Raw genomic sequence first — 46,331 nt, 5'->3', positions numbered from 1 at the left:
GCCCCGGGCCGTCGGCCCCGCCGGGCCGCTCCCGCACTTGCCGGCCGCGGGCGAACGCCGGGCGTTCCGCTGACGGACCCGTGGACCCGCGGTTCCACGCCACTGGATCATCCCGATGACGCACGACGAGCGCGACAGTGCTGAGCACGGCTCTGCCCCGGAGCCGCAACACGGACATCGGGACACGCGCACGGAGCAGGCCTGCGGGGTCGTGAGCCAGCTCCTGTTCTTCGGCGTGTCCCTGTACTTCTTCGCCTATCTCACCAACTACTACCTGTCCGGGGCCGGCGGGGCGACGCTGCTCGCCGTCACCATGGTGCCGACAGCGGTGGCCCTGGCCTATCTCAACGATCTGCGCAACGGCGACCTGTATCCCCGGCTGCCGCGGCTGCTCCAGGTCCTGGTCGGCGTGCTGTATGCCGGGGCGCTGCTGGGCGCCTCCTGGTACCTGGTGGCCGAGTTCGACAACATCCGCATCAACCGGGTCGGGTTCTGGAACGAGCAGGACAAGCTGGCCGGGCTGGTCGTGGTGGCGCTGGTGCTGGAGTACACGCGCCGCCGCTACTTCGCCCTGGCGCTGGTGATCCTGGCGCTGATGCTCTACACCGCCTACGGCTACGTGGTCCCCGGCATGTTCAACCATCCGGGCATCGGCTGGGAGCGCATCCTGACGGCGTCCAGCGTGGAGATCGCCACCGGGGTGTTCGAGCGCCTGTCCCAGCTCGGCCTGACCCTGATCGGCTCGTTCATGATGGTGCTGGCGACCCTGCGGGCGTTCGGCTGCATCGATTCCATCCTGGTGGCCAGCACCCGGCTGGCGGCGTGGTCGCCGCGGATGCTGCCCCAGGCGGCGGTGATCGGCAGCTTCTCGGTGGCCGCCGTCTCCGGCAGCGGGGCGGCGAATGCCGCCACCACCGGGTCGGCGACCATTCCCGCGCTGATCCGGGCGGGCTTCCCGCGGGTCAAGGCCGCCGCCATCGAGACCGCCACCTCCCTGGGTGGGCAGCTGATGCCGCCGCTCATGGGCATCGCGGCCTTCCTCATGGCGGAGTACATGCGGGTGAGCTACTTCGACGTGGTTGCGCGGGGATTCGCCCCCGCCATCCTCTATTTCCTCGGCGTGAGCCTGGCGGTGTATCTGCTGTCCGGTCACTACATGAGCCGGAGGGTCCAGGTGGGGACCGACCCCATCAGCGGCTTCGACTGGGTCAACCTGGCGGCCTATGCCCTGGCCGTGCTCGGCCTCATCTGGCTGATGGGGGTGGAACGGCGCGCGGCCATGTCCTCGGCCCAGGTGGTGTTCATGTCGATGTTCGTCGTTCTCACGGTGCTGTTCCTGGGCCGCATGCTCTGGTCGGCACGGCGCCGGCTGACTGCGCTGCTGCGGCCCGCCCGGCTGAGGGAGGCCGGGCAGCCTTTCGCGCGCATCATCGAGACGTTCTCCGTGAACACCGCCGAGCTCACGGTGCTGCTGGCCACGCTGGGCATTCTCACGGCCATGTTCACCATTACCGGCGTGCCCACGAAGGTGGGCATTCTCCTCATGGAGACCGCCGGCGCGCACATGGCGCTGATGGTCCTGGTGGCCTTCGCCTTCGGCTATCTGGTGGGCATGGGCCTGCCCGTGGCGCCCACCTACATCATCGTCGCCGTGGTCATCACGCCGTTCATGATCCGCGCCGACGTCAACCCGTGGACCGCGCACTTCTTTGCCTTCCTGGTGGCGGTGTTCGGCGAGCTGTCGCCGCCCACGTCGGTGGTCGCCGCGGTGACATCCCGCATCGCCGAGGCACCGTTCGTGCAGACCATGATCGCGGCGCTGGGCCTGTGCGTGCCGTTGCTGATCATGATGGCGGGCGTGTACACGCGGCCCGGCCTGGTGATGGAGCCCGGCCTCGCCCAGCTGCCCGCGTTCGCCCTGCTGCTGGCGGGAACGGGGGCCGCCATCCTCGCCTTGCAGGGCGAGTACGGCGCCGGGCGCTGGGTCGATCTCGGCGTGCGCGGCCTGCTCGCCCTGCTCGCCCTGGTCATCGTGCTCCATCCGGACGAGCGCATCGCCTGGGCCGCGGTGGCGCCGGCGCTGGTTCTGATGGCCTGGGGCGTGCTGCGGGCCCACCGGGCGCTGCGGACCGCTCCCCTGGATGCGGCAGAAGGGGCCGGCTGAGGCTGCGCGGCACGGTCGGACGCGTTCAGAAGCCCGCCGCCTGGCCGTCCTTGCGCGGGTCCGAGCCGGCCGCGTAGCCGTCGCCCAGCCGGTAGATGATCTGCGCGCCGCCGAATCCGAAGGCGGCGTCCTGCGCATCCGCGGTGATCTCGTGCCCCAGCCCGGCGAGCCCGGCCCGGACGGATTCCGGAACGGCCGGCTCCACGGCCACGGACCGGCCGCCGAGGACCTGCCAGCGCGGGGCATCGCAGGCGGCCTGCGGTTCCTGCGCCAGGTCCGCGAGCCGGATGACCATCTGTACGTGGCCCTGCGCCTGCATGGGCCCGCCCATGACGCCGTAGCCGGCCAGCGGCCGATGGTCCGCGGCCGTCAGGAAACCGGGGATGATGGTGTGGAAGGGCCGCTTGCCCGGGCCGACCTGGTTGGCATGGCCGGGCGTCAGGCTGAAGCCGCCGCCGCGGCCCTGGAGGCTGATCCCCGTCTCCGGGACCACGACCCCGGAGCCGAAGCCCAGGTAGTTGGACTGGATGAACGAGACCATGCGGCCGCTGTCGTCGGCCGTGGTGAGATAGACCGTGCCTCCCGGGCGCGGCTGGCCGTGCCCGGGGTCGCCGGCGCGGCGGCGATCGATGGCGGCGGCGCGGGCGTCCAGGTAGGCCGGGTCGAGGAGGTCGTCGGCCGTTACCGTCATCGTCTCCGGCTCGCCCACGTGGGCATGGGCGTCGGCAAGGCCGAGCTTCATCGCCTCGATCTGCAGGTGCAGCCCAGCAGTGGTCTCCGGTCCCACCTCCCGCAGCTCGGTGCGCTCCAGGATGCCCAGGGCGATCAGCGCGGCGATCCCCTGGCCGTTGGGCGGGAGCTCGTGGGCCCGGATGCCGTTGTAGGGCACGGCGATGGTGTCCTGCCACTGCGGGCGGTGGGCTGCCAGGTCGTCGGCGCGCAGGGCCGCGCCGTGGTCGCGCGCCGCCTGCTCCATGCGCTCGGCCAGCTCGCCGCGATAGAAGGCCTCGCCCCGGGTCTCGGCAATGCGCCGCAGCGTGCGCGCCAGCGCCGGGTTGCGGAAGCGCTCGCCGGCGCCGGGCGGGCGGCCTTCGGGCAGGAACGCCTCGGCGAAGCCCGGCTGATCGCGCAGCTCCCGCGCGCCCTTGGCCCATAACGCGGCGATGATCGGCGAGACGGCGAAGCCGCCCTCGGCATACGTGACCGCGCGCTCGAACAGCGCCGCGAACGGCAGCGCGCCGAAGCGCTCGGAGAGGCTGGTCCAGGCCGAGACCGCGCCGGGGGTGGTCACCGACTCCCATCCCCGCAGGGGCATGCGCTCGTAGCCGGCGAAGCGCTGCGGCGTCCACGCGGCCGGCGAGCGGCCGCTGGCGTTCAGGCCGGTGAGGCCGTCGCCGTCGTGGACGATGGCAAACGCGTCACTGCCGACCCCGTTGCCGGTGGGCTCCACGACGGTGAGCGTGATGGCCGCGGCCAGCGCGGCATCCACGGCGTTGCCGCCGCGTGCCAGGGCGTCCAGACCGGCCTGGGCGGCCAGGGGTTGGGAGGTGGCCACCATGTTGTCCGCGAGCACCGGGCTGCGTTGGGACGGGTATGTCGATTCGAATCGCATGACACGGGCTCAGATGGACTTGATCAGCCCGCCATCCACGCGGATGACGCTGCCGGTGATGTAGCTCGCCCGGGCGGAGACCAGGAACGCTGCCGTGTCTCCGAACTCCGCCGGCTCGCCGTAGCGGCCGGCGGGGATCAGCGCCCGGGAGTTGCGTTCCACCTCGGCGACGCTGATGCCCTGGCGTTCCGCCGCCTTGCGGTCCAGCTCCGCCGTGCGGTCGGTGGCGACGCGGCCGGGGGCGATGCAGTTCACGGTAATGCCGTCGCCGGCCACTTCCCCGGCCAGGGTCTTGCTCCAGCCCACCACGCTGCTGCGCAGGGCGTTGGACAGGCCCAGGTTGGGGATGGGCTGGATCACGCCGCTGGAGACCACGGTCAGGATCCGGCCCCAGCCGCGCTCGCGCATGCCGGGCACCACGAGGCCGCCGAGCTCGAACAGCGGCGCCGCCATGCTGTCGAACTGCTCCTGCCAGGTGGCGCGCTCGGTCTCGGCGATCGGTCCCGGGGGCGGGCCGCCGCCATTGTTGACGAGGATGTCCACCGGGCCCAGCTGTTCCTGCGCCGCGGCCTGGATGCCCGCCGGTGCGCCGGGCCGTGACAGGTCGACGGCGTGATGACCGATCCGGCCGCTGCCCAGGCCGTCGAGCTCGGCGGCGACGCCTGCCAGCGCCTCCTCCGAGCGGGCGCACAGCAGGACGTTCGCGCCTTCCGCGGCCAGGGCCGCGGCAATGGCCCGTCCCAGCCCGCGGCTGGCGCCCAGCACCACCGCGGTTCGCTGCCGGAGTCCAAGATCCATCCTCTCCCTCCCGTGACGAATGCCGGTTTCAACCTTCCCGGGAGCGGAACCGCCGCGGCCCGCTCGCAGGCCCCGGGTGATCAAGGTGCGGGGTCCACTATCCCATACCTGGTGTCCCGGGTTACAGGACACCAGCTGTCCGACCCTACCGCAGGGTCTTGCGCCGGTGCTGCGCCCGCCGTGGGGCGCAGCATGGCGTCGCGGCCGTCCGCGTCAGTGCCGACGGTCGCGTCGGCGGGGGATATGGCCGTCATTGGCGAGACGCTCGTGGAGCTTCCTCGGCGACAGCTTGGCGAGATCCTTGGGGACTTCCTGCAGGTCCACGCCCTTGGGCAGGCTGTTGTGCACGGTGGAACGCAGGAATCCGAGCATGCGCTTCTCCGCGCAGAGCACGACGCGGCGGGTGCCGTTGGCGCGGGCCATGGAGTCCAGCTCCTGGGCGATCTCGCGGGCGAAGCGGCGTTCGCACTCGTCGTCGTAGTCCTCTCGGTGATCGTCGTAACCGTGGCTGGGACCTCCGCCGGACCGGTTACGGCCCGAACGCGGGTCGGCGAGCAGGTCATCGCCGTGGGCCTTGTGCTCGGGGTTGGCCATGGTCTTCTGCTCGACCAGGTCGGGGCCGGATTCGAGTTCCGGGATCTCTGGTTTTTCGACGGTAAAGAAGCGGGCTCTGGATCCTTCAGCAACGACCACACAATAACGACTCATACGTGATCTCCCCGAAATGGCGGCCGGGCCGCGTAAAGGTGTGGGGCGAACTGAACCGTGAATCACCCTGACGACGGGCGACCCCGGTGGGACCGGGAGTGGTTCCGCCGCGGCGGAGGGCCATCCTTCTCTGTCTTGGAGGTCCCTGCCTCAAGTATAGTTCCCACACGCACTTTTAAAGGAACACCTCACATGGCTCGAATCCTCAAGTGGCTGTTGATCGTGCTGGTGGCCCTGATCGGGCTCATCGTGCTGGCCGTGGCCGCCGTCATCGCTCTCGTCGATCCCAACGACTACCGGGACGAGATCAGCAGCGTGGTGGCGGAGCACACCGGCCACGAGCTGGTCATCGAGGGCGACATCCAGCTGTCGTTCTTCCCCTGGCTGGGCCTCGATCTCGGCCGCACGCGCGTGGAGAACCCCGAGGGCTTCGGCGACGAGCCGCTGGCGCAAATGGATCGCGCCGGCGTGGCCGTGCGGGTGCTGCCGTTGTTCCGCGGCGAGCTGGTGCTGGATACCATCCGCCTCCAGGGGCTGCGCGCCAACCTGGTGGTCAACGAGGCGGGTGAGGCGAACTGGGAGCTGGACGTCCCGGACGACGCGCCGGCGGAGCCGGGCGGGCCCGCGCCGGAGGAACAGCCGCCGGCAGGCGAGCGCGGTGACGGCGGCATGCCGATCGCCATCGGCACGATCCGCGGCGTGCAGGTCTCGGACCTGCACGTCAGCTACGACAATCGCCGCACCGGCGCGAGCCATTCCGCCGGTCCCGTCAACCTGGAGCTGGGCGAGCTGCTGCTGGACGAGGACGTTCCGCTGAATGCCGACTGGGTGCTCTCCATCGGGGACGGAACCCGCCTGGAAGGCACCCTGGAGGCCATGCTCCGGGCTGGCGGGGATCTGCAACGGTTCCGTGCCCAGGTGACGGAGCTGCGTCTCAATGCCTTCGCCGACGGGCTCCCGGAGGACGGCCTGGAGATGCAGATGGGCGCTCTGCTGGAGATGGATCTGCAGCAGGACACCGCCCGGCTGTCCGATTTTGCCGCCCGGGTTGCCGGCATGCAGCTGAACGCCAGCGCCGATGTCCGCGGACTGACCACGGCCCCGCAAGTGGAGGGCTCGTTCGCTGTTCCGGAGGCGAATCTCCGGGACGTGCTGGATCGCGCGGGGCAGGAGATCCCGGAGACGGCGGATCCGGACGTGCTCAAGCGCTTCTCCCTGGACGGCCGTTTCACGGCGGATGAAGGCAGCGCCGAGATCACCGAGCTCGCCGTGGTGCTGGACGACACGGAGCTCGACGGTACCGCCAGCGTGCGCGACTTCGCCGACCCGGCCATCCGCTTCGATGTCACCGGGAATCGCTTCAATGCCGACCGCTATCTGCCCCCGGGCAGTGACGAGGCAGGGGCGGGCGCCGAGGCCGTGGGCGAGAGCGAGGCCGCGGACGAGGACGCCGAGGCCGCCGAGATTCCGCTGGAGCCCCTGCGGGCCCTGAACCTGAACGGGCGCATCCGGCTGGGGCAGCTGACCGTGGGCGGTTTCGAGCTCTCGGAGATCGATATCACGGTGGAGGCCGCGGACGGCCGCATCCGGATTCACCCGCTGGCCGCGAGCCTGTACGGCGGCGCCTATCGCGGCGACGTTCGCCTGGACGCGACCGGGGACGCGCTCAACGTCCGCGCCGACGAGCGCCTCACCGGGGTGCAGGCACAGCCGCTGGTCACCCAGTTTCTCGGGCGTGATCTGCTGCGGGGCGTGGGCGAGCTGCATCTGCAGGCGGAAACCACGGGCCGTGAACCCGCGGCCATGCTGCGGCAACTGGTCGGCGAGGCCGAGCTGGCGTTCGCCGACGGCGCGCTGGTGGGGCTGAACCTGGCGCAGATGGTGCGCAATGCCACGGCCCGTCTCCAGGGCGAGGCGACCGCGGCGGCGGAGGAGCGCACCACCGACTTTACCAGCCTGCGCGGGTCGCTCCGCTTCGATCGCGGCCGGATCCGCAGCGACGACCTGCGCATGCAGTCGCCGCTGTTCCGGGTCGAGGGCGCCGGCGAGGCCAACATCTTCGAGCAGACCGTCGACTACAATCTCACGGTCAACCTGGTCGGCAGCCTCGAGGGGCAGGGCGGCTCCGAGCTGGACCGCCTGCGCCGGGTGCCCATTCCCCTGCGGTTCCAGGGGGCCTTGCTGTCGCCGGAGATCAGCCTGAATCTGCAAGAGGCGATTACCAGCCAGCAGCGCCAGCGTCTGCGCGAGGAGGAAGAGCAGGCACGGCAGCGCCTGGAGGAAGAGGCCGACGAGCGCGAGGAAGAGGTGCGTGAGCGTGCCCGGGATCAGTTGCGCCGGCTCCTGGATTGATGCAACTCGGCACCGAAGAGATCGAGCGCTTTCGCGCCCGGGTGCTCGACTGGTACGACCGCAACGGGCGCCATAACCTGCCGTGGAAGCGGCCGGCCACGCCTTACCGCGTGTGGGTCTCCGAGATCATGCTGCAGCAGACCCGCGTCAGCGTGGTGGTGCCGTATTTCCAGCGGTTCACGGCGCAGTTCCCGGACGTCGCCGCGCTGGCGGCCGCTCCCCGGGACGCGGTGCTGGCGCAGTGGTCCGGGCTCGGCTACTACGCCCGGGCGCGCAATCTGCACGAGGCCGCCCGGCGCATCATGGACCGCCATGGTGGCGCCATGCCCGCCACGCGGGCGGAATGGGAGGCGCTGCCGGGTGTCGGCCGCTCCACCGCGGCGGCCATTCTGTCGCTGTCCATGGACCAGCCGCACGCCATTCTCGACGGCAACGTCAAGCGCGTGCTGGCCCGCTACGGCGCCATTCCGGGCTGGCCCGGCCGTACCGCCGTGGAGCGCGAGCTCTGGAGCCTGTCCGAGGTCCTGACGCCCGGGCAGCGCTGTGCCGACTACAACCAGGCCATGATGGACCTGGGCGCCACGGTCTGTACCCGCACGGCGCCGGCCTGCCTGCTGTGTCCGGTCAATGACGGCTGCCGGGCGCGTGCCGCCGGCGAGCAGGAGGCCTACCCGTCGCCGAAGCCGTCCCGGCGCCTGCCCGTGCGGCGCACGCGCATGCTGCTGCTGGAGTCGGAGCGGGGCGTGCTCCTGGAGAAGCGGCCGCCCACCGGAATCTGGGGCGGGCTGTGGAGCTTGCCGGAGATGCCGGCGGACCGCGACCCGGCGGAGCACTGCCGGCAGGAGCTGGGCCTGGCCGTGGATGCGTCCGAGTTCTGGCCGTCGTTCCGGCACACCTTCAGCCACTACCACCTGGAGATCGAGCCCGTGCGCGCCCGGGTGCGGGGTGACGCCGGCGCCGTCATGACAGGCGGCGAGAGCATCTGGTATAACGACCGCTCATCGCTGGATCGGGGCGTGGCAGCGCCCGTGAGCCGGCTATTGCAACAGTGGCAGCAAGGGAAACGCTGAACAATTCGCGCGCGCCTCTGGCCGAGCAGCGCGGGCGCAGGCAAGGCGCGTTGCGCCGCGCTGTACTGGCGGTACAGTCAAGCAACGCAACGCCGGCTGTGCCCGCGCTGTTCGGCCCCGAAGGGCGCCCCACAGCGGCGTTGTGGGGCGCAGAGGCACGCGGGAATTGTTCAGCGTTTCCCAAGGGGGCATAGGCATGGGGCGCACGGTGCATTGCGCGAAACTGGGCCAGGAGCTGGAAGGCCTGGACAAGCCGCCGTATCCGGGCGAGCTGGGTCAGCGCATCTACGACAACATCTCCAAGCAGGCCTGGCAGCAGTGGCTGAACCACCAGACCATGCTCATCAACGAGTACCGGCTCACGCCGGTGGACCCCAAGGCGCGCAAGTTTCTCGAAGGGGAAATGGAGAAATTCCTCTTCGGCGGCGGGGCCGCGCCGCCGCCGGATTACCAGCCGCCGGAGGACTGAGCCGGGCGCGTGCGCTTGACGGTTCCGGTCCGTTCGGGTTCAATGTGCGGCCTCGGGCCGGGTAGCTCAGTCGGTAGAGCAGCGGATTGAAAATCCGCGTGTCGGGAGTTCGATTCTCTCCCCGGCCACCAGAACAAGTGGACGCAGTCGCTTCCATGCCGGAATCCGCAGTGCGGGTTCCGGCATTTTTTTGGCCGCACGGCCAGGACGTTTTCCCCGTGCTCTCCCCACACCCCCCCGAATAGATGCTAGTCTCATGCGACATAAATGAAACGCTGTTTCGCAAAACGCAATTGCAGCCGCAACCCACCCCGTGTTCATGCGGGCCGGAACCGGCGTAGGAGGATGTGCCGTGACTGTGAATCTGAACGACCCCCAGCTACTGAAGAACCAGGCCTACGTCGGCGGTGAATGGGCGCCGGCGGCGGCCGGCGCCACGTTCGCGGTGCGCAACCCGGCCACCGGGGAGACCCTGGGCACCGTGCCGGACATGACCGCCGCGGATACCCGCCAGGCCATCGCCGCGGCGGAGGAGGCGTTCGCCGGGTGGCGCGCCACGCCGGCGCGCAAGCGCTCGAAGATCCTGCGCAAGTGGTTCGACCTGATCACCGAGCATGCCGACGACCTGGGTGCGCTGCTGACCGCGGAGCAGGGCAAGCCCCACGCCGAGGCCAAGGGCGAGGTCCTCAGCGGCGCCGCCTACGTGGAATGGTTCGCCGAGGAGGCCAAGCGCATCGAGGGGGACCTGCTCAGCCCCCAGGGGCCCGGGCAGCGCGAGATCGTGCTCAAGCAGCCGGTGGGCGTGGTCGGCGCCATCACGCCGTGGAACTTCCCCTCCTCCATGATCACCCGCAAGGTGTCCCCGGCCCTGGCCGCCGGCTGCCCGGTGGTGATCAAGCCGGCCGAGGACACGCCCCTGTCCGCGCTGGCGCTGGCGGAGCTGGCCTACCGGGCGGGCATCCCCGCCGGCGTGCTCAACGTGGTCACCGCCAGCCACGGGGCCGAGGTGGGCCACGAGCTGTCCACCAACGCCACCGTGCGCAAGCTCTCGTTCACGGGCTCCACCGCCGTGGGCAAGCTGCTCATGAGCCAGGCGTCGGACACCGTCAAGAAGATCAGCCTGGAGCTGGGCGGCAACGCGCCGTTCCTGGTGTTCGACGACGCGGACCTGGATGCCGCCGTCAAGGCGGCCACCACCATGAAGTTCATCAACAGCGGCCAGACGTGTATCTGCGTCAACCGCCTGATGGTCCACGAGAACGTCCATGACGCCTTCATGGAGCGGTTCACGGCGGCGGTGGACCAGCTCAACGTCGGCAACGGCGCCGACAAGGGAGTGACCAATGGGCCGTTGATCAACGACAAGGGCCTGGAGAAGGTGGAGAGCCTGGTCACGGATGCCGTCAGCCACGGCGCCACGGCGGTGCGCGGCGGCCAGCGCCACGAGCTGGGCGGCACGTTCTACCAGCCCACCGTGCTCACCGGCGTGAACCCCGACATGGCCTGCTTCCGCAACGAGATCTTCGGGCCGGTGGCGCCGGTGTACCGGTTCGGCTCCGAGGACGAGGCCGTGCGGCTGGCCAACGACACGCCCTACGGCCTGGCGGCGTACTACTTCACCCGTGACCCCGGGCGCATGTGGCGCGTGGGCGAGGCCCTGGAGTACGGCATGGTGGCCTGCAACACCGCGCGCTTCGTGCACGAGGGCATGCCGTTCGGCGGCTTCAAGGAATCCGGCATCGGCCGTGAGGGCTCGAAGTACGGCATCGAGGAGTACCTGGAGACCAAGTTCCTGTGCATGGGCGGTCTCTGACCCCGGAGCCCGCGGGTGACGCCGCCCGCGGGACGGCGAATGCGCGGGCTGCCGCCCCTGCCCCCGGGGCGGGCGGGAGCCCGGGAACCAAGTGAAAGGAGGATCCATGAGCGACGCAGTTACCTACGAGCGCAGGGACGGTATCGGTGTCATCACCGTCAACAACCCCCCGGTGAACGCCCTGGGCCAGGCCGTGCGGCAGGGCCTCAAGGAGTGCCTGGACCAGGGGTTGGCCGACGGCGAGGCGCGCGCCCTGGTGGTCACCGGCGGCGGCAATACCTTCCCCGCCGGCGCGGATATCCGCGAGTTCGGCAAGCCGCCCCAGGAGCCGAGCCTGCCGGACGTCATCGATGCCTACGAGAGCAGCGACAAGCTGGTGGTCGCCGCCATCCACGGTACCGCCCTGGGCGGCGGGCTGGAGGTGGCCCTGGGCTGTGACTACCGCGTGGCCGTGGAATCCGCCGCCGTGGGCGTGCCGGAGGTCAAGCTCGGGCTGCTGCCGGGGGCCGGCGGCACCCAGCGGCTGCCGCGCCTGGCCGGCGTGCAGAATGCCCTGGAGATGATTACCGGCGGCAACCAGGTCAAGGCACCGAAGGCCCGGGACATGGGCATCATCGATGCCATCGTCGGCGCGGACCTGGTGGACGAGGCCGTCGCCTACGCCAACAAGCTGGTCTCGGAGGCAGCCCCGCGGCGGCCGATCCGCGACATGGAGGCCAGCGCCGAGTCCGACAGCGTCTTCGACGACTTCGAGAAGGGGCTGCAGAAAAAGGCGCGCGGCTTCCTGGCGCCGTTCCATTGCGTCAAGGCCGTGCGCGCCGCGGTGGATCTGCCGTTCCGGGAGGGGCTCAAGCGCGAGCGCGAGCTGTTCCAGGAGCTGATGGACTCGCCGCAGTCCAAGGCCCAGCGCCACGTCTTCTTCGCCGAACGGGAAGTGGGCAAGGTCCCGGGCATCGGCAAGGACACGCCCAAGCGCGAGATCAAGTCCGTGGGCGTGGTGGGTGCCGGCACCATGGGCGGCGGCATCGCCATGAACTTCCTCAACGCCGGCATCCCGGTGATCATCAAGGAAGTCAAGCAGGAGGCCCTGGACAAGGGGCTGTCGGTGATCCGCAAGAATTACGAGAGCACGGCGAAGAAGGGCCGCATCTCCATGGACGACGTGGACAAGCGCATGGGCCTGATTATGCCGACCCTGGACTATGACGACTTCAAGGACGTGGACCTGGTCATCGAGGCGGTGTTCGAGAGCATGGACGTCAAGCAGGACGTCTTCGAGACCCTGGATCGCGTCTGCAAGCCCGGCGCCATCCTGGCGACCAACACCTCCACCCTGGACGTGAACCGCATCGCCTCGTTCACCGGCCGGCCGGAAGACGTCATGGGTATGCACTTCTTCAGCCCGGCCAACGTCATGAAGCTGCTGGAGAACGTCCGCGGCGACAAGACCTCCGACGAGGTCGTGGCCACGGTCATGGACCTGTCCAAGCGCATCGGCAAGGTGGGCGTGTGCGTGGGCGTGTGCGACGGCTTCGTCGGCAACCGCATGCTGCACAAGCGCCAGGCCGAGGCCGTGGCGCTGGTGGACGAGGGCGCCAGCCCCGAGCAGGTGGACAAGGTCATCTACGACTTCGGCTTCCCCATGGGGCCGTTCGCCATGTCCGACCTGGCCGGCCTGGATATCGGCTACAGCATCCGCCTGGAGCGGCGCAAGGCCGGTGATCCCGACGCCCAGGAGCTCACCTGGCTGGACAAGCTGGCGGAGAAGGGCCGTTACGGGCAGAAGACCCAGGCCGGCGTGTACCGCTACGAGGAAGGCGACCGCACGCCCAAGCCCGACCCGGAAGTGGCCGAGCTCATCGAGCAGCACCGCCGGGACAAGGGCATCACCCCCCGGGAGGTGAGCGACCAGGAGATCCTGGAGCGGTGCATGTACGTCATGGTCAACGAGGGCTCCAAGATCCTGGAAGAGGGGATCGCCGCCCGCGCGCTGGATGTCGACATCGTCTGGATCTACGGCTACGGCTTCCCGGTCTACCGCGGCGGGACCATGTTCTGGGCTGACCAGGTGGGCCTGGGCGAGATCCGTGACCGCGTGCGGCAGTTCTACCAGGACCAGGGCGGCGAGCAATGGAAGCCGTCGCCCCTGCTGGAGCAGCTGGCGAGCGAAGGCAAGGGCTTCCACGACGCCAAGTAGCGGCCTCGGCGAGGCCGTACCGGGGACGGGCCGGGTCACCTGTGTGGCCCGGCCCGTTCGTCATCCGCGGCTCAGCGCACCAGATACTGCACGCTGAACCACTCCTGCTCGTCCGTCCAGACCTGCTCGACCCGGAAGCCCGCCTGCTGCGCCAGATCGGCCATGCCCGCCAGCGTGTACTTGTGGCTGTACTCGGTGACGATGGGCTCGCCGGCGCGGAAGTCGAACGCGGTTCCCCCCACGTGCACCCGCTGGTCCCGCAGGCTGACCAGGTGCATCTCCACGCGGCTCTCGGGCTCGTTCCACAGGGCCCGGTGCCGGAATGCCCCGGGGTCGAAATCCCCGCCCAGCTCCCGGTTGATGCGGGTGAGAACATTGCGGTTGAAAGCTGCGGTGACACCCGCACTGTCGTCGTAGGCGGGCTCGAGCACGGCGGGCGACTTGCGCAAGTCGGCGCCCAGCAGCAGGCCCCCGCCGGGCCCCGCGACGGCGGCGAACCGCGAGAGAAGCGTGAGCGCGTCGTCCGGGCGGAAGTTGCCGATGGTCGAGCCCGGGAAGAAGACGACCCGGCGGGCCGGCTCGCGGGTGGACTCCGGCACGGTGAAGCCCGCGGTGAAGTCGGCGGCCACCGGCAGGATCTCCAGCCCCGGGTAGCGTTCCCGCAGCGGCGCCAGGCTGGCCAGCATGTGCTCACGCGAGATCTCCACCGGGACGTAGGCCACGGGGTCCTCCAGCACGTCAAGCAGCAGGTGCACCTTGGCGCTGCTGCCGCTTCCCGGCTCGATCAGCATGACCCGGGCGCCGAGGGCATCGCCGATATCCCGGGCGTAGTCGCGGAGAATGGCGGTTTCCGTGCGCGTGACGTAGTACTCCGGCAGCTCACAGATGCGGTCGAACAGCTCCGAGCCCGCATCGTCGTAGAAGTACTTGGGCGGGATCTGCTTGACCGGCGCCGACAGCCCGGCGACTACGTCCGCAAGAAAGGCGGCGCGATGGTGATCCGTGGATGCGGTGTCTTCGTGTGTCACGCTGGACGTCCCCGGACGCGGCAGCGGCGCCCGGCAGGCGGGAACGACGCTGCGTGGGTGGATGTCGGCTTGCGGGAGAACCCGTTCCGGCCATCCGGCCCCGCCCTGGATGGCCCCGGCGGGCGGCCGCATGACGCCGGCCGGGAATCGTAGCGTATCCTACGCCGGCAGCCGAATACACCGCCTCGGCGGGCAGAGGCACGCGGAAGTGTTGGCAGCCACGATGGGAGGATCGGTAGATGAGTGATGCAGTCATGCTGATTACCGGCGCGAGCAGCGGCATCGGCGCGGCCACGGCCCGGCAGGCCGCCGGGGCCGGCTGGCGTGTGGCCCTGGCGGCGCGATCGCAGGAGCGTATCACGGCCCTGGCCGAGGAGCTGGGCGGCCCGGAGCGGGCCCTCGCCGTGCGCTGCGATGTCAACGACGAGGCCAGCCAGCAGGCTATGGTCGAGCAGGTTCTGGACCACTTCGGCCGCATCGACGCGGTCTTTGCCAACGCCGGCATGGGCGGCAGTCCGGGTGGTTTCAGCGGCGCCGACACGGCCGTGTGGCGGGAGATGATTGTCACCAACATCTACGGGGTCGGGCTCACGCTGCGGCATACCCTCGACGCCCTCAAGAAGACCCGCGGGCACCTGCTGCTCACCGGGTCGGCCGCCGGCCGGGCCACCATCCCGGGGTCCATGTACAGCGCCACCAAATGGGCCGTGAGCGCCATCGGTTACGGTGTCCGGGAAGAGCTCCGCGGCACCGGGGTGCGCGTGACCCTGATCGAGCCGGGGATGGTGGATACACCCTTCTTCGACGACAGGCCGGCCCACGCGCTGGAGCCCGAGGACGTGGCCCGCTCGGTGCTCTACGCCGTCTCCCAGCCGGCGCACGTGGACGTCAACGAAATCCTTGTACGACCCACGCCACCTCTGGAATGATTGAGCAGCCTCGCAGTCAGGCCTGTTACCGCCCTTGTAGCTCAACTGGATAGAGCACCGGCCTTCGAAGCCGGGGGTTGGAGGTTCGAATCCTCCCGGGGGCGCCATTCGGTTGTTGGGGCGGTGAGCCGGACGCGACCCGGCGGTATTCGAAGCCCCGATTCGAACCTCCAACCATGGACAATTCGGTTCGACCGGCCGCCGCCAGGCGGCCCGTGCCGTCTCGCGCGAGCGAGACGGACCCGGAGGGCGCGGCGCCGGAGGCGCCGCAGCAATCCTCCCGAGGGCGCCATTCGGTTGTTGGGGCAGCGAGCCGGACGCGACCCGACGGTGTTCGGAGCCCCGATTCGAACCTCCCCCTCACCCGCCGCCGAGCAGGACGGCATGCATGATCCGTCCGGGCACCAGCGTGAAGGCGCCCGGCACCAGCAGTCCGAAGACGAACAGCAGGATCATGGTGTGGCGGTGCGTCCGGACGGCGTGCCGCCGCGCGGCGACCACCGCAACGCCCAGCATGCCCAGCGTGTAGATAGACAGCAGATGGATCGGGCTCCAGATGCCGATGACCTGCATGCTGTGGATGAAGAACGAAGACACGGCGGCTACCGTCATCAGCACGACCCATGTCCAGCCCGAGAGCTTGTGAATGCGCGAGCCCCGCGGCAGGAGGAACTGGCCGACGCCCACGGCGAGCGCGAGAGTGGCCGCGAGGGCATGGATCTGGATGGCGACGGAGCTGGCGAGCAACGGTTGCAGCGTCATGGCGGATGGTCTCCATATGCACTTTGTTGCATAATAGATCGGGACGCCTTGATATGCAACAAAGTGCATATGGAGTGATGATGGCATTACGCTACGCCCTTCTTGCCGCGCTTCAGGAGGAACCGGCCACCGGCTATGAGCTGACCCAGCGATTCCGCACGTACCTGGCGCATGTGTGGAACGCCACGCACCAGCAGATCTACCGTGAGCTGGGCAAGCTCCACGACGAGGGGCTGGTGACAGCGGAGACCATCGCCCAGAGCGAGCGTCCGGACCGCAAGCAGTACCGGGTCAGCGAGGCGGGCGAGACGGCGCTGACACAATGGCTGGCCACGCCGCAGCCGCGGCCGGCAACCCGCGATCCGCTGCTGGTGAAACTGTTCGCCGGGGACAATCTGGACGCTCGGGTGATGGCCCGCGAGCTCGCGGAGCTGCGGCAGCAGTGCGAACAGCGCCTCGCTGCCTATCGCGAGATGGAGCGGACCTGGTTCCGGGATCCGGGATCCGTGCCCCGCCGGTATCGCCTGCAGTACCTGGCCCTGCGCCGCGGCATCCTGGGAGCGCAATCCTGGCTGGCATGGCTCGACGAAGCCGAAAGGGAGTTTCCGTCGACGGATGATTCATGACCACGCGGGCGCGGGAACTCCCGCCCCTGCCCATGCGTATATGGCAATGAGCCGGGTCCGCCGGGCCGATGGATCGGCGCGCGATCGGGCAATCATTCATGAGGGCTCGAGGGAATGATTCCGGTCCGGCGGCTGTCATAAGACCACGTGCCGCCATTCCCGGCAGGCGCGACATACGGGCACGGACGCAGGGAGCACGCATGCTTCGCACATTGACTTGCAGCATTCTTCTGACTCTGCTTTTCGCCGCGTCCGCGGAATCCCGCGGCGCGACGGACTCGTCCCTGTTCGAGCAGGTGACCCGCAAGGCCCGGGAGCTGGCGCAGAGCCGGTACCAGGCGCCGGACGGCCCGCAGATTCCCGAATCCCTGCAGAACCTGGACTACCAGGACTACCGCGACATCCGTTTCAACAAGTCCGAGGCCCTTTGGCGGGAGCGCTCGCTGTTCAACATCGAGCTCTTCCACCTGGGCTTTCTCTACACCCAGCCGGTTACGCTGCACCAGGTCGTGGACGGACGCGTTCACACGCTCCGCTACTCGCCGGCGCTGTTCGACTACGGTGACAACGAGGGGGTCGCCGGGTCGCTGGGCCCGGATCTCGGTTTCGCCGGGTTCCGCGTGCACTATCCGCTGAACACCCCGGACTACGACGACGAGTTCCTGGTCTTCCTGGGCGCTTCCTACTTCCGCATGGTGGGGCGCGGCGAGCGGTACGGCCTCTCGGCCCGGGGCCTGGCCATCGACACGGCGCTGCCCAAGGGCGAGGAGTTTCCCCGCTTCGAGGAATTCTGGCTGGTCCGGCCCGAGCCCGAGGCCACGTCCATGACCGTGTATGCGCTGCTCAACAGCCGGTCCGTCACGGGGGCCTACCGGTTCGATATCCATCCGGGGCAACGCTCCGCCATGGACGTCCACGCCCGGCTGTTCGCGCGCAGCGACGTGGAACGGCTCGGGATCGCCCCCCTGACCAGCATGTTCATGTGGGGGGAGAACAGCGTCAGCCACCGCGACGACCACCGCCCGGAAGTCCATGACTCCGACGGTCTTCTCCTGCACACCGGCGCTGATGAATGGATCTGGCGTCCCCTGGTCAACCCCGTCGACCTCCAGGTGAGCTCGCTCATGGTCGACAATCCGAAGGGCTTCGGCCTGGCGCAGCGCGACCGGGACTTCGACCACTACCTGGACATGAGTGCCCGCTACGAGTCGCGCCCCGGCCTGTGGGTGCGCCCCGAGGGGGACTGGGGCAAGGGTGCCGTACAGCTCGTCGAGATCCCCTCGGACGACGAGTCCAACGACAACATCGTCGCCTACTGGGTGCCGGAGGAGCCGTTCAGCGCGGGCGATTCCACGGAATTCCGCTATCGGGTGGAGACCTTCGCTGCCGGCAGGACGCCGGACACGCTGGCGAGCGTCAAGCGCACGCGCATCGGCTGGGGCGCCACGCCCGGGAGCAGCGACAAGCCGCCCCGCAGCCTGCGTCAGTTCGTGGTGGACTTCGAGGACGGCCCCCTGCGCAATCTGGCCGCCGAGCAGCCCGTGGAGGCGGAGCTGTCCAGCAGCAACGGCGAGGTCCGGCACGTGACCGTGGAGCCGCTGCCGGACCAGGGCGGCTGGCGGGTCGCGTTCAAGCTCGCCCCCGAGAACGAGGACGAGGCCGTTGATCTGCGGATGCACCTGCGTCTGCGCGACAAGCGTCTCAGCGAGACCTGGAACTATGTCTGGGATCCGAGGGCGATACAGTGATGCGTATGTCCCGTGAAGCAGCGAATGAGCCGACCGGCGCCACCATCCGCCTGCCCGCCCTGTCGTGGCGGCGGCGGGTGTTGTTCGTCCTGGTTGTCGTCACCGTGATCGTCGGCGTGGACCTCATGCTCAGGATCGTCAGGGCCAACGGCATGACGCCGCTGGAAGGGGCGACCCTGGCCCTGTTCACGGTGACCTTCGCCTGGATCTCCACCGCCTTCTGGACGGCGCTCGCCGGCTTCGTCGTCCAGGCCCTGGGCCGTGATCCCCTGTCATTGCGGCGGGCGCCGGAGCGTCCGCCGCGCGCGGAGCCCGTCGTGACCCGCACGGCGCTGGTGATGCCGGTCTGCAACGAGGACGTGGAACGGGTTTCCGCCGGGCTGGAAGCCATCCTCTGCGACGTCCACGCAACAGGCGACGGCGACGCGTTCGATACGTACCTGCTCAGTGATACCGCCGATCCCGCGACCGCCTCGGCGGAGGAGGCGGCCGTCGCCGCGTTGCGCCGGCGGCTGCCCGGCGGCGACCGGCTCTACTACCGCCGCCGGACCGACAACGAGGGCCGCAAGGCGGGCAACATCGCCGAGTTCTGCCGGCGGTGGGGCGGTCACTACGACTACATGGTCGTGCTGGATGCCGACAGCATCATGACCGGGCGCTCGCTGACCGACCTGGTGCGGAACATGCAGGCCAACCCGGGTGCGGGGATGCTCCAGACCGTGCCGATCCCGGTACGCCAGGAAACCCTCTTCGGGCGTTTCCTGCAGTTCGCGGCCACCCTGTACAGTCCCATGCTGGCCACGGGCATGAGCTTCTGGCAGGGGGATGTGTCCAACTACTGGGGACACAACGCCATCATCCGGGTCCGGGCGTTCATGGACCACTGCGGGCTGCCGAAGCTGCCCGGCCAGCCGCCGCTGGGCGGCGACATCCTCAGCCACGATTTCGTCGAGGCGGCGCTCATGCGGCGAGCGGGCTGGCACGTGTATCTCCTGCCCGAGGTGGGCGGCAGCTACGAACAGGTCCCCGGCAACATCCTCGACTATGCCAAGCGGGATCGCCGGTGGTCGGAGGGCAACCTCCAGCATCTGCGCCTGCTCACCGCCCGGGGGTTGCATCCGTTGAGCCGGCTGTACTTCGTCATGGGGGCACTGGCGTACGGGTGCTCGCTGCTGTGGTTGCTCATGCTCACGGTGGGCACGCTGGACGCCGGCTCCCGGGCGCTGACCGTCGCCAGCTATTTCGGGGCCGGCCACCAGCTGTTTCCGGAATGGCCGGTCGCCCGCACCGAGATCATGCTCTGGCTGCTGGTCACCGTGGCCGCCATGCTGATTCTCCCCAAGGTGTTCGGCGTCCTGCTCTGCCTGTTCGACCGCGAGCGGCGACGCGCCTTCGGCGGCGGGCTCCGGGTCACCGTCAGCGCCCTGCTGGAACTGGTCTTCTCCGTTCTGATCGCCCCCATCATGATGACGTTCCACGCCTTCTTCGTGGCCTGCGTGCTGTTCGGGCGCCGCGCTACATGGCAGCCGCAGAACCGCGAGGGACGCGAGGTGGGATGGCGCACGGCGGTGTATCAGACGGGCGTGTTCACCGTCGCCGGCGTACTCTGGGGAATCGGCACGGCGTTCATTACACCCATCTTCTTCTGGGCCCTGACCCCCGTGCTCACGGGGCTGGTCCTGGCGCCGGCCGTGGTGGTGCTTTCCAGTCGTCCCGCGTGGGGGCGAGCGCTGCGGCGTTGCGGGCTGTTCCTGACGCCGGCGGAAACCCGGCCTCCCGGTGCCCTGAAGCAGCTCGACGAGCGCCTGGCCGCCCCCGCGGTGCAGCTGCCGCCGGCGGGCGCGCTTCCGCCGCTGCCGCAGCCCTGTCCCCGGCCCATGCCGGTGCAGCGGCTGGACCGGCACCCGCGCTGGCTTCGCGGCGAGCGACCGGCCACCTGACGCGTCGCCGGGCAGCCCGCGGCCGCCGGTCGGGCAGCGGGTGCCGGGCGGGTCGCAAGACCACCGGCTCCGCCGGCATTGCCCCGGCACTTCGCGCTTGCCCGGGACTGTCTTGTTTCGCCGGACGTTCTATACTACGTCCTGCTCCCACGGTGGTTGACGGCCGTTCCGTGAGGGCACCTGCGAAGCATCCTGCCACCGGGTCGTACTGCGGCCGTCCTCCCGGAGTGAATTGACATGTCGACTTCCTGCGATCTGCATCGTGGGACGGGCATCGCGTGCGTGCCCAGTGGATGGCGTTACCTGGCCGGTGGCGTGCTCGCGCTCGCAGCCGGTGCCGTCGGCGCCGAGACGTCCTACGGCCCGGCCCTGACGCTGGGCGAGGGCTCGGCGCGCGTGTACCTGGTCACCGAGGGCGACGCCCCGGTGGAGCTCGGGCTCGCGCTCGACGACGCGTTTCTCGCGGCCCTTCCGCCGGACGGCGCACCCCACGGCATGGTCATGCCCGACGGCCACAGCACCTTCGAGTACGTCCTGGCCATGCCCGAGAACAACCCCACGCCGTTCCGGCACCTGACCCTGGACTGGAACCCGGCCGGACATGTTCCGGAAGGCGTCTGGAACGTCCCCCACCTGGACGTGCACTTCTACGTCATCAGCAACGACGAGCGCCTGGCCATCCATCCCTCCGATCCCGCGTTCGCGGACAAGGGGCAACGGCTTCCCGACGCGGCGTTCGTGCCTGCCGGTTACGTGGACCCCGGTATCCCACCCGTGCCCCTGATGGGCCTTCATCTGGTGGATCCCGACTCCCCGGAGCTGCATCCGGACACGCCCCAGCCGTTCACCCATACGTTCCTGTACGGGTCCTGGGACGGGCGCCTGATCTTCCTGGAGCCCATGGTGACCACGGCCTATCTGCAGGGCCGGGAGGATGCGGTGCGGCGCCTTCCGGTGGCGGAGCGCTACGAGCCCGCCGGTTACTATCCGGACGGGTACCGGGTTCACTGGGACGAAGCCACCGGTGAGCACCGCGTTGCCCTCACGGGGCTGGCCATGCGCTAGGGCACCCCGCCGTGACCGCCGTGCGCCGCGCTGTCAGCGCGGCGCACGGCGAAATCCACCCGCTGCCGGTCATCCACCACCGGCGCTGAGGCACCGGTGCATTCCGGGGTGGTCGCCGACGCCGTATCCTGCAAGGATGGTACGGGTCAGCACTCGTCGACTCCGGGAACCCCATGCAGAACGCCCGTCTCCGGTCGCCCGCGGCGGCCCGCAATCGACAGCCGATTCTCGAGGTACTGCAGCAGGCATTGCCGGACGAGGCGCGCATCCTGGAGGTCGCCAGCGGCAGCGGCGAGCACGCGGTGTACTTTGCCGCCGCCATGCCCGGCTGGCAGTGGCATCCCAGCGACCCCGACCCTGAAGCCGTCGCATCCATCGACGCCTGGCGCCGGCATGCCGGCACCCCCAATGTCTGCGCCCCGGTGCGCCTGGACGTGGTCGCCGGCGACTGGCCGGGCGGCGCCTTCGACGGCATCGTGGCCATCAACCTGGTGCACATCGCTCCGTGGGCGGTGACGGAGGCGCTCCTGGCGGGCGCCGGGCCACGGCTGCGAGACAACGGCGCGTTGATCCTCTATGGTCCCTACAAGCGGGCCGGGCGGCATACCGCCTCCAGCAACGAGGCCTTCGATGCCGATCTCCGCGCCCGGGATCCGCGCTGGGGCGTACGCGACCTCGACGACGTCGAGGCCGCAGCACGCGCCCACGGGTTCACCCTGGAGCACGTGGCGGACCTGCCGGCCAACAACCTCGCGGTCGTGTTCCGCCGCGACGGGACAACCAGCGCCCCGACAGCGTCGGGGCCCGAGACGGAGGAAGCGAACCGATGACAGTCCTATACAGCGCCCGCGGTGCCCCCAGCCCCCGCCGGGCGAGGATCTTCCTGGCGGAGAAGGGCATCGAGGTCCCCGTGCAGGACGTGGACCTGCGCGACCAGGAGCAGTTCGCCGACGAGTTCCGCCGCCGCAACCGCTGCTGCACGGTGCCCGTGCTGGAACTCGACGACGGTACCTGCATCGCCGAGAGCGACGCCATCTGCCTGTACTTCGAGACGCTCCACCCGGAGCCCGCGCTCATGGGCACCGATGCCCGCTCCCGGGCGCTGGTGCGCTCCTGGGATCGCTGGGTGGAGATGGACGGCTACCTGGCGGTGGCCGAAGGCTTCCGCAACTCGTTCGCCGGGTTCAAGGACCGCGCCGTACCCGGTCCGCACCCGGTGGCGCAGATCGAGGCCCTGGCGGAGCGGGGTGCGCAGCGCTACCGCTACTTCCTGGAGGACCTGGACGCCCGCCTGGCGGAGAGTCCGTTCGTGGCCCTGGAGACCTTCTCGGTGGCGGACATCACCGCCATGGTGACCGTCGACTTCGCCCGGCGGGCGCTGGAGATCGAGCCGGGCGACAATCTCACCCACCTGCACCGCTGGTACGGGGAGGTCAGCGCCCGCCCCAGCGCGCAGGCATGATGGCGAAGGCCGCCATGATCGACTACGCGCCCGGCGTGACCGCCATCGACGCGCAGTTCGCCGGCCGCACCGGCCAGGTGGCGAGCCACCTGCTGGTGGACGCCGGCGAGGCCGCCCTGGTGGACGTCGGCAGCAACCACTCGGTGCCGCACATCCTCCGCGCCCTGGACGACAAGGGCATCGCGCGGAGTGCGGTCCGGTACGTGTGCGTCACCCACGTCCACCTGGACCATGCCGGCGGTGCCGGGGAGCTGATGCGCCACCTGCCGCAGGCGACCCTGGTGGTCCATCCCCGCAGCGCCCGCCACATGATCGACCCGTCGGCGCTGTACGCGGGCGCGCGGAGCATCTTCGGCGACGAGGTCATGGCCCGGGACTACGGCGAGCCCGTACCGGTACCGGAAGAACGCGTGCGCATCGTCGACGAGGGCGACCGGCTGGAGCTCGGCGGCCGCAGCCTGCTGTTCCTGGATACCCCGGGGCACGCGAACCACCACTACTCCATGGTGGACGAGACCACCAACCGCATCTTTGCCGGGGATACCTTCGGCGTGTCCTATCGTTCCCTGGCGACCGACCAGGGCGATTTCATCTTCCCGTCCACCTCGCCGGTGCACTTCGACCCGGACGCGGCCCATCGCTCGGTGGACCGCCTGCGGGATCTCCGCCCGGAGGCCATCTACGTGGCCCACTTCGGCGAGGTGACCGACATCCCCCGGCTCGCGGGCGAGATGCACCGGGGGCTCGACGCCCACGTGGACGTCGCCCTGCGCCACGCGGATGCCGGGCACGGACAGGCGGACGCCATCGCCGCGGATCTGCTGCAGTGGTTCATCCGGCGGCTGCGGGAGCACGGCGCCGGGCTGCGCGATGCCGAGGTGGAGGATCGCCTGGCCCTGGACATCCAGGTGAATACCCAGGGCCTGGTGGTGTGGCTGCAGCGCCGGCAGCGGCAGTAGCGCGTTTCCCTAACCCCGCTGCCGGGCCGGGCTCAGCCGATCCAGCCGCAGCCGCTCGCGCTCGTCGAACAGGCGCCGGCTGCCGGCCGCCACCGCCGCCACGGTGCCGAAACCGGTGCCCACGGTGATCAGGAACATGATCAGGATTTGGTATTTCACCGCCAGCGCCGGCGGCGTCCCGGCGAGGATCTGGCCGGTCATCATGCCCGGCAGGCTCACCACGCCGGCGGCGGCCATGGCGTTGATGGTGGGGATCATGCCGGTGCGCATGGCATCGCGCCGGATGCCGCCGATGGCTGCCGACCAGGGCTCGCCCAGCATCAGCCGCCCCTCGATGACATGGCGTTGCTGCCAGGCCGTGTCGGTGAGCCGGTCCAGGCCCAGGGCGATTCCCGTCATGGTGTTGCCCAGCAACATGCCCAGGAGCGGGATGGCGTACTGCGGCCGGTACCAGGGTTCCGGGCCGATGACGACGGTCAGTGCCAGCACCGCCACCGCGAACGACGACACGAACATGGATACGGTGCCGATGCCGAAGGCCCAGCCGCCGGTGAGGCGGCGGTTCTGCCGGGCCATGACCTCGCGCCCGGCGACCAGGACCATGGCCGCGCCCATCAGCGCCACCCAGTGCAGCGCCGCGAAGCGGAACAGCGTCTCCAGCACGAAGCCGACCAGCGCCAGCTGGATCACCGTGCGTACGGCGGCGATGGTGATCTCGCGTGCGACGCCGAGGCGCGCCAGGTGCGTGCACACGGCGAGTGCCAGCACCAGTAAGGCGGTGCCGGCGAGGGACCACCAGCTCAGCTCGATGATCTGCATGGCGCCGGCTCGAGTCGGTGCTCGGTGATGCGCAGGTGGGCGTCGGCGACGCGCGCGATCTGGGCCATGTCGTGGGCAACCCACAGGGCCGCGATGCCGCGATCGGCGATGCGCTGCCGGAGCCAGGCCTCCACCTGCTCCGTGGTGGTCGCGTCCAGGTTGGCCGTGGGCTCATCCAGAAGAAGGGCCCGGGGTTCCCGGGCCACGGCCCGGAGCAGGGCCGCGCGCTGGCGTTCCCCGGAGGACAGCCGCGTCACGGGCCAATCCGGGGCGTCCGCCGGCAGTCCCAGCGCCTCGAACGCCGCGGCATCCGGCCCGTCCGGAAAATGGGCCCCGACACGTTCCAGCCACCAGGGCGCCTCCGCGGGCAGGAGCATGACCCGGCGGCGCCACCGATACGCAGGAACATCGGTCTGCGGCTCACCGTCGAGCCGGATTTCGCCCGCGTGGGGATCCAGGTCGGCAATGGCCCGCAGCAACCGGCTCTTGCCCGAGCCGGAAGGCCCCGACAGGCAGACGATCTCGCCGGGGCGCACGGTCAGGGAGATCTGCGACAGGATGCCGCAGTCGAGGTCGTGAACCTGGAGGCCGGAACCGGACGTGGACATGCGGCGGAGTATGGCAGAACCGGACCATGCCCTTGTACCGGCACAGGCCGAAGGCCCGTTGCCGCGGCATCCGTCACAGCAGCCGGACCCCGAGGAACAGCCCCACCATGGCGATGCCGAAGGCGAGCTTGGCCGCGGTCCCCAGGGCCACCCCGACGGTGGCCCCCCAGCCGGCCCGGCCCGAGGCCGCCAGCCCGCTGCGCATGGAGAGCTCGCCGAGGACGGCGCCGATGAACGGTCCGAGGATCAGCCCGGGCAGGCCGAAGAAGATGCCGACGATGGCTCCCAGGGTGGCCCCGGTGACGGAGCGGGCCGAAGCACCGTAGCGCCGCGCGCCGAAGGCTCCGGCGACGAAATCGGCCAGCAGCGCCATGGCGGCCATGACACCGAGGATGATCAGGGTGATGGCGCCCACGTGGGCGAAGCCCTCGGCCCAGGCGGCCAGCCACAGGCCGGCGAACAGGAGCACGGGCCCCGGAAGCGCGGGCAGCACCAGCCCGGCCAGGCCGGCCGCGATCAGCAGGCATGCGAGAATCCACAGCGCGATGGTCATGCGGCGGCAGTGTACCGGCTGCGCCGGCGGGACGGGTAGCCGCCCGGCGGAGGCCGGCGGCTACCGGTTGGCGTCCCGGCCGGCGGGTGTCGGCGCCTCGCGGGCGCGGCTCTGTCCCATCTTCAACCAGAGCGCGGCCAGCGCCACCAGGAAGATCACCGGCACCATGGCCAGGTTGAGCATCTCCCAGCCGAACCGGTGGAGCAGCGTGCCGGACATCAACGAGCCGAATGCGACCAGGGAGAAAATGACCAGGTCGTTGACGCCCTGGACCTTGCCCCGCTCGGCTTCCGTGTGGATTCCGGCCAGCAGGGCGCTGCCGCCGACGAACAGGAAGTTCCAGCCGACGCCGAGCAGCACCAGGGCACCCCAGAAGTGGGCGAGGCTCACGCCCAGCGTGGCGACGGCCACGGAGCCGGCAAGCAGGGCCGTGCCCGCCAGGAGGATCTGGATCACGCCGAAGCGGGCGATGAGGCTTCCGGTGACGAACGACGGCGCGAACATTCCCAGCACGTGCCACTGCATGATGGTTGCCACCTGCGCCATGCCCAGGCCCTGGGCGCGCATGGCCAGGGGCGTGGCGGTCATCACCAGGACCATGATGGCGTAGCCCGCGGCGCCGGCGAGCACGGCCACCGGGAACGCGGGCTGGCGGGCGATGCGGCCCAGCGGGCGCTGGGCATCGCCGGGGTCCGGCTCGCCGCGCGCCGGCACCTGCAGGAAGGCCAGCAGCCCCGTGGCCGCCAGGGCCAGCGCGGCGATTACCAGGTACGGGCCGCCCAGGGGGACGGCGGCGATCCAGTCCGAGGCGATGCTGGCGTTCCACGGCCCCAGGAAGGCCGCCGCGACACCCCCGGCCATGACGTAGGAAATCGCCCGGCTGCGGAAATCGGGGCTGGCCACGTCCGCGGCGGCGAAGCGGTAGTACATGGCGAAGCCCTGGTAGAGGCCCAGCAGCAGGTTGCCGGCGCAGAAAAGCACGAAGGAGCCCGCGGCAACCGCCGCGAAGCTGAGCAGGCCGCCGGCGACGCCGCCCAGCGCGACCCCGGTCATGAAGCCGGCGCGCCGCCCGACGCGCTTCATGTACAGCGACGCGGGCAGGGTGGAGACCACGGTGCCCAGCATCATCATGGCGATGGGCAGGGTCGCGAGCCCCGGGTCCGGGCTGAGCTGCCCGCCGACGACGCCGCTCAGCGTCATCACCGTGATCGAGGCGACCAGGAACAGGGTCTGGCCGATGACCAGAATGGCGACGTTGCGTTTCTCCAGGCGCGTCACGCTCATGGGGCGGTCTCTCCGGGGCGCAGGGGTGCCGGGCCCGGGCGACGCCTGCTCGTGCCCGATCCGCATCCGGAGCAACGCCGACCGACCCGCCCGCCGGCATTCTCGCACGTTCTGCGTGACAGCGATGCAAAGGGCTGCCGTTGGGCGCCGCCTGCCCCTGGAACCACCGGCCGGTGGTGAACGTAGCTTCCGTGGGAGAGCGGAGCCGCCATCATCGCGGCGCCTCCCGTACGCTTCCGTTGACGAGGACTCAGATCGGCAGGAGGAACCATGGCTGTATGGCGATGTGAACTGACGCCGGAGACGGTTGCGCGGATCCGGGAGCTTGTCTCCGCCGCTGATTTCCCGGATACCGTGACGGTGGACATGGCGGAGTCTACCTCGCCGCAGGAAGTGCGCGAGCGGGCGGCGCGCGAGATGGTCGCCAAGGTGCCGGCCCTGGGCGGGACCCGTGAGCTGGACGTGATGATGGCGCTAACGGACCGCAGCGCCATGCACTGTACGCCGGAGCCGGGCTGACGCGTCACGGCTCCGGCTTTCCGTGCGCCGCCCGGGCCTCGTCCAGCAGGGCCTGCGTATCCAGGGGATGCGTGAACATGGCCAGCTGCCCGTCCGCCGTCCGGGGCCACTGGTCCTCTGGGCGGTCGCGGTAGAGCTCCACGCCGTTGTGGTCCGGGTCGCGCAGGTACAGCGCCTCGCTCACCCCGTGGTCGGCGGCCCCGTCCAGGGCGATCCCCGCTTCGGTGACGCGCAGCAGCGCGTCGGCCAGGTCGGCGCGCGTGGGGTAGAGGATGGCCAGGTGGAACAGACCGGTCGTGCCGGGCGGTGGCGGCGCGCCGCCCTCGCTCTCCCAGGTGTTCAGGCCGATGTGATGATGGTAGCCGTCGGCGGCGATGAATGCGGCCTGGGAACCGAAGCGCTGCATCAGCTGGAACCCGAGCACGCCGCAGTAGAAGCCCAGCGCACGCTCCAGGTCGGCGACCTTGAGATGGACGTGCCCGATCCGGGTTCCGGCGGCAATCGGGCGGGACGGACTCGCTTTCATGGGCACCTCCCGGGGTCGGTCGAGACGTCACGATCGCCGCGCCGGCGGCCGTTCTGCCGCCAATCTACTCTTCCGCTGCACGGGGTGCGAGCCCCTTTCGGGCATTAGCCCGCGCCGAAGCCGTACAGCCGTCCGGGGTTGTCCACCAGGATCTTCTGCCGGATCGCCGCATCCGGCACCCACCGGAAGAACGCATCGATCAGAGCCCCGTCGTCGGGCACGGGCGTGGGCAGCTTGACGTGGGGCCAGTCCGTGCCGAACAGCAGCTGCTCCGGGTTCGCCTCCACCAGCGGATCCACCAGCCTGCGCACGTCGTCGAACGGGGGATGCTCGGCGCCGCTGATGCGGTTGGGCCCGGTGAGCTTCACCCAGGCGCGGCCTTCCCGGACCAGGGAGACCAGATCCCGGAACGCGGGCAGGTCCGGGCCGTGGCGGACCGGGAAATGACCCATGTGGTCCACCACCACGGGCACGGGCAGCCTCGCTGCGCGGTCGGCAAAGTCCGGCAGGCGCGAGAGGTCCACGAAGCACTGCACGTGCCAGCCGAAGGGGGCGATGCGCGCGCCGAGGTCGGCGAGCACGTCGAAGTCCACGCCGCCGCCGAAGACCACGTTGACCCGGATGCCGCGCACGCCGACGGCGTCCATCGCCTCCAGGGCCGTATCGGTGACCGTGTCGTCTACCACTGCGATGCCCCGGAACGCGCCGGTGCCGGTCGCGTCCTTGCGTTCCAGGCAGTCCAGCATGTGGCTGTTGTCCGTGCCGTAGACGCTGGGCTGGACCAGCACGGCCCGGTCGAAGCCGAGATGCGCCAGCAGCGCCTGGTAGTCGGCCAGCGAGGCCGGAGCGGGCGAGTACTCGCGGTTGGGCACCAGCGGCGACCGTCCCGTGGGGCCGAAGACGTGGGCGTGGCTATCGCAGGCGCCGGAAGGCAGCGGCTCGGCCGGTTGCGACGGCCGGGCGTGCGGCGCCGGGGTGACGGGGATGCGGTCATTCATGGCGGCTCTCCGGTGCCTCGGTGCCGGCGGTCCGGCGACGGAGCCCGAGGCGCTTGCGGGCGTTGGACAGGTGCACGTGCATGGCGGCCCGTGCGGCTTCCGGGTTGGCGTCCTCGATGGCCTCGAAGACGGAGCGGTGCTCCAGCTGGACGTTGTGCTCCAGGCCGCCGGTCTGCGCGGTGTTGGACCGGGCGATAACGATGGATTCCACGATGCGCTCGGCGAGGAAGTCCAGCAGCTCGGTGAAGAAGTCGTTCCCCGAGGCCGCGGCGACGGCCTGATGGAAGCGGATGTCATGCTCCGCCGCCGGCTGGCCCCGCGTGACGGCATGATCCAGCCGCTGCAGGGCGTCCCGCATGGCGGCGAGATCGGTGTCCGTGCGGTAGCGGGCGGCCAGCGCCGCCGCGCCCGCTTCCACCTCGGTGCGGATCTCGAAGATGTAGCACAGCTCGACGGCGTCGAAGCGGCCGGACGGCAGGGAGAACACCGAGCCGCGCGACGGGTTCTGCGAGACGTAGGTGCCGGCGCCCTGGCGGGTGTAGACGAGCCCGGCGCTGCGCAGCTGGGCAATGGCCTCGCGTACGGCCGCGCGGCTGACGGCGAAGCGTGCGGCCAGGGCGCTCTCGGTGGGTAGCTGCTCTCCGGGCTGATGGTGCCCGGCGCGGATGTCCCGTTCCAGCACGCTCGCCAGCTCCGCGGGGAGCCGCTTGCCCAGTCCCTGCGTTTTCATGCAGCGTCTCCCGTCAGTCCAGCAGGCCCGGCAGCCACAGCGTGATCCAGGGCACGTAGGCCACCAGGGCGATGACGCCGAGCAGCACCAGCAGGAAGGGCCACAGGTGCCGGGCGACGGTCTCGATGCGCAGGCCGCTGATGGATGCACCGATGAAGATCGAGTAGCCCACCGGCGGCGTCACCATGCCCACGGCGAAATTGATGACCACCATGGCGCCGAGCTGGATGGGCTCCAGGCCGATCTGGGCGCCGATGGCGATGAGCACGCTGCTCAGTATGACCATGGCCGAGATGTTGTCCATGACGGCCCCGAGGAGCAGCAGCATGAGATTGAGCATGAGCAGCAGCAACAGCGGGTTGTCCGTCAGCGACAGCAGCTGCTCGGCGAGCTGGGCCGGGATCTGCTCGTTGGCGATGACCCAGGCGAAGGCGTAGGCCGCGGCGATGATGAACATGATGGTGGCACTGGTGCGCAGCGAGCCCAGCAGGATGCCCGGCAGCGCACGCCACTTCAGCTCGCGGTAGATGAATACGCCGACGATGAAGCTGTACAGGGCGCCGACCATGGACGCCTCGGTGGGCGTGAACACGCCCCCGTAGATGCCGCCGAGGATGACCACCGGTGCCAGCAGGGCCCAGACTCCCTGGCGTACCGCCGCGTAGATCTCCGCCGGGCTGGAGCGCGCGGCCCGCGGCACGTTGTTGACCCGCGCGTAGATGTAGCTGATGACCAGGAAGCCGCCCGCGGCGATGAGCCCGGGGATGACGCCGGCGAGGAACAGCTTGGCGATGGATTCCTCGGACAGCACGCCCCAGATCACCATGGGAATCGAGGGCGGGATCATCTGGCCCAGGGGGCCGACGGCGGTGGCGAGGGCGGCGGAATAGCCGCGGCCGTAGCCGCGCTGCTCCAGCTCCCGGGTCATGACGGAGCCGATGGCCGCCGTGGTGGCCGGCGCCGAGCCGGAGATCGCGCCGAAGAACGTGCCCGCACCCACGGTGGCCATGCTCAGCCCGCCGGAGAAGTGCCCGACCACAGCGGAGGCGACCCGTACCAGCCGCTTCGACAGGCCGCCGGCGCTCATGAGGTCCCCGGCCAGGATGAAGCCCGGGATGGCCAGCAGGCTGTTGACGGTGGTGCCGGCGACGAGCCGCTGGCTGAGAATCAGGGGGTTGGTGTCGGTAATCCACAGCCCGGTGAGCGCCAGGATCCCGAGGGTGAACGCGATGGGCATGCCCAGTGCCAGCAGCACGAGCAGGCCCACGAGCATGACGATGGCGACCGTGCTCATGGCGTCGCTCCAATGGCCGGGCGGCCGCCGCAGGACGTCGTGTCGCTGAGCCGCGCGGCGCAGTGCACCAGGATCAGCGCGCCGGATACGGGCACGGCGGCGTTACGGATCCAGAGGGGGTAGCGTACGGCGGCCGAGACCTGGCCGGCCGTGAACTCGGCGAATGCCCAGCCGTACCAGAGCATGGCCAGTCCGAAACCGGCCACACTGAGCAGCAGGAGCCGTTCCAGCCACGCGGAGATCCGGTGGGGGAGCGCGTCGCGCAGGAGCGTGACGCGCACGTGGAAGTCCTCCCGCACGCCCAGGCTGGCGGCCAGGAAGACGGTCCAGGTGAACAGCAGCAGGCTGACTTCCTCGGGCCAGGACAGGGACGCCTGGACCACGTAGCGGAAGAAGATGCCGACCAGCATGGAGCTCACCAGCGCCAGGGCCGTGATGCACGCGATCACCGCCGTGACGCGCGCCAGCCAGCGACTGACCGAATCCAGGGTGTGGTGGAGCCATTGCATGACGGAGCCCCCCGGTGCCTGTCAGGAAAAGGCGGGCGCGACGGCCGCGCTGCGGGCCGTCGCGCCGCGTGTGCCGCTATTCGGAGACCTGCTCCAGGGCCATGTCCAGCAGATCGCTGCCGATGGCCTCGCGGTATTCCTCGTAGACGCCTTCCACCCGGCTGCGGAATGCCTCGACGTTGTCGATCTCGTTGATCTCCATGCCGGCCTCCTCGATGCTCCGGGCGATCTCGTCGTTGTTGGCCGCGACTTGCTCCCGCTGACGCTCGATGGCCGTACGCGCGGCGGCGCGCATGGCTTCCTGGTTGGCCTCGCTGAGCTGGTCGAACGTCTGCTTCGACACCAGCAGCCCCAGGGCGTTGTAGCTGTGCGCGGTAAGCGACAGGTACTCCGTCACGTCCGGGTAGTTGTTGGCGTGGATGACCGCCAGCGGGATCTCCAGGCCCTCCACGGTGCCCTGCTGGACGGCCGTGAAGACATCGCTCCAGGCCATGGGCACCGGGTTGGCGCCGATGGCGCGGAAGCTGTCGATGAACAGGTCACTGGGCTGGACCCGCAGCCGCAGGCCCTCCATGTCCTCGGGCGTGTGGATCGGCCGCTCGTTGTTGATGGTATGCCGGAAGCCGGCCTCGGCAAATCCCAGGCCGACGATGCCCTCGGACTCCAGGCTCGCCAGCATGGTCTGCCCGACCTCGCCGTCGAGCACGCGCTGGGCCTGCTCGTTGCTCGCGTACAGGAACGGCAGGTCGTTGAGCTGGAAGGCCGACGACACCGTGGCGATCTGGGTGCCGGTGATCACGCCCGCGTCCAGGGTGCCGAGCTGCATGCCCTGGAGCATCTCCGACTCGTCGCCCAGCTCGTTGCTGGGGAAGAAGCGTACGTCGAACTCCCCCGGGGCCTCGTTCTCGAGTTCCTCGGCGAAGTAACGGGCGGCGATGGCGTAGGGATCGGTCTCGCTGTCCGACGTGGTCCAGCCCAGGCGCAGGGTGGTCTGGGCGCCGGCGACGGAGGTCGCGAGCAGTGCGGCCGTGGTCGCCCCGATCAGGAGTTGGTGATGGAATCGCATGGGTCTTCTCCTCTGCTGTTGTGTCGACTCTGCGTTGCGTGGACGCCCGTCGTCCCTGGCGGGCGCAGGTTGCTCGTGTCATCCCGCGCGCGCGTGCGCCGCCGCCAGGACCTCCGCGGGATGCCGCGGCCGCACCCCGCCCAGCCGCTCGCTCTGGCTGCGGCAGGAGTACCCCGTGGCCAGGAGGCGCTCCGCGCGGGTGCTCGTCACCGTCGGGGCCCAGCTCTGGCGGTACAGGGTCCGCGAGGTGGCCTGGTGCTCGCTCTGGTGGCCGTAGGCCCCGGCCATGCCGCAGCAGCCGCTGGCCACCGTCTCCAGGGCCAGCCCCGCGTGCCGGAACGCCTGCTGCCACTGGGAGGCGGCAGGCGTGGCCGTCTTCTCCGTGCAGTGGAGCAGCAGCCGGTACGGCTCACCCGCGGAGCCCGCCCGGGCCGGCTGCGGTTCGGGGCACGCGCGCTCGGCGAGCCACTCCGCCAGCAGGTGCACGGCGGCGCGGCTGCGGCCGGGGGTGGCCGCCCGCGCCTCGTCCCGCAGGAACAGCCCGATGCTCGGCTCGATGGCCAGTACGGGAGCGCCGGTCTCGCTTATCCCCTCCAGCTCGCCGAGAAGGCCGGCGGCGGTGCGCCGGAAACGGTCGAGAAAGCCATGGGCGTGCAGGGCCTTGCCGGAGGCCTGGTAGGGCAGGACGATGGGTGTGTAGCCCAGGGCCCGGATCAGGCCGCAGACGGCCGGCAGCGTTCGCGACTCGAAAAAGGCCGTGAACGCGTCCGGGAGAACGGCCACCGGCAGGCTGGCGCGCTCGATGGAGTCGCGCGCGGCGGCCCAGGTGCGGGCGGCCTCGTAGCCGGCCCCGCGGGCGGCACGGAGCCCGGCCGGGCGGGCCGGTACCGGGGCGTCGACGATGCCCAGCGCCGCGCCGCCCGCCCGGGCCGGGCGCGTTCCCAGCAGCCACCGGGTGGCGCCGCCGGCCCGGGCCATCCAGGGGGCCATCTGCTCCGTCCCGGCCAGAAGATAGTCGCGCAGGGGGCGTCGGTAGCGGCGATGGTAGGCGTCCAGGAAGCGCGCGCGCATCTCCGGGATGTCCACGTGGACCGGGCACTGGGTCGCGCAGGCCTTGCACCCCAGGCACCCCGCCATGGCGTCGTGCACGGCGTGGGCGATGTCGTCGTCGCCGGTGCGCCGGCGCCGCCGGAGACCGGGCCGGCGGGCGCCATCGGTGGTATCGCCGCCCGGGCTCTGCAGCCACTCGCGCAGCAGCATGGCGCGGCCCTTGGGGGAATGGATGCGGTCGCGGGTCGCCTTGTAGCTGGGGCACAGTGTGTTGGCGACGTCCCAGTCGAAGCACACGCCGTTGCCGTTGCAGGCGATGGCCTTGCTCCAGGCGCCGCGCACCGGCCCGGGAATGCGGGCATCGTGATCGCCGCGCAGGGGCACGCCGTCGATCGGCGTTACCGCGGCGGCCGCGGCGTCCGGCGCGACGATCTTGCCCGGATTCATGCGGTTATCCGGGTCGAAGGCCGCCTTGATCTGCCCGAGGGCCGCGTACAGGGTGTCGCCGAAGAAGCTGCGCGTGTACTCGCCGCGGAAGCCCTTGCCGTGCTCGCCCCACAGCAGCCCGTGGTAGCGCTGCAGCAGCTCCACCACCTGGTCGCTGATCACCCGCAGCAGGCGCTTGTCCTCCGGCACGGTCAGGTCCAGCGCCGGGCGCACGTGCAGGCAGCCCACGTCCACGTGGCCGAACATGGCGTAGTCGACGCCGTGGTCGTCCAGCAGTGCCCGCAGCTCGGCGATGTAATCGGCGAGGTGCTCGGGCGGGACCACCGTGTCCTCGATGAAGGGCACCGGCTTGCGGTTGCCCGCCGTGCGGCCGAGCATGCCGACGCTGCGCGAGCGGATGTTCCACAGCTCCGCCATCTCGGCGTCGTCGAAGGTGACGTGGAAGCTGCTGCCGCGCCCCTGCAGGCGCCGGGTCAGCGCGTCCACCCGGGCCTGCAGCCGGTCCCGGGTGTCATCGCTGAACTCCACGAAGTTGGTGATCACGTCGCCGACATGGTCGCTGGAGGCCGCCATGGCCGCCGCCACCCGGGGCCAGCTGCTGTCCTGCCGCGCCAGGTGATAGAGGCGGTCATCCAGGGTCTCGACGGCGGAAGGGGCCGATTCCAGCAACCACTGCGCGTCGCGCAGCGCCGCGTCGAAATGCTCGTAGCGGATGACCACCACGGCCTTGTGGTGGGGGCGGCGCCGCAGCCGCAGGGTGGCCGAGCGGATCATCCCCAGCGTGCCCTCGGCGCCGGTTACCAGGCGCGCCAGATCCACGGAGCCGTCATCGCCCAGGGCGTCGCGCAGGTTGTAGCCGGTCAGCGAGCGGTTGAGGTCGGGGAACCGCTCGCGGATGGCCTCCCGGTGCCCGGCGAGGATGGCATGGACCTCTCGGGCCAGTGCCACGCCCGGGTCCTGGTCCGGGCCGGCCAGCTCCTCGGCGGCGTAGCGGCGGCAGGTGATCGCCCGGCCGTCCGGCAGCAGCAGCTCCAGGCTCTCCACGTAGTCGCCGGTGCGCCCGTAGGCACGGGATCCCTTGCCGCAGGCGTCCGTGCCGATCATGCCGCCGATGGTGGCGCGGCTCGCCGTGGAGGTGGACGGCGGGAAGAACAGGTCGTGCTCGGCCAGGGCGGCGTTGAGCTGGGCCAGGACCACCCCCGGCTCGACCCGGACCCGTTCTGCCGCTGCGTCGACATGAAGGATGCGATTTGTATGACGACTTGTGTCCACCACCACGTGGCTGGACAGGGCCTGGCCGTTGGTGCCCGTGCCGCCCCCGCGCGGCACGAGGCTGACGGCCCGGTGCTCGGCACGCCCCGCTACCGTGCTGGCGACCTGCAGGTCGTCGCCGTTCGCCGGAAACAGCACCAGCGACGGTGTTACCTGGTAGACGCTGTTGTCCGTGGCGGCGAGCAGGCGCGACGCGGCGTCCGCGGCGATCTCGCCGCTGAAGCCGGCATCGCGCAGCGCTGCGGCGAATGCGTCGGCCGCGTGCGGACGGGAGTCGGATGTTTCGCTGGAAACGGTGGTCACTGGGCGCGCCGGGGTCGTGGTTGCCGGTTATGATTATTTGTCTGACAACATAGCAAAGACGATCACGATCGCAAACCTTGGTTGCTCGGGCACCGGTGCTCCGGGTTGACGCCCAGGGGTGGTGGAGAAGCGCTCGTACCGGCTCGACAAACCCTGCTGCGCGAAGCGGGGCGGGCCGGTATGCTGCACCTGAAGATGAATAACACCGTTGCGATCACGGACGCCCGCGCGCCGGTGGTTCGCCGGGCCTGGAGGAGAGAAACCATGGATTTTCAGCACTCGCCCCGCGTGCGGGATCTGCAGCAGCGCCTGACGGCGTTCATGGACGAGCACGTGTATCCCGTCGAACACCTCTACCACGAGCAGGTGCAGCAGCAGCGCTGGCAGTCCCCGCCGGTGCTGGAGGAGCTCAAGGCCCGGGCCCGGGAGGAGGGGCTGTGGAACCTGTTCATGCCCGACGAGCGCTACGGGCCCGGGCTGAGCAACCTGGAGTATGCGCCGCTGGCGGAGATCATGGGCCGGGTCTTCTGGGCGCCGGAGGTGTTCAACTGCAACGCCCCGGATACCGGCAACATGGAAGTGCTGCTCCACTACGGCACCCCGGCCCAGCAGGAGCGCTGGCTGCAGCCGCTGCTCGACGGCAGCATCCGCTCGGCGTTCGCCATGACCGAGCCCGATGTGGCGTCGAGCGATGCCACCAACGTCGAGACATCCATTCTCCCGGACGGTGACGACTACGTGATCAACGGGCGCAAGTGGTTCATCACCAACGCCATGCACGAGCGCTGTGCGATCTTCATCGTCATGGGCAAGTCCGATCCGGACAACCCCAACCGCCACCTGCAGCAGAGCCAGATCCTGGTGCCGCGGGACACGCCCGGGCTGTCCATCGTGCGGCCGCTGAGCACGTTCGGCTACTACGACGAGCCGGGCGGTCATGCCGAGGTGGTCTTCGACAACGTCCGCGTGCCCCGGGAGAACCTGCTGCTCGGGGAAGGGCGCGGCTTCGAGGTGGCCCAGGGCCGCCTCGGGCCGGGCCGAATTCACCACTGCATGCGGCTTGTCGGCGCCGCCCAGCGGGGGCTGGAGGTCGCCTGCCGGCGGGTGGAGGGCCGGGAGGTGTTCGGCAAGCGGCTCAGCCAGCAGGGCTCCGTGCGCGAGTCCGTCGCCGTGATGGCCTCCAAGGTGGAGATGTGCCGCCTGCTGACGCTGCGGGCCGCGGCAAAGATGGACAGCGACGGCGCCAAGGGGGCCCGTGACCTCATCGCCATGGCCAAGATCATGGTGCCGCAGCTGACCTCCGAGGTGCTGGACATGGCCATCCAGATGCACGGCGCCGGCGGCTTCACGGGCGACTACTTCCTGGCCGAGGCGTACAACTACGCCCGCTGGTGCCGCATGGCCGACGGGCCCGACCAGGTGCACATGATGGCCCTGGGCAAGCAGGTGATCGGCCAATACAGCGCCTGAGGAGTCGCGCCATGAGCAATGCAGTGGATCAGCTGGATCTTCGCCGCCTGCAGCCGTACCTGGGCGAGCGCATCCCGGGCTTCGGCACCATCCAGGCCTGCGAGAAGTTCGCGGGCGGGCAGTCCAATCCCACGTTCCTGATCACCGCCGACGGCGGCCGCTACGTGCTGCGCCGCAAGCCCCCGGGCGAGCTGCTGCAGTCCGCCCACGCCGTGGACCGGGAGTACCGGGTCATGCGCGCGCTCCAGGACACGCCCGTGCCGGTACCGCGCATGCACGTGCTGTGCGAGGACGAGACCGTCATCGGCTCGGTGTTCTACGTCATGGACTACGTCGACGGCCGCATTCACTGGAACGGCGCACTGCCGGAGTCCAGCCCCGCCGAGCGGGCCGCGGTCTACCGCAACATGGCGCAGGTGCTCGCCGCGATCCACGGCGTGGATGTGGAGCGTGCGGGCCTGGGGGACTTCGGCCGGCCCGGCAACTACTTCGCCCGCCAGCTCAATCGCTGGAGCAAGCAGTACTACGCCTCGGAGACGGAGCCGAACCCGGCCATGGACCGGCTGATCCAGTGGCTGGAGGCCAACATGCCCGACGACGACGGCCGGGTGGCGCTGATCCACGGCGACTTCCGCATCGACAACCTGATCATCCATCCCGACAAGCCGGACATCCTGGCCGTGCTGGACTGGGAGCTGTCCACCCTCGGCCATCCCTGGGGGGATCTCGCCTACCAGTGCATGCAGCTGCGGCTGCCCCAGGACGCAGCGATCCCGGGCCTGGGGGACCTGGACCGCGCCGCGCTGGGGATTCCCACCGAAGAAGAGTATGTTGCGGAGTACTGCCGGCTGACCGGCATCAGCGCGATTCCGGACTGGAACTTCTACATCGTGTTCAACTATTTCCGGCTCGCGGCCATTCTCCAGGGTATCCACAAGCGCGCCCTGGACGGCACCGCGTCCAGCGACAGGGCGCTCGAGTACGGCGCCATGGCGCGGCCGCTGAGCGAGACGGCGGTGGGGCTCACGGAATCGTCGCAGCCGTAGTCGCGGATCAGCGGCAGCCCACCAATGGCGTCGGTCACCCACGACACGGTGACAGGTGGCCCGGTTGGTCGTAGAGTGCGCTTCGCGCCACTCGCGTTCCCGATCGAGGATTCCGTTTCATGGCAACCAGTGCGTGGTTTCTCCTTGTCGGCGGCCTGCTCCTGGCCATGGGGCTGACCTCGGACTTCCTGAAGCGGCTGCCGGTGACCAACGCCATGGTCTACCTGGCCGCCGGGGTGGTCATCGGCCCCACGGCGCTGAACCTGTTCCACTTCAACCCGCTGGAGCAGTCCGCGCTGCTCGAGCGGGTCACGGAGATGGTGGTTCTGCTGTCGCTGTTCACCGCGGGCATGAAGATGCCCGTTCCCGTGGACATGAAACGCTGGCGATTCTCCATCTTCCTGGCGGTGCTGGGGCTCGCGATCACCGTTGTCCTGGTCGCCGGCTTCGGCTACTACGCGCTGGGTCTGCCCCTCGGGGCGGCGCTGCTTCTCGGCGGATTGCTGGCGCCGACGGACCCGGTGCTGGCCACGGATGTCCAGGTGCGCCACCCCGGCGACCGGGACCGCCTGCGCTTCGGCCTCACCTGCGAGGCCGGCATCAATGACGGCACCGCGTACCCGGTGGTCATGCTCAGCCTGGGGCTGCTGGGCCTGCACGAGCTCGGCGGCGGATTCCGCTGGCTGGGAGTGGACCTGCTCTGGGCGACGGTCGGCGGCGTGGCCATCGGCGTGGCCGCCGGGACCCTGCTGGGCTGGGGGGTCTGGACGCTGCGCCGGAGACGCCCGGAAATCCGTCTCATGGACGACTTCGTGGGACTCGGCCTGATCGGCTTCGTCTACGGGGTCAGCCTGCTGGTGGATGCAGGCGGCTTTCTCGCCGTGTTCGCGGCGGCTATCGCCCTGCGCCAGACCGAGCGGCGGCTGCTCGGCCGGGCACCGGAGCCTTTCCGCCTGCAGACCGGTCAGGCCGGGATGGCGGAGACCGGCGTGCCGGGCCGCCTGACGGATGGATCCCTGCACTTCAAGGAGCAGCTGGAGCGGCTGTCGGTGGTCGTTCTGATCCTGATCATCGGCGGCACCCTGTTCCTGAGCTCCTGGAGCTGGCGGGCGGTGGGCCTCGCCGCGTTCCTGTTCCTGGTGGCGCGCCCGGCGGGGGTGATGATCAGCGCCCTGGGCACCCGCACGCCGGTGCGGCACCGTCGCATGGCCGCGTGGTTCGGCGTGCGCGGGATCGGCTCGCTGTACTACCTGATGTTCGCCGTCCAGTCGGGCCTTCCCGAGGACCTGGCCCTGGAGCTCATCCACCTCACCCTGGTGGTGGTGACCCTGTCCATCATCGTGCACGGGGTCAGCGTGCGGCCGGCGATGATGCACTACGCCGGGCGGACCGATGCCGTCAGGCCGCCGAAGCAGCGCGCGGCGGCATCCCCGGCGCAGCCTCCGGATTGAACCCGGCGGTGCTGCACCCCATGTGGGGAGATACATTCCGCAGTCACACGGGGAGAGAACCATGGATCAGCCGCGCATTCTCATGGTGGTGACCAGCGCAGCCCGCATGCCGTCCGGCAAGGACACGGGGTTGTGGCTGGAGGAGTTCGCCGTTCCGTACGCGACGTTCCGCGAGGCGGGGGCGGAGGTGACCGTGGCCAGCCCGCAGGGCGGTGCAACCCCCATTGACCCCCGCAGCAACCCGGACGAGGCCCAGGCGAGGCAGTGGCAGGAAGCCAGCGAGCGTCTCGCGCACACTCTGCCCCTGGAGGACGTACGGGCGGAGGATTTCGACGCCGTGTTCCTGCCCGGCGGTCACGGAACCATGTTCGATCTGCCGGACAACCCCGCGCTCAAGGCGCTGCTGGAGGCGTTCGCCCGGGCGGACAAGGTGATCGCCGCGGTCTGCCACGGACCCGCCGGCCTGGTCGGCGTCAACGGCCCGGATGGCCGGCCGCTGGTCGCCGACCGGCAGATCGCCGTGTTCACGGACGAGGAAGAGCGCGCCGTGGAGCTCGACCAGGATGTGCCGTTCCTGCTGGAGAGCCGGCTGCGCGAGCTGGGTGCCCGCGTCGATCCCCGGCCGCCCTTCCAGGAGCACGCCGTCCGCGACGGGCGCCTGGTGACCGGGCAGAACCCGCCGTCCAGCGCCCGCACCGCCGCACTGACGCTGGAGGCGCTGCGGTCGTCGCTCTAGCGGCCGGTTACCGCTCCGCGCGGTCGCGCGGGGCGGTAACGGGGCCAAAGCGTCGACGCATCAGCCGGTGCGTGATGCCGGCTTCCTGGAATTCCGGGCCTTCCGCGGTGAAGCCGCGGCGTGCATAGAAGTCCAGCGCGGTGGCCTGGGCGTGCAGCCGGCATTCGGACAGCCCCGACGCCAGGGCCTCGTCGATTAGCGCCTGGAGGATGGCATCGCCGACGCCGCGGTGCCGCCAGCCCGGCAGCACCGCAATCCGGCCGATCTTGCCGTCCGGGGCGAGCCGGCCGGTGCCGATCGGGCCGTCGTCCGGGCTCTCCGCGAGCACGTGTACGCAGGTCGCATCCACCTCATCCCATTCCAGTTCCACCGGAACGCGCTGCTCGTCAACGAAGACCGGTCCGCGAACGCTGCGGATGGCGGCGAGGTCGTCCGGCCAGCTGGCGTTGCGGACGGCATAGGCGGTGTCGTTCGTCATCGTACGCCGGGTCCTCGACCGTTGTGTCCGGCGGCGGTCGCCGCGGGGCGTGGGCACGCCATTGTGACACACGGTGCGCGGCGCGGCGGCGTACCTGGCTCTTGCGGAGCCCGGTTCCGGGACGCTAGGTTGAGCGCCATGCCAAGCGGGCGCAACCGGCGCAGAGGAGGCGGTCATGACGGGAGCACGGATGGTACCGCGGGCACCGCGCCGGCGGGGCGGTGGACGCTTGCGCGGGGCCACGCGTTGCCGGTTGCGGCCCCGGACCTACCTCGCCGCTGCCATGCTGGCGGGGTTCATCCTTCTGGCGGGGGGCGAGGGCGTGTCAGCGCAGGGATCGGAGACGCTGGACTTCCATGCGCTCACCCGGGAGGCGGACGGAACCGGCCAGCTTCCGGAACTGCAGCCCTTCCAGGCACGGGACGGCACCCGGCTGGCCTACCGCGCCTACCCGGCACAGGCCGGGAAGGACCTGATCCTGCTCCACGGCTCCGCCGCCCACAGCGCCTATCTGCACCCGCTGGCCGAGGCCGTGCGCGATGCCGGGGTTGCCAACGTGTATGTCCCGGATCTGCGCGGTCACGGCCCCTCGCCCGAGCGGCGTGGCGATATCGATTACATCGACCAGTTGCAGGACGATGTCGCGGATCTTATGGCGCACATCCGGGCGCAGTCGGACGAGCAGCGGCCGCTTGTCCTCGGCGGGCACTCGTCGGGAGGCGGGCTGGCGCTGCGGATTGCCGGTTCCGAATACGGCGATGAGCCGGCGGCCTACCTGCTGCTGGCGCCCTACCTGGGACACGATGCGCCTACGGCCCGCGACGACTCCGGCTGGGCCGAGCCGGGGGTCGGACGCATCATTACGCTGTCCGTTCTCAATACCCTGGGTGTGCAGTGGTTCAACGACACCGATGTCCTGTGGTTCAACCTCCCGGAGGCGTACCGCACCGGCTCGGAGACGCTGGCGTATTCCTACCGGCTCATGACCGGCATCAATCCCGAGGACTATGCCGCGGAGCTCGCCGCGGTGGACGTGCCCATGCTGGTCCTGGTCGGATCCGAGGACGAGGCGTTCCGGGCCGAGGCGTTCGCCCCGACCATTACCGCGCATGCACCGGGCGCCACGGTCGCCACCCTCGACGGCCTGTCGCACCTGGGCCTGATTGCCAGCGAGGCCGCGGCCGGCCGCGTTGTCCGCTGGCTGGAAGGGCTGTGACTGGCGGCGGCAGGCGAGCAGGAGTAGGGGGCGGGACGACCGCCCCCTCGGGTACGCGGATCAGAAGCTGCCGACGACGCCGACGCTGAGCGCGCTGATCTCGTAGTTGCTCTCGTCGAGGTACTGCATGTACTCGACGTTCAACCCGACGTGGTCCGTGGCATGGAAGTCCGCGCCCACGCCGTAGGACAGCCCGCTGTCACTCTCGCTGTCGGAGTAGCCGGCCGCGTCGAACGTAAGCTCCCCGCTGGTAAAGCCGGCGACGCCGTACAGGGAGAAGCGGTCCGAAAGCGGTATGTGCCCGCGTCCGTAGGCCCCGAACAGGTAGTCGATGTCGACGTCGACGGCAACATTGCCGGCGCCCGGCACGAAGACATCGACGGAGTCGTCCCCGAGCCCTGTCCCGAGCCGGGCTTCCATGGAGAAATACCGACTCGCCCGGAAGCCCGCGCGGCCGACAAGTGCGGTCAGGTCCGCGGTACCGGAGACATTGTCCGGGTCGTATTCCGCGAACGCTGCCTGTGCTCCGACGTAACCCGACGCGTCCGTGCCGGTGTCGGCCAGGGTCAGCGCGGGGGCGGCCAGCAGGGTCGTGGTGATGACGAATACGGAAAGATTACCGTGTTGCATAACGTCCTCGTCGTGTTGGTTGCTTCCGTGTCGAGCAGACAATTCTGTTCATGACGCAGCGCGTGTCAATACCCATACGCCGGCGCATTCGCTCTTCAACGGACGCAACTCGCCTTGCGGCTTCCGCCCGGCACCGCCCTCTGGCACCGTGACGCCGTCAACACCAGCAGTCGGGCACGGGGATGCCGGACGATCCCTCGGCCGCGGGGCCGTAACCGGAGGAGCGGGGCAATGAACGACCAGACGTTCGACCAGACCGTCGACTACGTGATCGTCGGGGCCGGCTCGGCCGGCTCCGTGCTGGCCGATCGCCTGAGTGAGGACGGCAGCAACCGGGTCCTGGTGCTGGAGTTCGGCGGCAGGGACAACTCCGTCTACATCCAGATGCCCACCGCCTTCTCCATACCGCTGAACAAGCCGCGCTTCGACTGGGGGCTCTACACGGAGCCGGAGCCCGGGCTCCAGGGCCGGCGCATCCACCAGGCCCGGGGCAAGGTCATCGGCGGCTCCTCGTCGATCAACGGCATGGCGTACGTCCGCGGCTGCGCGGGGGATTACGACGAGTGGGTCGAGCTCGGGGCCGAGGGCTGGAGCTACGCCGATGTGCTGCCGTATTTCAAGCGCGCAGAGGACTGCCTCTACGGTGACGACGAGTACCGCGCTACCGGCGGCCCGCTGGGCGTGTGCAACGGCAACGACATGAAGAACCCGCTCTACCGCGCGTTCATCGAGGCCGGCCGTCAGGCGGGCTACGGCGAGAGCCGGGACTACAACGGCTACCGCCAGGAAGGCTTCTGCCGCATGGACATGACCGTGCGCGACGGCGTGCGCTGCTCGACGGCGAACGCCTACCTCAAGCCCGCCATGAAACGGGACAACCTCCGGGTCGAGATGCACGCCCTGACCACGCGCATCCTCATGGACGGCAAGCGGGCCGTCGGCGTCGAGTACCGGCAGGGCGAGCGAACGTACCGGGTGCAGGCCCGGCGGGAAGTGGTTATCGCCGCCAGCGCGTTCAACTCGCCCAAGCTGCTGATGCTCTCCGGCATCGGCCCGGCGGAGCACCTGCGCGAGCACGGCATCGACGTGGTCCGGGATCTGCCCGGCGTCGGCCGCAACCTCCAGGATCACCTGGAGGTCTGGGTCCAGCAGAGCTGCACGCAGAAGATCACCCTGAACGGCTGGCTGAACCCCTTCGGCCAGGCATTCATCGGTGCCCGCTGGCTGCTGTTCAAGAGCGGCCTGGGGGCGAGCAACCACTTCGAGTCCAACGGCTACATCCGCAGCCGTGCCGGGCTGAGGTACCCGGACCTGCAATACCACTTCCTGGCCGGCGCCATCGCCTACGACGGCTCCAGCGCCGCCAGGGGGCACGGCTTCCAGGTGCACCTGGGCGCCAACAAGCCCGAGAGCCGCGGCTGGGTCAAGCTGAAGTCGGCCGATCCGGAGGCGGCGCCGGAGCTGGTGTTCAACTACCTCCAGGAGGAAGCCGACAAGCAGGCCTACCGGGACGGCCTGCGCCTGACCCGGGAGATCTTCGCCCAGCCCGCCTTCGACCCGTACCGGGGCGAAGAGCTCTCCCCCGGCAAGGACGTCCGCAGCGACGACGAGATCGACGAGTGGATCGCCCGCACCGCGGAGACCGCCTACCACCCCTGCGGCACGTGCCGCATGGGCACCGGGCCCACCGCGGTGGTGGACCCGCAGTGCCGCGTCTATGGCGTGGAGGGCCTGCGCGTGGTGGACTCGTCGATCATGCCCACCGTCACCAACGGCAACATCAACGCGCCGACCATCATGATCGCCGAGAAGGCGGCGGATCACATCCTCGGCCGCGAGCCCCTGGCACCCTCCGACGCGCCGGTGTTCACCCTCGCCGACTGGCAGGAACGCCAGCGCGAGGGTCGCCCGGAGCGGCCGGTCGCGGACCCCACGGCATAGCACGGGCGGTGCCGCGGGCCTCACGCCCGGTACCTGTCGCGGCGCCGAACCCGGGCGCCTAATTTATTGCGTGGCAATATTGAATTGCTGTAAAACAATAATTCCACAAGCAACCGCCACGCCTGGAGGCCCCATGGCCCAGCCCACCGCCCGTTTAATGCTCAGCGAACCCGGGCTACAGCGGCTCAGCGCATGGCTGGCGTGGACCAGCCTGGGCCTGGCGACGGTCATTCCGGCGTCGGTGGCAGCCTTATGGTTCCTGGGCGGCCCGGCAGCAATCATGGCGCGCGCCAATCTGCCCATGCCCGTGGCCCTGGACTCGTGGCAGTGGCTACTCGGCGGCGCGCTGGCCCTGGTGCCGTCGGCATTGCTGGCGGCCGCGCTGCTGGCGGCGGCACGCTGCTTTCGCCTGTTCCGCGGCGGGGTCTTCTTCTCGGCGGATATTGCCCGGGCACTGCGCTCGTTCGCCGCCCGGGTGGTCATGTCCGGGCTCGCCGGGTTGCTGGTGCCGCCGCTGCTGAGCGTGGTGATGACCTGGTCCAACCCGCCCGGCAGCCGGGCGCTGGCCTTCCACGTGGGCTCCACGCCGGTGCTGGCCTTGTTCTTTGGCGGCGTCCTGTGGGCGATTGCGGCGGTCATGGCCCGGGCGGCCGACCTGGCGGACGAGCACGCGCAGATCGTTTGATGGGCATCGAGGTCAACCTGGACGTGATCCTGGCGCGCCGGAAAGTGCGCTCCAAGGACCTCGCCGCGTTCGTGGGCATCACCGAGGCAAACCTCTCCCTGCTCAAACGCGGCAAGGTCAAAGGCATCCGCTTCGAGACCCTGGCGCGGATCTGCGAATACCTGGACTGCCAGCCCGGCGACATTCTGCGCTACACGCCTGAGGAGACGGAATGACAAGGCCTCCGAACCGACCCGGCCGCACGTCCACGAAAGCCACGGCAACGCCGTTCTCGCTGTCGCGGGTACTGCTCGTCGTTGCCCTGGCCGCGGTGATCGCCCTCGCCGCCGGATGCTCCTCCCGGGGCTTGTACGAAGGCAGCCGCCCCCAGCGCATGCAAGCCTGCGAGCGCCTGCCCCCCAGCGAGCAACCGGAATGCCAGCGTCAGGCCGATATGCCGTACCGCGAGTACGAGCGGGCGCGTGACGAGCTCGAGAAAGACGAGTAGTTCTCCTTGGCGGGCAATTGGTGCCTCCAGCGTCCGTGGCCGGCTTGAGCCGGCTATGTCGCTCGCGAACCGGGCACCGGCGCAACCCGACGCTGGCGGCAACGGCCTTGCTCAATGCCACGTGTACACGCCAACTGTTCGGCCTGACTACCCAACATCGGCAGGCGTAGCCGCCGTAGAGGATGGCCATCTCCACAGCGAGCGGTTACAGGACACTAGCGCACCGGGTCGACGCCGACGCGGACACGGATGTGCCTGCCCGGGTCCTCGTTCATGCGCGTCGTGTACTCGCGCCCATCGTATCGGTAGGTTACGTCATAGCCGTCGACGCGCTCCTCGTAGTGGACTTCGTCGACCGTGCGGCATACGGTCTCGTAGCCCGTGCGCTCCACGGTGCGCCCGCGGCTGCGGGCGAAGTGGCTGCCCGCCGCGGTGCCGGCGACGGCACCGATCGCCGTTGCGGCATCCCGACCTCTGCCGTCGCCGATCTGGTGACCGATGATGCCGCCGA

The 46,331-nt window shown here is 70.0% G+C and carries 43 protein-coding genes and 2 tRNA genes (1 of these 45 cut by a window edge); 26 read left to right on the top strand and 19 right to left on the bottom strand.

All coding sequences use genetic code 11. From position 1 onward, the window contains the following. Positions 1 to 115: 115 nt before the first annotated feature. A complete protein-coding gene (locus QWY84_RS01700) occupies positions 116 to 2,164 on the top strand; it encodes a TRAP transporter permease (protein ID WP_290200717.1) in 2,049 nt (682 codons plus the stop codon). Positions 2,165 to 2,189: 25 nt separating this feature from the next. Here QWY84_RS01700 and QWY84_RS01695 read toward each other — a convergent pair whose 3' ends face one another. The 3 genes from QWY84_RS01695 to QWY84_RS01685 form a co-directional block, all read right to left on the bottom strand. Then, on the bottom strand, positions 2,190 to 3,776 hold the full coding sequence (locus tag QWY84_RS01695) for a gamma-glutamyltransferase family protein (RefSeq protein ID WP_290200716.1): 1,587 nt from the start codon (positions 3,774 to 3,776) through the stop codon (positions 2,190 to 2,192). Positions 3,777 to 3,785: 9 nt separating this feature from the next. After that, the gene (locus QWY84_RS01690; RefSeq protein WP_290200715.1) at positions 3,786 to 4,574 is read right to left on the bottom strand and encodes an SDR family oxidoreductase; all 789 of its coding nucleotides are present in this window, start codon (positions 4,572 to 4,574) and stop codon (positions 3,786 to 3,788) included. 213 nt (positions 4,575 to 4,787) lie between these two features. After that, the gene (locus QWY84_RS01685) at positions 4,788 to 5,282 is read right to left on the bottom strand and encodes a host attachment protein (protein WP_290200714.1); all 495 of its coding nucleotides are present in this window, start codon (positions 5,280 to 5,282) and stop codon (positions 4,788 to 4,790) included. Between the two features lie 192 nt (positions 5,283 to 5,474). Here QWY84_RS01685 and QWY84_RS01680 point away from each other — a divergent pair, with 192 nt between their 5' ends. The 6 genes from QWY84_RS01680 (at position 5,475) to QWY84_RS01655 (ending at position 13,183) form a co-directional block, all read left to right on the top strand. After that, entirely contained in the window at positions 5,475 to 7,634 is a 2,160-nt protein-coding gene (locus QWY84_RS01680; protein ID WP_290200713.1) for an AsmA family protein, read from the top strand. Next, complete coding sequence (gene mutY / locus QWY84_RS01675; RefSeq protein ID WP_290200712.1) at positions 7,634 to 8,704, top strand: A/G-specific adenine glycosylase; 1,071 nt, start codon at positions 7,634 to 7,636, stop codon at positions 8,702 to 8,704. The genes QWY84_RS01680 and mutY overlap by 1 nt, the downstream gene beginning before the upstream one ends. A 196-nt stretch (positions 8,705 to 8,900) precedes the next feature. Beyond that, the gene (locus QWY84_RS01670; RefSeq protein ID WP_290200711.1) at positions 8,901 to 9,173 is read left to right on the top strand and encodes an oxidative damage protection protein; all 273 of its coding nucleotides are present in this window, start codon (positions 8,901 to 8,903) and stop codon (positions 9,171 to 9,173) included. 55 nt (positions 9,174 to 9,228) lie between these two features. Next, a tRNA-Phe gene (locus QWY84_RS01665) sits at positions 9,229 to 9,304 on the top strand. Positions 9,305 to 9,525: 221 nt separating this feature from the next. After that, entirely contained in the window at positions 9,526 to 10,986 is a 1,461-nt protein-coding gene (locus QWY84_RS01660) for an NAD-dependent succinate-semialdehyde dehydrogenase (protein WP_290200710.1), read from the top strand. 106 nt (positions 10,987 to 11,092) lie between these two features. Continuing rightward, on the top strand, positions 11,093 to 13,183 hold the full coding sequence (locus QWY84_RS01655) for a 3-hydroxyacyl-CoA dehydrogenase NAD-binding domain-containing protein (RefSeq protein ID WP_290200709.1): 2,091 nt from the start codon (positions 11,093 to 11,095) through the stop codon (positions 13,181 to 13,183). A gap of 71 nt (positions 13,184 to 13,254) precedes the next feature. On the opposite strand, the gene egtD is transcribed toward QWY84_RS01655, so the two are convergent. Then, positions 13,255 to 14,211 (bottom strand): L-histidine N(alpha)-methyltransferase, encoded by a 957-nt coding sequence (gene egtD, locus QWY84_RS01650; RefSeq protein WP_290200708.1) that lies wholly within the window; start codon positions 14,209 to 14,211, stop codon positions 13,255 to 13,257. A 239-nt stretch (positions 14,212 to 14,450) separates the two neighbouring features. Between egtD and QWY84_RS01645 the strand changes: the two genes are divergently transcribed. Together QWY84_RS01645 and QWY84_RS01640 are read left to right on the top strand one after the other, a co-directional pair. Then, the gene (locus QWY84_RS01645) at positions 14,451 to 15,140 is read left to right on the top strand and encodes an SDR family oxidoreductase (RefSeq protein WP_290200707.1); all 690 of its coding nucleotides are present in this window, start codon (positions 14,451 to 14,453) and stop codon (positions 15,138 to 15,140) included. Positions 15,141 to 15,170: 30 nt separating this feature from the next. Beyond that, positions 15,171 to 15,247 (top strand) — tRNA-Arg (locus QWY84_RS01640). A gap of 253 nt (positions 15,248 to 15,500) precedes the next feature. Here QWY84_RS01640 and QWY84_RS01635 read toward each other — a convergent pair. Continuing rightward, positions 15,501 to 15,902, bottom strand: a complete 402-nt coding sequence (locus tag QWY84_RS01635; RefSeq protein WP_290200706.1) for a DUF2306 domain-containing protein — start codon at positions 15,900 to 15,902, stop codon at positions 15,501 to 15,503. Between the two features lie 80 nt (positions 15,903 to 15,982). Between QWY84_RS01635 and QWY84_RS01630 the strand changes: the two genes are divergently transcribed. The 7 genes from QWY84_RS01630 to QWY84_RS01600 all read left to right on the top strand — a co-directional run bounded on the left by QWY84_RS01630 (position 15,983) and on the right by QWY84_RS01600 (position 23,702). Then, positions 15,983 to 16,528: a PadR family transcriptional regulator gene (locus tag QWY84_RS01630; protein WP_290200705.1), complete on the top strand. Its 546-nt coding sequence runs from the start codon at positions 15,983 to 15,985 to the stop codon at positions 16,526 to 16,528. 200 nt (positions 16,529 to 16,728) lie between these two features. After that, positions 16,729 to 18,276 carry an OpgD/OpgG family glucan biosynthesis protein gene (locus QWY84_RS01625; RefSeq protein ID WP_290200704.1) on the top strand — a complete coding sequence of 516 codons (1,548 nt, stop codon included), beginning with the start codon at positions 16,729 to 16,731 and terminating at the stop codon, positions 18,274 to 18,276. 5 nt (positions 18,277 to 18,281) lie between these two features. Next, positions 18,282 to 20,216, top strand: a complete 1,935-nt coding sequence (gene mdoH / locus QWY84_RS01620; RefSeq protein WP_290200703.1) for a glucans biosynthesis glucosyltransferase MdoH — start codon at positions 18,282 to 18,284, stop codon at positions 20,214 to 20,216. A gap of 237 nt (positions 20,217 to 20,453) precedes the next feature. Further along, positions 20,454 to 21,281 carry a hypothetical protein gene (locus tag QWY84_RS01615; protein WP_290200702.1) on the top strand — a complete coding sequence of 276 codons (828 nt, stop codon included), beginning with the start codon at positions 20,454 to 20,456 and terminating at the stop codon, positions 21,279 to 21,281. A 173-nt stretch (positions 21,282 to 21,454) separates the two neighbouring features. Next, complete coding sequence (locus QWY84_RS01610; protein WP_290200701.1) at positions 21,455 to 22,111, top strand: DUF938 domain-containing protein; 657 nt, start codon at positions 21,455 to 21,457, stop codon at positions 22,109 to 22,111. Continuing rightward, positions 22,108 to 22,743: a glutathione S-transferase family protein gene (locus QWY84_RS01605; protein ID WP_290200700.1), complete on the top strand. Its 636-nt coding sequence runs from the start codon at positions 22,108 to 22,110 to the stop codon at positions 22,741 to 22,743. The genes QWY84_RS01610 and QWY84_RS01605 overlap by 4 nt, the downstream gene beginning before the upstream one ends. Further along, complete coding sequence (locus QWY84_RS01600) at positions 22,740 to 23,702, top strand: MBL fold metallo-hydrolase (protein ID WP_290200699.1); 963 nt, start codon at positions 22,740 to 22,742, stop codon at positions 23,700 to 23,702. The genes QWY84_RS01605 and QWY84_RS01600 overlap by 4 nt, the downstream gene beginning before the upstream one ends. A 9-nt stretch (positions 23,703 to 23,711) precedes the next feature. Here the strand turns inward: QWY84_RS01600 and QWY84_RS01595 are convergent, their stop codons facing one another. The 4 genes from QWY84_RS01595 to QWY84_RS01580 form a co-directional block, all read right to left on the bottom strand. Further along, complete coding sequence (locus tag QWY84_RS01595) at positions 23,712 to 24,521, bottom strand: ABC transporter permease (protein ID WP_290200698.1); 810 nt, start codon at positions 24,519 to 24,521, stop codon at positions 23,712 to 23,714. After that, entirely contained in the window at positions 24,503 to 25,129 is a 627-nt protein-coding gene (locus QWY84_RS01590; RefSeq protein WP_290200697.1) for an ABC transporter ATP-binding protein, read from the bottom strand. The genes QWY84_RS01595 and QWY84_RS01590 overlap by 19 nt, the downstream gene beginning before the upstream one ends. Before the next feature lie 73 nt (positions 25,130 to 25,202). After that, positions 25,203 to 25,682, bottom strand: a complete 480-nt coding sequence (locus tag QWY84_RS01585) for a DUF456 domain-containing protein (RefSeq protein WP_290200696.1) — start codon at positions 25,680 to 25,682, stop codon at positions 25,203 to 25,205. Between the two features lie 60 nt (positions 25,683 to 25,742). Further along, the gene (locus tag QWY84_RS01580) at positions 25,743 to 26,966 is read right to left on the bottom strand and encodes an MFS transporter (protein ID WP_290200695.1); all 1,224 of its coding nucleotides are present in this window, start codon (positions 26,964 to 26,966) and stop codon (positions 25,743 to 25,745) included. Positions 26,967 to 27,236: 270 nt separating this feature from the next. Here QWY84_RS01580 and QWY84_RS01575 point away from each other — a divergent pair, with 270 nt between their 5' ends. After that, entirely contained in the window at positions 27,237 to 27,485 is a 249-nt protein-coding gene (locus QWY84_RS01575) for a hypothetical protein (RefSeq protein ID WP_290200694.1), read from the top strand. A 4-nt stretch (positions 27,486 to 27,489) separates the two neighbouring features. On the opposite strand, the gene QWY84_RS01570 is transcribed toward QWY84_RS01575, so the two are convergent. From QWY84_RS01570 to QWY84_RS01540, 7 genes are all read right to left on the bottom strand, one after another. Continuing rightward, entirely contained in the window at positions 27,490 to 28,011 is a 522-nt protein-coding gene (locus tag QWY84_RS01570; protein ID WP_290200693.1) for a VOC family protein, read from the bottom strand. A gap of 104 nt (positions 28,012 to 28,115) precedes the next feature. Continuing rightward, a complete protein-coding gene (locus QWY84_RS01565) occupies positions 28,116 to 29,009 on the bottom strand; it encodes an amidohydrolase family protein (RefSeq protein WP_290200692.1) in 894 nt (297 codons plus the stop codon). Further along, complete coding sequence (locus tag QWY84_RS01560; protein WP_290200691.1) at positions 29,002 to 29,739, bottom strand: FadR/GntR family transcriptional regulator; 738 nt, start codon at positions 29,737 to 29,739, stop codon at positions 29,002 to 29,004. Before QWY84_RS01560 ends, QWY84_RS01565 begins: the two co-directional genes overlap by 8 nt. Before the next feature lie 13 nt (positions 29,740 to 29,752). Beyond that, entirely contained in the window at positions 29,753 to 31,033 is a 1,281-nt protein-coding gene (locus QWY84_RS01555; protein ID WP_290200690.1) for a TRAP transporter large permease, read from the bottom strand. Beyond that, positions 31,030 to 31,542: a TRAP transporter small permease gene (locus tag QWY84_RS01550; RefSeq protein WP_290200689.1), complete on the bottom strand. Its 513-nt coding sequence runs from the start codon at positions 31,540 to 31,542 to the stop codon at positions 31,030 to 31,032. Before QWY84_RS01550 ends, QWY84_RS01555 begins: the two co-directional genes overlap by 4 nt. A gap of 76 nt (positions 31,543 to 31,618) precedes the next feature. Then, positions 31,619 to 32,608, bottom strand: coding sequence for a TRAP transporter substrate-binding protein (locus QWY84_RS01545; protein ID WP_290200688.1), 990 nt, complete (start codon positions 32,606 to 32,608; stop codon positions 31,619 to 31,621). A gap of 78 nt (positions 32,609 to 32,686) precedes the next feature. Then, a complete protein-coding gene (locus QWY84_RS01540) occupies positions 32,687 to 35,680 on the bottom strand; it encodes an FAD-binding and (Fe-S)-binding domain-containing protein (protein ID WP_290200687.1) in 2,994 nt (997 codons plus the stop codon). A gap of 264 nt (positions 35,681 to 35,944) precedes the next feature. Here QWY84_RS01540 and QWY84_RS01535 point away from each other — a divergent pair, with 264 nt between their 5' ends. The 4 genes from QWY84_RS01535 (at position 35,945) to QWY84_RS01520 (ending at position 40,383) form a co-directional block, all read left to right on the top strand. Continuing rightward, complete coding sequence (locus QWY84_RS01535) at positions 35,945 to 37,150, top strand: acyl-CoA dehydrogenase family protein (RefSeq protein WP_290200686.1); 1,206 nt, start codon at positions 35,945 to 35,947, stop codon at positions 37,148 to 37,150. A gap of 11 nt (positions 37,151 to 37,161) precedes the next feature. After that, positions 37,162 to 38,196, top strand: a complete 1,035-nt coding sequence (locus QWY84_RS01530; protein ID WP_290200685.1) for a phosphotransferase — start codon at positions 37,162 to 37,164, stop codon at positions 38,194 to 38,196. Positions 38,197 to 38,315: 119 nt separating this feature from the next. Further along, complete coding sequence (locus QWY84_RS01525; protein WP_290200684.1) at positions 38,316 to 39,647, top strand: cation:proton antiporter; 1,332 nt, start codon at positions 38,316 to 38,318, stop codon at positions 39,645 to 39,647. Positions 39,648 to 39,708: 61 nt separating this feature from the next. Further along, a complete protein-coding gene (locus tag QWY84_RS01520) occupies positions 39,709 to 40,383 on the top strand; it encodes a type 1 glutamine amidotransferase domain-containing protein (protein WP_290200683.1) in 675 nt (224 codons plus the stop codon). A 7-nt stretch (positions 40,384 to 40,390) separates the two neighbouring features. Here the strand turns inward: QWY84_RS01520 and QWY84_RS01515 are convergent, their stop codons facing one another. Then, positions 40,391 to 40,861: a GNAT family N-acetyltransferase gene (locus QWY84_RS01515; RefSeq protein WP_290200682.1), complete on the bottom strand. Its 471-nt coding sequence runs from the start codon at positions 40,859 to 40,861 to the stop codon at positions 40,391 to 40,393. Between the two features lie 175 nt (positions 40,862 to 41,036). Between QWY84_RS01515 and QWY84_RS01510 the strand changes: the two genes are divergently transcribed. Beyond that, positions 41,037 to 42,077: an alpha/beta hydrolase gene (locus QWY84_RS01510; protein ID WP_290200681.1), complete on the top strand. Its 1,041-nt coding sequence runs from the start codon at positions 41,037 to 41,039 to the stop codon at positions 42,075 to 42,077. Positions 42,078 to 42,137: 60 nt separating this feature from the next. Here QWY84_RS01510 and QWY84_RS01505 read toward each other — a convergent pair whose 3' ends face one another. Next, positions 42,138 to 42,707, bottom strand: a complete 570-nt coding sequence (locus QWY84_RS01505; protein WP_290200680.1) for a porin family protein — start codon at positions 42,705 to 42,707, stop codon at positions 42,138 to 42,140. A 231-nt stretch (positions 42,708 to 42,938) separates the two neighbouring features. Here QWY84_RS01505 and betA point away from each other — a divergent pair, with 231 nt between their 5' ends. From betA to QWY84_RS01485, 4 genes are all read left to right on the top strand, one after another. Beyond that, a complete protein-coding gene (gene betA, locus QWY84_RS01500; protein WP_290200679.1) occupies positions 42,939 to 44,648 on the top strand; it encodes a choline dehydrogenase in 1,710 nt (569 codons plus the stop codon). Positions 44,649 to 44,781: 133 nt separating this feature from the next. Next, positions 44,782 to 45,333, top strand: a complete 552-nt coding sequence (locus QWY84_RS01495; protein ID WP_290200678.1) for a hypothetical protein — start codon at positions 44,782 to 44,784, stop codon at positions 45,331 to 45,333. Further along, positions 45,333 to 45,548: a helix-turn-helix domain-containing protein gene (locus QWY84_RS01490; RefSeq protein ID WP_290200677.1), complete on the top strand. Its 216-nt coding sequence runs from the start codon at positions 45,333 to 45,335 to the stop codon at positions 45,546 to 45,548. Before QWY84_RS01495 ends, QWY84_RS01490 begins: the two co-directional genes overlap by 1 nt. Further along, positions 45,545 to 45,820 carry a hypothetical protein gene (locus tag QWY84_RS01485; protein WP_290200676.1) on the top strand — a complete coding sequence of 92 codons (276 nt, stop codon included), beginning with the start codon at positions 45,545 to 45,547 and terminating at the stop codon, positions 45,818 to 45,820. Before QWY84_RS01490 ends, QWY84_RS01485 begins: the two co-directional genes overlap by 4 nt. A 215-nt stretch (positions 45,821 to 46,035) precedes the next feature. On the opposite strand, the gene QWY84_RS01480 is transcribed toward QWY84_RS01485, so the two are convergent. Beyond that, a protein-coding gene (locus QWY84_RS01480; RefSeq protein ID WP_290200675.1) for a glycine zipper 2TM domain-containing protein crosses the window boundary here: on the bottom strand, positions 46,036 to 46,331 show its end. The gene runs 328 nt beyond the window's last position; 296 of the gene's 624 nt are visible here — the last part of the coding sequence; its start codon lies beyond the right edge, outside the window — the gene reads right to left on this strand; the stop codon is at positions 46,036 to 46,038.

Origin of the sequence: Aquisalimonas lutea, from assembly GCF_030409225.1 — a bacterium.
Classification (GTDB): domain Bacteria; phylum Pseudomonadota; class Gammaproteobacteria; order Nitrococcales; family Aquisalimonadaceae; genus Aquisalimonas; species Aquisalimonas lutea.
This window is presented reverse-complemented; position numbering and strand designations above follow the sequence as displayed.

What these genes read in the sequence shown, in the direction of transcription:
- QWY84_RS01700 (WP_290200717.1), top strand. Translation starts at nt 116, where the DNA reads ATGACGCACGACGAGCGCGACAGTGCTGAGCACGGCTCTGCCCCGGAG.
- QWY84_RS01695 (WP_290200716.1), bottom strand. Translation starts at nt 3,776, where the DNA reads ATGCGATTCGAATCGACATACCCGTCCCAACGCAGCCCGGTGCTCGCG.
- QWY84_RS01690 (WP_290200715.1), bottom strand. Translation starts at nt 4,574, where the DNA reads ATGGATCTTGGACTCCGGCAGCGAACCGCGGTGGTGCTGGGCGCCAGC.
- QWY84_RS01685 (WP_290200714.1), bottom strand. Translation starts at nt 5,282, where the DNA reads ATGAGTCGTTATTGTGTGGTCGTTGCTGAAGGATCCAGAGCCCGCTTC.
- QWY84_RS01680 (WP_290200713.1), top strand. Translation starts at nt 5,475, where the DNA reads ATGGCTCGAATCCTCAAGTGGCTGTTGATCGTGCTGGTGGCCCTGATC.
- mutY (WP_290200712.1), top strand. Translation starts at nt 7,634, where the DNA reads ATGCAACTCGGCACCGAAGAGATCGAGCGCTTTCGCGCCCGGGTGCTC.
- QWY84_RS01670 (WP_290200711.1), top strand. Translation starts at nt 8,901, where the DNA reads ATGGGGCGCACGGTGCATTGCGCGAAACTGGGCCAGGAGCTGGAAGGC.
- QWY84_RS01655 (WP_290200709.1), top strand. Translation starts at nt 11,093, where the DNA reads ATGAGCGACGCAGTTACCTACGAGCGCAGGGACGGTATCGGTGTCATC.
- QWY84_RS01645 (WP_290200707.1), top strand. Translation starts at nt 14,451, where the DNA reads ATGAGTGATGCAGTCATGCTGATTACCGGCGCGAGCAGCGGCATCGGC.
- QWY84_RS01635 (WP_290200706.1), bottom strand. Translation starts at nt 15,902, where the DNA reads ATGACGCTGCAACCGTTGCTCGCCAGCTCCGTCGCCATCCAGATCCAT.
- QWY84_RS01630 (WP_290200705.1), top strand. Translation starts at nt 15,983, where the DNA reads ATGGCATTACGCTACGCCCTTCTTGCCGCGCTTCAGGAGGAACCGGCC.
- QWY84_RS01625 (WP_290200704.1), top strand. Translation starts at nt 16,729, where the DNA reads ATGCTTCGCACATTGACTTGCAGCATTCTTCTGACTCTGCTTTTCGCC.
- mdoH (WP_290200703.1), top strand. Translation starts at nt 18,282, where the DNA reads ATGTCCCGTGAAGCAGCGAATGAGCCGACCGGCGCCACCATCCGCCTG.
- QWY84_RS01615 (WP_290200702.1), top strand. Translation starts at nt 20,454, where the DNA reads ATGTCGACTTCCTGCGATCTGCATCGTGGGACGGGCATCGCGTGCGTG.
- QWY84_RS01610 (WP_290200701.1), top strand. Translation starts at nt 21,455, where the DNA reads ATGCAGAACGCCCGTCTCCGGTCGCCCGCGGCGGCCCGCAATCGACAG.
- QWY84_RS01605 (WP_290200700.1), top strand. Translation starts at nt 22,108, where the DNA reads ATGACAGTCCTATACAGCGCCCGCGGTGCCCCCAGCCCCCGCCGGGCG.
- QWY84_RS01600 (WP_290200699.1), top strand. Translation starts at nt 22,740, where the DNA reads ATGATGGCGAAGGCCGCCATGATCGACTACGCGCCCGGCGTGACCGCC.
- QWY84_RS01595 (WP_290200698.1), bottom strand. Translation starts at nt 24,521, where the DNA reads ATGCAGATCATCGAGCTGAGCTGGTGGTCCCTCGCCGGCACCGCCTTA.
- QWY84_RS01590 (WP_290200697.1), bottom strand. Translation starts at nt 25,129, where the DNA reads ATGTCCACGTCCGGTTCCGGCCTCCAGGTTCACGACCTCGACTGCGGC.
- QWY84_RS01585 (WP_290200696.1), bottom strand. Translation starts at nt 25,682, where the DNA reads ATGACCATCGCGCTGTGGATTCTCGCATGCCTGCTGATCGCGGCCGGC.
- QWY84_RS01580 (WP_290200695.1), bottom strand. Translation starts at nt 26,966, where the DNA reads ATGAGCGTGACGCGCCTGGAGAAACGCAACGTCGCCATTCTGGTCATC.
- QWY84_RS01575 (WP_290200694.1), top strand. Translation starts at nt 27,237, where the DNA reads ATGGCTGTATGGCGATGTGAACTGACGCCGGAGACGGTTGCGCGGATC.
- QWY84_RS01570 (WP_290200693.1), bottom strand. Translation starts at nt 28,011, where the DNA reads ATGAAAGCGAGTCCGTCCCGCCCGATTGCCGCCGGAACCCGGATCGGG.
- QWY84_RS01565 (WP_290200692.1), bottom strand. Translation starts at nt 29,009, where the DNA reads ATGAATGACCGCATCCCCGTCACCCCGGCGCCGCACGCCCGGCCGTCG.
- QWY84_RS01560 (WP_290200691.1), bottom strand. Translation starts at nt 29,739, where the DNA reads ATGAAAACGCAGGGACTGGGCAAGCGGCTCCCCGCGGAGCTGGCGAGC.
- QWY84_RS01555 (WP_290200690.1), bottom strand. Translation starts at nt 31,033, where the DNA reads ATGAGCACGGTCGCCATCGTCATGCTCGTGGGCCTGCTCGTGCTGCTG.
- QWY84_RS01550 (WP_290200689.1), bottom strand. Translation starts at nt 31,542, where the DNA reads ATGCAATGGCTCCACCACACCCTGGATTCGGTCAGTCGCTGGCTGGCG.
- QWY84_RS01545 (WP_290200688.1), bottom strand. Translation starts at nt 32,608, where the DNA reads ATGCGATTCCATCACCAACTCCTGATCGGGGCGACCACGGCCGCACTG.
- QWY84_RS01535 (WP_290200686.1), top strand. Translation starts at nt 35,945, where the DNA reads ATGGATTTTCAGCACTCGCCCCGCGTGCGGGATCTGCAGCAGCGCCTG.
- QWY84_RS01530 (WP_290200685.1), top strand. Translation starts at nt 37,162, where the DNA reads ATGAGCAATGCAGTGGATCAGCTGGATCTTCGCCGCCTGCAGCCGTAC.
- QWY84_RS01525 (WP_290200684.1), top strand. Translation starts at nt 38,316, where the DNA reads ATGGCAACCAGTGCGTGGTTTCTCCTTGTCGGCGGCCTGCTCCTGGCC.
- QWY84_RS01520 (WP_290200683.1), top strand. Translation starts at nt 39,709, where the DNA reads ATGGATCAGCCGCGCATTCTCATGGTGGTGACCAGCGCAGCCCGCATG.
- QWY84_RS01515 (WP_290200682.1), bottom strand. Translation starts at nt 40,861, where the DNA reads ATGACGAACGACACCGCCTATGCCGTCCGCAACGCCAGCTGGCCGGAC.
- QWY84_RS01510 (WP_290200681.1), top strand. Translation starts at nt 41,037, where the DNA reads ATGACGGGAGCACGGATGGTACCGCGGGCACCGCGCCGGCGGGGCGGT.
- QWY84_RS01505 (WP_290200680.1), bottom strand. Translation starts at nt 42,707, where the DNA reads ATGCAACACGGTAATCTTTCCGTATTCGTCATCACCACGACCCTGCTG.
- betA (WP_290200679.1), top strand. Translation starts at nt 42,939, where the DNA reads ATGAACGACCAGACGTTCGACCAGACCGTCGACTACGTGATCGTCGGG.
- QWY84_RS01495 (WP_290200678.1), top strand. Translation starts at nt 44,782, where the DNA reads ATGGCCCAGCCCACCGCCCGTTTAATGCTCAGCGAACCCGGGCTACAG.
- QWY84_RS01490 (WP_290200677.1), top strand. Translation starts at nt 45,333, where the DNA reads ATGGGCATCGAGGTCAACCTGGACGTGATCCTGGCGCGCCGGAAAGTG.
- QWY84_RS01485 (WP_290200676.1), top strand. Translation starts at nt 45,545, where the DNA reads ATGACAAGGCCTCCGAACCGACCCGGCCGCACGTCCACGAAAGCCACG.